Origin of the sequence: Schaalia sp. (genome assembly GCF_050312375.1) — a bacterium.
GTDB classification, from domain to species: Bacteria; Actinomycetota; Actinomycetes; order Actinomycetales; family Actinomycetaceae; genus Pauljensenia; species Pauljensenia hyovaginalis.
Genome location: NZ_JBNOYB010000041.1, coordinates 1 through 49,481 on the forward strand (window position 1 = coordinate 1; position 49,481 = coordinate 49,481).

A 49,481-nucleotide genomic window follows, 5' to 3' on the forward strand; every position below is an offset into this window, starting at 1 on the left:
GTAGTGTATGCCAATGAAGTCTACGGGACGTCGGGCCATCCGCACGAGATCGTGGCCCCGCTGCTCGAGCTGAGGCAGCAGGCCGGTGCGCTCATCATCGTTGCCAACGAGCTCTACAGCGACGGCATACACTACGGGCCAGAGACCGACCGCTTTCTGCGCGATCTCGCCGACCTCGCCGCGGCGCTCAGCGCCGCCGCCAGTTCGCTTGCCTCATCGGGAGTGAGCTCGATGACGAGGCGGCCGCCCCCCTCGCTCGGGATGCGCATGACGATTCCGCGTCCCTCTTTCGTGGCCTCCAGCGGGCCGTCACCGGTCCTCGGCTTCATCGCTGCCATGTACCGCTCCTTGTCCCTTTTTCGTCTGCACGCGCGTGCCGCGCGGCAGTGACACCCCCATTTTAGCCGGAATCGTGCCGAATCACACGACGGGCGCGGAGCTCAGCGGCCGAGGGCGAAGCGGACGGCCTCTTCGGGCTCGTCCACGAGGTGAATGAGATCGAGCTCGGCTTCATCGAGGGTGCCCTCGGCGACCATGGATCCGGCGACCCAATCGACCAGTCCGCGCCAGTAGTCGCTGCCGACGAGGACGATCGGGAAGGAGTGGATCTTCGATGTCTGGACGAGCGTGAGCGCTTCGAAGAGCTCGTCCATCGTGCCGAAGCCGCCGGGCATCGCGATGAATCCGGAGGAGTACTTGACGAACATGGTCTTACGGGCGAAGAAGTAGCGGAAGTTGATCCCGATGTTCACCCAGGGGTTCATCGACTGCTCGTGCGGGAGCTCGATGCCCAGCCCGATCGACTTGCCCCCTGCGTCCCAGGCCCCCTTGTTCGCCGCTTCCATCGCCCCGGGACCGCCACCGGTGATGACTGCGACGCCCTCGTCGACGAGGAGCCTGCCGATCTCATAGGCGATCGTCCAGTACTTGGAGTCCTCACGGGTGCGCGCCGAGCCGAAGACGGATACGGCCGGGCCGACTTCGGACAGCGCGCCGAAGCCCTCGACGAATTCGGCCTGGATGCGCAGGACGCGCCAGGGGTCCTCGTGCAGCCAGTCGGCGGATTCCTGCGCTTCGAGGAGGCGCGTGTCCGAGGTCTCCTCGGGGATCGCGGTGCCGCGCAGGATCACGGGGCCGCGCTGGTAGGTCCTGCGGGTCGGCTGATCGGAGGTCATTCCTTCTCCTTGTCGTCGAGCCAGGCGAGGAGCGCGTCCAGGCACCTGGTCATGTCCGCCGCGGGTGCGGCTTCTTCGTCGGTATGGGCGAGCAGGGGGTCGCCGGGGCCGAAGTTCACCGCGGGGATCCCGAGATCGAAGAATCGCGCGACGTCCGTCCACCCCTGCTTGGCGACGACGCGCAGTTCCTCCCCGTGCGCCTCGGCGATGGCGCCGGCGTGGGCGATGAAGTCGCGGGCGATCGGCGAATCGGCTCCCGGCCGCGCGCCCGGGGAGCGGTCGTCGACTTCGATCCGCGCCCCTGTTCCCGCGAAGTACGAGGTGACGAGGGCGATCGCCTCGTCCGTGCTCTTGGAGGGGGCGAAGCGGTAGTTGATGACGAGCTCGACCTCGTCAGGCACGACGTTCTTCGCCTTCCCGCCCGAGACGGCGACGACAAGGAGGGACTCGCGGTAGTCGAGGCCGTCGACGTTGACGGTCGGGTTGCCGAAGGAGGCGATCCTCGAGATGACGGGCGCGGCCTTGTGGATGGCGTTGTCGCCGCGCCACGAGCGCGCGGAATGGGCCGCTTTCCCCGGGATCGTCGCGATGACCCGAACGCTCCCGTTGCAGCCGCCTTCGATGTGCGCCGAGGTCGGCTCTGCGAGGATCGCGAAGTCGGCGCCGAGGAGGCCCGGGTGATTGCGCATGAGACGGCCGAGGCCGTTGAGGCTCGCCTCGACCTCCTCATGGTCGTAGAACACCCAGGTGACATCGTGCTTGGGCGCCGTGAGGAGGAGGGCCGCGCGCAGGGCGACGGCGACGCCTCCGAGCATGTCGACCGCTCCCCTGCCGCGCACGGTGTCGATCCCGTCGACGAGGCAGCGCACGGCGGGGACGTTGCCGGCGATCGGGACGGTGTCGAGGTGACCGGCGATGAGCACGCGATGCACTCGTGCGAGGCGGGTCCTCGCGACGATCGCATCCCCGTCGCGCAGGACTTCGAGGTGGGGGGCGCGTCGGAGGCGGGCCTCGATGGCATCGGCGATCGCCTTCTCATCTCCGGACACCGAGGGGATGTCGATGAGATCGCAGGCGAGGTCGACGACGTCGTCGGTTCGCAGTTCTCGGACCACGCGGCTCCTCTCGCTCCATCGCGCGGTTGATCGGCGGACCGGGCGACGCCGCCAGGATACGCGTTCGGGGCCCTGCGCGCCGTTCTCACGCATCTTCCGGATCCGGCTTCCGGCTCGGAGCGCGCGCGGCGGCTACCCTTGTCCTCATGACTCTTCCTTCTCAGATTCGCGCAATGGTCGATGATTCCGTGCGGGCGCTGCGCCCCCTGCTCGACGGGATCGTCCCGGATGTCCTCCTCGTTCCCGGTTCGGGCTGGGGTTCGGCCGCGCATTCGATCGGCCGTGAAGTCCTTTCGGTTCCGGCGGCCTCGATTCCCGGTTTCGCGGACTCGCCGGTCGCCGGTCACACGGCCCGGATCCAGCTGCTCGCACTCGATCATGAGGACGGGCGCCCCTTCCACGCGCTGCTGCTGCCCCGGACGCACTTCTACGAGGAGCGCGGAGCCGATGCCGTCGCGCACGCGGTACGGGTCGCTGCGGCCCTCGGCATCGCGAGGGCCATCCTCACGAATGGATGCGGATCGACGAATCCCCGGATCGGGCCGGGTTCCGTGGCCCTCATCGCCGATCATGTCAATCTGACGGCCGCGACCCCCCTGCACGGGGCGAGCTTCGTCGATCTCTCCGACGCGTATTCGCCCCGTCTCAGGGGCCTCGTGAACTCGGTGGATCCGACGATCCTCGAGGCCGTGTACGCCCAGTTCCCCGGGCCCCAGTACGAGACGCCCGCGGAGGTGCGCATGGCGGTCGCGCTCGGCGCCGACCTCGTGGGCATGTCGACCGCCCTCGAGACGATCGCGGCGCGCGAGGCCGGGCTGGAGGTGCTGGGGCTGTCCCTCATCACGAACGCGGCGGCGGGTACGACGCCGGGCGAGTCCCTGTCGCACGAGGAGGTGCTCGAGCAGGGCGCATCCTCGAAGGAGCGTCTCGCCGAACTGCTCGCCCGCATCGTCCGGGTGTGGCCGAGGGACTGAGCCGGGGGCTAGTGCGCCGAGGGGACGAGGGCGAAGAGGACGCGCCTCCAATGGCCCAGGGCCGGTCTGGCCGAGTCCGCTCCGAGGAGGAACTCGTCGGGGCCGAGGGTGAAGACCCGGCCCGAGGAGGGTTCGAAGACCGCGTAGCGCGCTGGCGCGCCCTCGTGGGCGAGGATGAGGACGACGTGGCGGGGGATGAGCGCGCTCAGGGCCGTCCGCGCCCCGCCCGTGTAGACGGGCACGTCCCATCCTGAGGCGAGGGCCGTGTCGATCCGGGCGCGCAGGCCCGGGCCGTTGAAGGCGATGCGGTGTCGACGGCCCGTGGCGTGGCGCGCGAGGCGCGCGAGCGCCCAGGGCGAGGTGCCCAGGGCCTGGGGCCAGGGGGTCCCGACCCTGGCCGCGAGGGCGTGGAGGCGCTTCTGCTCGGCCTCGACATCCGCGTCGGGGTCGAGGTAGTGAGGATCGGCTCCGGCGCGCGCCGCCAGGAGCGATAGGACCGCGATCCCGCAGGTCGTCGGGTCGACTTGCGCCGGGTAGGTGCGGGGAGCGGGCTCTTCGCTGGCGGGGAGCGGCGCTCGCGCGGGGTAGGGGCTGATCATCGGGCGCCCTCCTTCAACGGGTCCCCCGCCGGTGATACGCATGGGGCGGGCCGCTCACGCGGCCCGCCCGAAGACATGCGATCGGCAGGAGCGGGGTCACTCCGCCTCGACGGCGGGGGCCTCTTCGGCCTCTGCCTCGATCTCGGTGACGACGACGATGTCCTGCTCGGGGTCGAGCTCGGACTCGACGCCGGAGGGGAGGACGAGATCGGCGGCGCGGATGACGGTTCCCGCCTCGATGCCGGTCACGTCGACCTCGATCGACTCGGGGATGGCGGTCGCCGAGGCCTTGACGGTCACGGTGTGCTCTTCGACCGTGGCCTGGGTGCCGGGGGCCGGCTCGCCGACGACGACGATCGCGACCTCGACGTCGACCTTCTCGCCCGCCTTGACGGCGAGGAAGTCGGCGTGGAGGAGGTTGCGGGACACGGGGTGGCGCTGGACGTCCTTGACGAGGACGAGCTGGCTCTTCCCGTCGATCTTGAGGTCGACGAGGGCGTTCTTGTTGCCGCGGACGATGAGGAAGAGGTCGTGCCCGGGGACGTCCACGTGGACCGGCTCGCCGCCGTGTCCGTAGACGACGGCGGGAACGAGGCCGGCGCGGCGGGCGCGGCGGGCAGCTCCCTTGCCGAACTCGGAACGGGTCTGCGCGTCAAGAATCGGGGTGTCGCTCATGAGATGCCTCCTGTTGTTCTGGGTCTTCCGCTTCGGCGCGATGAACCTCAAGGAGGTGGATTCCCCTTCGGCCCTGTCGATCACGGCGGATACAGATCCGCCCTCGCCGGAGCAACCCCTTGAGGGTACCCGACGAGGGCGGCCGAGTGCGAGTCAGTCGAAGAGGGATGTGACCGATCCGTCTTCGAAGACCTCCTTGATCGCGCGCGCGAGGAGCGGGGCGATCGAGAGGATCGTGAGATTCGGGAATCGCTTCTCCGGCGGGATCGGTAGCGTGTCGGTGACGACGACCTCATCGGCCCCGCATTCCGTCAGTCGGCGGACGGCCGGCTCGGAGAGGATGCCGTGGGTGGCGGCGATGATGACCTTCTGGGCTCCGGCGTCATTGAGGACCTTGACGGCCTCGGTGATGGTGCCCGCCGTGTCGATCATGTCGTCGACGAGGATGCACTGCTTGCCTGCGACATCGCCGACGACGCGGTTCGCCACCGCGACATTCGGCCGGGTCGTGTCGCGCGTCTTGTGGACGAAGGCCAGCGGGACCCCGCCGAGCTTGGAGGACCACTTCTCGGCGACGCGGATGCGGCCGGCGTCCGGGGAGACCATGACGGTGTTCGACAGGTCGAGGCGCGAGCGCACGTAGTCGACGAGGACCGGCATCGCGAAGAGGTGATCGACGGGGCCGTCGAAGAAGCCCTGCTCCTGCGAGGCGTGCAGGTCGACGCTCATGACGCGGTCGGCGCCGGCGGTCTTGTACAGGTCGGCGACCAGGCGGGCCGAGATCGGCTCGCGGCCCTGGTGCTTCTTGTCCTGACGCGCGTAGGGGTAGAAGGGCGAGACCGCGGTGATGCGCTTGGCGGAGGCGCGCTTCGCGGCGTCGATCATGATGAGCTGCTCCATGAGCCACTTGTTGATCGGCCCGGTGTGGGACTGGAGGACGAAGACGTCGGCGCCGCGGACGGACTCGTTGAAGCGGACGTAAATCTCACCGCTCGCGAAGTCGTAGGCGGTCACCGGCGAGACCCCGCACCCGATCTCCTCACCGACTTGCTGGGCGAGCTCGAGATGCGCCCTGCCTGAAACGAGGACGAGGCTCTTCTCCCCGCTGGTCACCAATCCGCTCATGCGGTGTTCCTCCCCTTGCCCTGAGAACCCGGCGGGTCAGTCCGATTCGGGCTGCCCGATGACGCTGAATGGTGCCACCATCGTATCGGCTGGAACGCTCGCCCCGACCACCCAGGCGCTTGCGACCCGGGCGCGATCGGCCACATGCGCCGAATCGAGCGTCGTTCCGGGACCGATCTCACACCCGTTCCCGACGGTCGTGGCGCCCCGCAGGACGCTTCCGGGCCAGATCGTCGTGTCGGCGCCGATCTCGACGTCGATGCCGATCCAGGTGGATGCCGGGTCGACGATGGACACCCCCCGGCGCATGTGGCGCTCGCAGATCCTCTTGTTGATCTCGGCTCCGAGTTCGGCGAGCTGAACGCGGTCGTTGCAGCCCTGCGCCTCCCAGGGATCGGCGAGGACGAGGGCGCCCGCCGTCCGACCGGCGGGTTCGGCGGCCGCGAGCACGTCGGTGAGGTAGACCTCGCCCTGGGCGTTGTCCGTTCCGACCGACTTCAAGGTGTCGTGGAGGAAGGCCCCGTCGAAGGCGTAGACGCCCGCGTTGACCTCTGTGATGGAGCGCTCGGCCTCGTCGGCGTCCTTCTCCTCGACGATCCTGATGACGCGCCCGTCCTCGGCGCGCACGATGCGGCCGTAGCCGGTGGGGTCGGGCGCGATCGAGGTGAGGACCGTGACCGCGCGCCCCTCGGCCTCGTGGAGGTCGAGGAGGCGTTCGAGCGTGGCGGTCGAGAGCATGGGGACGTCGCCCGAGGTGACGAGGACGGGGCCGCTGATCGGGCCGTGCGCAGCGGCGAGGGCCTCGAGGGCGCACAGCACGGCCCTGCCGGTTCCGGGGATCTCATCCTGATCGGCGATGAAGGCGTCGGGCGCGACTCTCCGGATCTCCTCGACCACGAGTTCGCGTTCGTGGCGCACCACGGCGACGAGGGTCTTGGGACGGGTGCCCTGGGCGGCTCGCAGCGCGTGGCCGATCATGGACAGGCCCGCAACGGGGTGGACGACCTTGGGGACCGCCGAGAGCATTCGGGTGCCCTTGCCTGCTGCGAGGACGATGGCGGCTGCGGGGACGGTCATTGTTCGCCTTCCGTCGAGCGAGGAGGAAGGAGCGGGCGCTCCTGCTCCGCCCCCAGGACTCGAACCCGGACCAAAGGCACCAAAAACCCATGTGCTGCCGTTACACCAGGGCGGAATAGCGCTTCGATTCTGCCACAGTCAGCCCCCGTTCACCGAAAGCGCGACTTCGGGCGGCGCGAGGGCAGGGCCTCGGCCGCGGGCGAGCCGCGCCGCCCCTCGCCTCGGATCGGCCCTGCGCTCGCGTGGGATAATCCGGAGCATGGGTCAGAAGCGCACACGGATGAGCGGTTTCGCGCGCCGGGAGCAGCTCGTCGAGGTCGGGCGCTCGCTTTTCGCGCTCAAGGGCTTCGACGCGACGAGCGTCGAGGAGATCGCCGCGAAGGCGAAGGTGTCCAAGCCCGTCGTCTACGAGCACTTCGGCGGCAAAGAGGGCCTGTACGCGGTGGTCGTGGACCGTGAAGTCCAGTCCCTCGTCACCTCCCTCCACTCCTCCCTGGAGTCGTCCGATCGCCCTCGGATCCTCTTGGAGAACGCCACGCTCGCCCTGCTCGAGTACATCGAATCGAATTCCGACGGCTTCCGCGTCCTCGTGCGCGATGCGCCGAAGGATCGGACGCAGGGCTCCTTCTCCTCGGTCCTCGGCGATGTCGCGTCGAGGGTCGAGCATCTCCTGGCCGAGCAGTTCGCCAAGGGCGACATCTCGCCCGCCCTCGCCCCGCTGTACGCGCAGATGCTCGTGGGCCTCATCGCCCAGGTCGGTCAATGGTGGCTCGACGAGCGCCGCATGAAGAAGGACGAAGTCGCCGCGCACGTGGTGAACCTCGTGTGGAACGGCGTGCGGCACATGCAGCCGAAGCCGACTCTGCTCGTGTGCCAGGAGCCCGGAGCGGCGAAGGAGTGACCGAAGTCTCGACATCGAGTATCTTGAATCGCGTGAGATTCGTGGATGAAGTCGCAGGCATCGTCGCCGCATGGTCGAAGGAGCGCCCGGACCTCGACTCCTCCCCCATGCTCGTCCTCTCGCGCGTCTCCCGCCTCGCCCGGCGCCTCGACCTCGAACGGCGCAAGGCCTTCGCCGATCACGGGCTCGAGCCCTGGGAGTTCGACGTCCTGTCCTCCCTGCGCAGGGCGGGCAGCGCTTCGGGCCTGACCCCCGGCGCCCTCATGGCCGAGCTCCTCGTCTCCTCCGGGACGATGACGAACCGGATCGACCGCCTCGAATCGAAGGGCCTCGTCTCGCGCTCGCCCTCGCCCCAGGACCGGCGGGTCGTTCTCGTCACCCTCACCGAGCCGGGCCGCACGCGCGTCGACGGCGCCCTCGCTTCACTCCTGGCCTGCGAGGAGGCGATCCTCGCCCCGCTCGACGAGGAGGCGCGCGACCGCCTCGCGGATCTCCTCACCCCGCTCCTCCTCCCCTTCGAGGCCCCGGTCTGCGAGAAGGGGCGCGGGAGGGCGGCGGAGTGAGCGGATCGGAGGCGCTCGAACGACTCGAGCGGATGGAGGAGCACTACCGCAGCGCCCTCGCGCGCGTCGAAGCCGCCGAGGCGGGGCTGAAGGCGATCGAGGACTTCTTCGAGGCGATGCGCCCCCTCATGGACGCCTACGGGACGACATGGCTCGCCGACCGCGAAGCCGTCGCCGAGGAGGACGCGCCGGCCCTCGCGGTCCTGGGCGAGGACGCCGTCTGGGACCTGCACACCGACCAGCACGGACTCGCCCAGGGGATGCTGCGCCTCGCCGCCGAGCATTTCTCGCCCCGCGAGGCCTGAGGCGCCGAGCGCCCCGCCGCCGTCCGGACGGCGGCTCCTCGGCCCCCGCTCAGCGGGCGGCGTAGGACAGGCAGTCCGCGGTGGTGGCGCCCACGCGGATCGCCTCGGCGGTGCATTCGAGCGCGGAGTTGTGGACGCAGTCGGCCTTCTGGCAGGCGCCGACGAAGGGGGCCGCCGTCTCAAGACCGCCCTTGACGTTGAGCGGGACGAAAGTCGTGCAGGTCTGGGCGAAACCGACGGTGATCGCGGCGGCGCCGCAGCTCTTGGTCTTGTTGTACGAGCAGCTCTCGACGGAGCAGTCCAGGACTCGGGGCATTTCAAGGGGCATCTCGATCTCTCCTCATGATCCGGGGCCTCGATCCCATTCCTTCGAGGCGGATGATCCCATTGGAGCGCGAAAAGCGACAGGCGTCGAGAAACACTCTATTCACGCAGGTCAACACGCATTCAACACGAGTCCTCCCCGGGCCGATTCCGCACCGGGCAAGGTGCGGAATACGCGTTTTTTCCGAGCGTTTCCCTCATCTAATTCATCGAGGGCGCGGACCGCCGACCACGGGAACGCCTATTCGAGGAGTTCAGCGGCCTGAAGCCACGCGTCCTCGAGCTCGGCGATCTCGGACAGCGCGCGGGAATGCCGTGCTGACACCTCCTGAAGCTCCGGCACCGCCGAAGGATCCGAAGCGACCTCGTGCCCGAGCGCTTCCAAGCGGGCCTCAAGATCCCCCGCTTCGCTCCGCAGCCTCTCCAGGCGCCGCTCGATCCGATCCGCCTCCTTCTTCGCGGCCCGTCGCGCGGCGGCGTCGCTCAGCGCCGGGGCCTGCGGCAGCGCTTCGGCGGGCGTCGGCTGCGAGGCCTGCGCGGCCCCGCCCTCGGCCCGCAGGCGCAGGTACTGCTCGACCCCGCCGGGCAGGGCGCGGATCGTCCCGTCGCCCAACAGCGCCACCTGGTGATCGGTCACGCGCTCGAGCAGGTAGCGGTCGTGCGAGACGACGACGAGGGTCCCGGGGAAGGAATCGAGCAGGTCCTCCATCGCGGCGAGGGTATCGGTGTCGAGGTCGTTCGTCGGCTCATCGAGGAGGAGGACGTTCGGGGACGCCATGAGCAGGCGCATCAACTGGAGGCGGCGGCGCTCGCCGCCCGAGATCTCCCGGATCCGCGTGTAGGCGCGCTGACGGGTGAAGCCCATGCGCTCGGTCATCTGCGAAGCCGTGAGCTCCCTGCCCTCGACGACGCAGGTCTGCGCGACTGCTGCGACGGCCTCGACGACGCGCATGTCCGCGAGCGCGTCGAGTTCGTGCGTGTCCTGGGATAGTGTCGCGACCTCGACGGTCTTCCCCCGTTTGACGCGCCCGGAATCGGGGGCGAGATCGCCGCGGAGAAGATTGAGCAGGCTCGTCTTCCCGGCGCCGTTCACTCCGACGACGCCGACGCGTTCGCCCGGAGCGAGCCGCAGGGTCACCGAGTCGAAGATCGTGTTGAGCGAACCGTCCGGGCGCCCGAAGGAGAGGGTGACGTCTTCGAGATCGAGGACGTCCTTGCCCAGGCGCGCGCTCGCCATCTTCATGAGCTCGACGGTGTCGCGCGGCGGCGGGACGTCCGCGATGAGGGCTTCGGCGGCCTCGATGTGGAACTTCGGCTTCGAGGTGCGGGCGGGAGCGCCCCGGCGCAGCCAGGCGAGCTCCTTCGTGAGGAGGTTCTTGCGCTTCACGGCCGCGACGTCCGCCTGACGCAGGCGTTCGGCGCGGGCGAGCGTGTAGGCGGCGTAGGAGCCGTCGTAGACCTCGACGCGACCGGGGATCTGGGGCCGGTCGCCTCCGGGGTCGATGCCGGGGACAACCTCCCAGATGTGTTCGCACACCGCGTCGAGGAACCAGCGGTCGTGGGTGACCACGAGCAGCGCGCCCACGGCCCCGGGCCTGGAGAAGCGCGCATTGAGGTGCGCGGCGAGCCAGGCGACGCCCTCGACATCGAGGTGGTTCGTCGGCTCATCGAGGCAGACGACCTCGCTGGGCGCGCACAGGACCCTCGCGAGAGCGACCCTCCGGCGCTGGCCGCCGGACAGGTTCCCCACGCGGGAGTCGAGGTCGATGTCCGCCAGGAGTCCCGCGTGGATGTCGCGCACCCGGGGATCCGAGGCCCACTCGTACTCCGCCAGACCGGGGTGCACGGCCTCCACGACGGGGAGCTCCGGGTCGAAGGAGTCCTTCTGATCGAGGAGGACCACGCGCACGCCCTCGCGCTTGGTGAGAAGACCCGAGGCGGGTTCTTGAACGCCGGCGACGAGGCGCAGGAGGGTGGATTTGCCCGCGCCGTTGGGGCCGAGGATCCCGACGCGCGAGGCGTCGTCGATGCCGAGCGTGACGTCCTCGAGGAGCCTGCGCGACCCCGCGAGGACGGCGAGGGACTGCGTGCCGAGAAGATGCGCCATTTAGCGGGATTCTCCTGATTCGAGCCGGGCGCCCGGGACGGGTCCGAAAGTGGTGAAGGCTCCGGCGACCGAGTCGAGCCCCGCCAGGGCCGAGGCGATCGCGCGCGCCGATTCGGCATCGGCTGCGAGCGCCCCGATCGAGGGGCCCGAGCCGGAGAGCAGGACGGCGAGCGCGCCCGCCTCCTCGGCGGCCGCGATGGTCCGGCCGAGCTCGGGCCGGAGGCGCAGGGCCGTGTCCTGAAGATCGTTGGACAGGTGGGGGGCGAGTTCTGCGGCCCCGCCCGTGAAGGGCAGCGCGCGGATCCTCGAGGGGTCGGGCAGATCGCGCCACCGGCCCGCCGGGCCCCCTGCTCGATCGAGCGCGCGGAAGACCTCCGGAGTGGACAGGCCCTCATGCGCGAGTGCGATCGCCCAATGATGACGGGCCTCGGCTCCGCCCCGGTCCAGGGACTCCATCTCGTCGCCGCGCCCGGTGCCGAGCGAGATCCCCCCGGCCAGGCACGCAGGGACATCGGCTCCGAGTGTCCGTCCGATGAGTTCGAGGCGCTTCGCATCGAGGCCGAGCCCCCACAGCGCATTGCAGGCGACGAGGGCGGCGGCGGCGTCCGCCGAGCCCCCGGCCATTCCCCCGGCCATGGGGACGCGCTTGTCGACCTCGATCTCGATGCCCGCGGCCGTCGCGGCCCAGGGGCCGGCGGCGGCGAGCTTCTGAAGGATCCGCGCCGCCCGGTAGGCGAGGTGCGTCGTCGGGTCGAGGTCGCGCATCGCCCGGGTCGTGAGCTCATCGACTGAGCCGTCGGGCCGGTGGGCCGTGGTGGTGACCCTGATCCCGGGGGCGCGGCTCGTGCGGACGCGAACGGTTTCGCGCAGGTTCAGCGCTTCGAAGACGGTGACGAGCGAGTGATAGCCGTCCTCGGCGGGGGCTCCGGCGCGGAGTGCGAGATTGATCTTCCCGGGCGCGGAGGCGGTGGCCTCACGCATCGGCTTCCTCCGAACGCGCGCGCCTCGGGTCGATGCGGCGCGGCAGGAGCTCGGCGGCGCGGAGCTCGAGGACTGCGCGGCCGAGCGCGACGAATTCGTCGACGTCGAGGGTCTCCCCGCGCCGGCCCGGGTCGATGCCCGCCCGCTCGAGGAGGAGGCCCGCTCCCCCGGCCGAGCCCGCCCAGTTCTTCAGGGCGGCGCGCAGCGTCTTGCGGCGCTGGCCGAAGGCGACGTCGCAGACCTCGAAGGTCGCGCGCCGGAGCGGCTCATCGCCGCGGGGCTCGGCCGAGCGCGAGATGCGCACGAGGGCGGAGTCGACGTTCGGAACCGGCCAGAAGACGGTGCGCCCGATCGTTCCGGCCCGTTCGACCCTGCCGTACCACCCGGCCTTGACCGAGGGGACGCCGTAGGTGCGCGATCCCGGGGCCGCGGCGAGCCTGTCGGCGACTTCGGACTGGACCATGACGAGGAGATCGGTGAGCGAGGGGAAGGACTCGAGCATGGCGAGCAGGACCGGTACTGCGACGTTGTAGGGCAGGTTCGCGACGAGTTTCGTCGGCGCGGGCCAGTCGACCCCGAAGTCCTCGACCCCCCTGAGCGCCGTCGCGTCCATCGTCACCACGTGGAAGCGCTCGGCCGCTTCGGGCATGCGCGAGCGCACGGTCTCGGGCAGGGCCGCGGCCAGAGGGGGGTCGATTTCGACGGCGCGAACCCTGGCGCCGGCCTCCAGGATCGCAAGGGTGAGGGAGCCGAGTCCGGGCCCGACCTCGACGACCTCGTCGCCCGCCTCGACGCCGCCAGCCCTGACGATCCTGCGGACGGTTCCCGCGTCGTGGACGAAATTCTGACCGAGGACCTTCGTCGGCCGGATGCCGAGCGCGTCGGCGATCGCCTTGACCTCGATCGGGCCGAGGAGGCCCGAGTCCGAAGGCACGGCCCCTTCGGGCAGCTTCGGATCGAGACGGGAGGCGGGAGTGTTCTTCGAGGATCGGGTCACGAGTGAAGTCTAGTGGCTCGGGGCTCAGTACCAGCCGACGGCGTTCGAATGCCCCCAGGCCGAGCACGGCGTGCCGTAGCGGCCCGCGATGTAGCCCAGGCCCCAGGTGATCTGGGTGGCCGGGTTCGTCTGCCAGTCGGCGCCGGCGCTCGCCATCTTCGAACCGGGGAGGGCCTGCGGGATCCCGTACGCGCCCGAGGAGGCGTTCTGGGCGTACGGGTTCCAGCGGGATTCGCGGTTCCACAGGTTGACCAGGCATTGGAATTCGGCGTCCGACCATCCGCGGGCGGCGACCTGGATGTGCGCGATCTCCTGGGGGTCCTGGCCCGTGTAGGTCACGCTCATCCCCGCTTTGAGCGCTGCGCCCGCCGCTTTGATCTTGTCGGACTGCTCGCTCATCGCGTTGATGAGGGCTTCAACGTCCGCTCGCGAGGACAGGGAGCCGATCGGGGCCTTGTAGGCGGTGTAGGGGAAGCCGTTCTCGTCCGTTCCGGATTCGAGGCTCGCCTTCGGGTCGACTCCCGCGAGGAGGAGGGCCTCGGGCGTCGCCTTCTTCGTGCCCGTGGAGCGGATCTGGTCGAGGGGCTGGACGAGGGTCTCCTCGCCGGTGGTCGCCGATGAGGTGGCGACCCCGTCGACGGTCTCAGCCCACTGGGTGCGCGCGGCGAGCCCGTCGGAGCCGGGGCGGGTGATCTTCGATTCGCCTTCGAAGAGGTCGGGGCTCTCCTCCTCGATCTCGGTGAAGGGGATCGTGACCTCCCCGGACGACTCCCCGCGCACGACGCGGGAGACGCGCACCTCGAGCGATCCGCCCTCGCCCGCGGCGAGGGCGACGCGATCGATGGGATGGAGGGCCACTCCGGCCTTCTCGACGATCTCGTCGACGCTCTCCCCGCCCTCGGCCCGGGCCCGCCGCTCCAGGCCGTCCGCGAGGACGGTGACCTCGCGGGAGCGCGAGACGACGGGGAGGGCCTCGCCCCGGGCGCCGGAGCGATCGGCGGCGAGGGCGACGGAGTCGCCGAGGGCGGCGGTGTCGGCGAGGACCGCATCGGCGCTGGCCGAGGTCGACCAGACGGTCCTCTCGGCGCCGTCGACCTCCAGGGTGTAGGGGTGCGCGGTGCGCACGATGACGGTGCCCCCGTCGGGGACCCGCGAATCGAGGGCGGGCTGGACGAGGTCGTGCGCTCCGACTTCGACGCCGGTCGAGCTCAGGAGCGAAGCGACGGTGCCGCCCCACGCGGTGACCGGCATGGAGACGCCGTCGACTTCGAGGGTCGCCTCAGCGCGCGAGCTGGCGACCGCCCCCGCGGCGACGAGGACGACGGCCGCGGCGCTCGCGCACGCGCTCGTCAGAACGGCGCGGCGGCTCGGGGTGAAGGAGCGGTGCTCCTGGCGCCTCCGGCCGAGCGGATGCTCCGATCGGTGGTGATCCACTGCGGGTGCTCCTTCGGTTGGACGCGTCAACGGTACGCGATGAATGGACGCGGCGCCGAAACGTCAACGGGTCGATGTGAACAGGGGCGCTGAAGGCGGTGCGCCGGCCCGCGCATGAGGGCCGGCGCACCGTTTCAGCTCATTCGGGGCGGCTCAGTACCAGCCCTTCGCGCTCCACGAGGCCAGAGCGCCGCACGGGGTTCCGTAGCGCCCTGAGATGTATCCGAGGCCCCAGGTGATCTGGGTGGCCGGGTTCGTCTGCCAGTCGGCGCCGGCGCTCGCCATCTTCGAACCGGGGAGGGCCTGCGGGATCCCGTAGGCGCCCGAGGGGTTGGCGGCGCTGACGTTCCAGCCGGACTCGTGGTTCCACAGGGTGACGAGGCACTGGAATTCGGAGTCCGACCATCCGCGGGCGGCGACCATCTCCTGAGCGATGGCCTGCGCGGAGCCCGGCGAGTAGGAGACGGCCGGGGCGCTGGCGGCGGCCGCTGCGGCCGCACTCGCCGCGCTCTGGGCGCTCGGCGCCTCCTGCTCCTTCTTCTTGGTCCCGACGGCGACGATCTTCGCGACCGGTTCGGTCACCTTCTTCGCCATGGGCACGTTGAGCACGATCTTCCCGTCGATGCTGTGGCGGTAGTAGGTCGTCAGCGTCTGGCCGTCCTGCCCCTCCTGCAGCACCTTCGTCTCGCCCTCGTAGAGGGAATCGTCGCTGCGCTCTTCGGTGGTGAAGGGGATCGGGGTGGCGACGTCGACGTCGCCGTGGAGGATGCGCGTCACCTTGACCGAGGTCCGCCCCGCTTCGAAGACGAAATCGACCGTATCGAGGTCCCCGAGTGAGATGCCCGCCTTCTCGAGGAGCACGTCGACGGTGTCGCCCGCCTTCGCGTCGACGGTGGTCGTCGCCCCGTCGGCGAGGATCGCGACGGGACCGTCGACGGAGATCACGGACATCTCACGGCGGAGCGTGGAGCGATCAGCGGCCATGACGGCCGAACCGGAGGCGGCGATCGAGTCGAGGACGCCGTCGATCGAATCAGCCGTCGACCACGCGGTCTTCGTCTCGCCGTCGAGGGTCACCTCGTAGGGGCTCGCCGATCTCACGACGATAGTCTGCCCGTCGGCCACGTGCGCGTCGGTCGCCGGCGCGACGAGGTCGTGCGCCCCCACCTCGACGCCCGCGGAAGCGAGCGCCCCATCAACGGTCAGGAAGAATCCGTCGACGGGCCTGGACACGCCGTCGATCTCGAGAAGGACTTCGTGGTGGGCGGCGGCCACGGCGGTCCCGGCGGTCGCAGTCATCATGAGGGCGAGTGCCGAGGCTGTGGCGACGACGGTGCGTCGTGAGGGGTGAAGATTCACGCGACTCCAGACTTCGTAGGTTCCGCCTCGCATCCGCGGGGGCTCCCCTAGGGGAATCCCCGGATCCCGGCGGACTGACTCCCCTACCGTAATCAATCCGTGACCCTTCGCGCTCGATTTCGTGACGCCTATCACCGCGAATGCTAAGGCGCGCCCCGGCAATCGCGGTCCGCGCGCCCTCGTCACCAGTCGCCGTAGACGCGCCTGGAATTCTCCATGAGCTGGGCGCACGCCAGATCCTCGCGAAGATCCCAGAGCTCGGCGATCCGGCGGACGCTGTGGGCCATCGCATAGGAGGCGTTCGGGGATCCCCTGTGCGGAACGGGCGTGAGATAAGGGGCGTCCGTCTCCACGAGGACGAGTTCGCGGGGCATCTCGATGAGCGCCTCGCGCAGGTGGGCGTTCGCCGGATAGGTGATGGGGCCGGCGAAGGAGGCGTAGAAGCCGCGTTCGGCGAGTTCACGCGCGAACTGCGCGTCACCGGAGAAGCAGTGGAAGACGACGGGGACATCGATGCGGCCGGCGCGATCGAGGACCTCGAGGCAGTCGGCGTGCGCCTCGCGGTCGTGGATCTGCAGGGGCAGTCCCTTGCGCACCGCGAGGTCGATGTGAGCGGCGAAGGAGCGCTTCTGGGCCTCGCGGCCGGGTTCGGCCGTGCGGAAGTAGTCGAGCCCCGATTCGCCGACCGCGACGACCATCGGGTTCTCCACCGCCTCCTCGAGGACGGCGAGCGCCTCATCGAGGGGGATGTGATGATCGCTGAGCCGGGGAGTCAGCCCGTCCGGGGAGGGGTCGACGCAGCCTTCGTGGAGGGCGGCCTCATTGGGGTGCAGGGCGAGGGCGACCCGCACGCCCTCGTACGCCGAGGCGACCCCGATCATGGGGGCGAATTCGGGGAGTTCGCAGGCGCTGGTCACCTGCCGGGAGACCCCCGCTGCGCGCGCCCTGGCGATCTGCTCGTCGAGGGGCATCGCGACGCCGTCCGCCCTCGGGATCTGGGCCGGGACGACCGGCAGGTGCGTGTGATTGTCCATGACCTCGCCGTCGAGGGGGCGGGGCGCTTCGGGCCAGGTCCGCGTCCTGCGCGCCATGTCACCGCCCCTTCCGGCCGACGCGGGGGATGGGCGCGCGCTCGGCCCGGAAGGCGTTCACCGGGTCCTCCTCCGCATATCCGAGCGCGAAGCCCGTGATGAGGCGGTAGTCCTCCGGTACGTCGAAGAAGCGGTCCCCGGGGCCCCGCCAGATGGCGAGCGTCCCGAGGGCGCAGGAGTCCACTCCCCTGGCCTTGGCCGCGAGGAAGATGTGCCCGAGGAGGATCCCCGCGTCCATCGCGGAGAAGGGCATGAGGCCCTCGTGGACGTAGAGGAGCCCGATGACGGGAGCGGAGAAGGCTTCGACGTTCCTGCGGCTCCACGCATCGCGCGCCGCCGCGTCGTCCCGCCCGATGCCGAGCTCGGCGTAGAGCGCCTTGCCGAGCCGCACCGAGCGCTCCCTGAGCTCGTCCGGGTAGCGTCGGCGCACCTCGAAGTCCCCGTCGGCGCGAGGGCCGGTCCCGGCCTCGGCGTCGAAGGCCTCGCAGTAGGCGGCGCGCAGCGCATCGGCATCCTCGCCCGCCGCGAGTGCGAGCCGGTAGGGACGGGTGTTGGACCAGCTGGGCGAGGCGCTCGCGTCCTTCAGGATCGCGTCGAGCACCTGCGGGGCGACCGGGCGGTCCGAGAAGGCGCGCACCGAGTGCCGTTCGGCTGCGAGGCGGGAGAAGGAAGGTGCGGAATCCTCGTTCGTCATGCCTCCAGCCTACGTCGGGGCGCCGAGGACGCGCCGCTCAGCGGTGGACGAGGGCGGTCGCGACGCGTTCGGCCTCCGCCTCTCCGCGCAGGAGGGCGACCAGGGCGATCCCGAGCTCGAGGGCGGTCCCCGCTCCGCGGCTCGTGAAGATCCGCCCGTCGAGGGCGACCGGCGTGAGAACCGTATGCGCACCGGCGTCTTCGAGGACGTTCATGAATCCGGGATTCGCCGTTGCGGTACGGCCCGCGAGGTGTCCGCGTTCGGCGAGGATCGAGGGCGCGGCGCAGATCGCGGCGATCGGCAGGCCGGCTCGGGCCCGACGGTCGATCTCGGCTCCGATGACGGGGTTCGCCGAGAGGTTCGTCGTTCCGGGCATTCCCCCGGGGAGGAAGAGGATCGCGTAGGAGGCGAGGTCGGCGTCGTCGAGGGCGAGGTCGGAGCCGATCCTCACCCCGTGCGAGGAGACGACGTCGGCGGTGCCCTCGACGGAGATGAGGTCTGCGCGAACGCCCGCGCGGAAGAGCGCGTCGACGACTGCGAGGGCTTCGACCTCCTCGAAGCCGGGGGCGAGGAGGACCCCCACGGAGGCATCGGTGGCGGGTTCTGCCGGAGCGGGCATCTGTCCTCCTCATCGGATCGGCGGCGCCTTAGAGGTTACTCGCTTCTCAGCGCTTCGACGGGGTCCTCCTTCGCGGCCTTGCGGGCCGGGAGGAGACCTGCGATGAGTGTGAGGATGATGGAGACCGCGATGAGGATCGCCCCGGCGCTCGCGGGCAGCTGGGCGATGTCGGCGACCTCGAGCTTCGCTTCGACGATGACGTTCGCGATGAGGGTCAGGACGAGGGTGATGCCCACGCCGATGAGCCCTGCGAGGAGTCCGACGATGAAGGTCTCGGCGTTGAAGACGCGCGAGATGTCCTTCTTCGAGGCTCCGATCGAACGGAGGATGCCGATCTCCTTCTTGCGTTCGAGGACGGAGATGAGGGTGATGATCGCGATCATGATCGAGGAGACGACGAGCGAGATCGACACGAAGGCGATGAGCATCCATTTGATGATGTCGATGATCCGGGTGACCGAGCTCATGAGGAGCCCGACCATGTCGGTGTAGGCGACGACCCTCGCCTCGTCCCCGGCGGCCGTTGCGGCCTCGTTGTAGCCCTCGATGATCGCCTTGACGGCGTCCTTGTCCGCGAAGGTCGTGGGATAGATGTTGATCTGCGAGGGCGCGCCGGGATCGGCCCATCCGAGCTTCGTGAGGTTCGTGTCGTAGGTGGTCGGCGTCGTCGACATCATCGTCGACAGGAGGCGCTGGAGGTCCTCGGGATCCGTGTTCGTCCGGAACGCCTGCGCGAAAGCGGATTCGTCGACGGTGAATGCGGATGCGAGGGAGGAGGCGAAGCCGCCCATCGCCCGTTCCATCTGCAGTGCGATCGCGTTCTGGATCTGAGTCATCATCTGCGACATCGCCTTCGCCATCGTCTGGGAGAGCGAGTCCGAGATCATCTGCGAGATCTGAGAGGAAAGGGCGGTGGCGAGCTGCGTCGCGAGGGAGCGTCCGATCGACTCCGCGAGTTCGGCGGAGGCCCGGGAGGCGACTTCGCGCAGTGCCCGGTCCTCGCCGAGGGCGGTGGCGAGCTTCGCCGAGAGCACCTCGGTATTGACGACCTCGCCGGAGTCGAGGGCCTCCTCGAGGCGGGCCCGCACTTCGGGGCTCGAGATGTAGGCGGTGGCGAGCCCCAAGGGGTCCGCATCGGGCGCCCCGTCGCCGTCCGTGTCGGAATGCGCGGCGTAGTAGTCGAGGAAGCCCTGGATGATCTCGGCGCTCGTGCCCGCGAGCGCTTGACCCGCCGTCGGCGGGATCGCGCCCTCGGAGAGCGCCTTCGAGACGATCGAAGCCCAGTCGATCTCGCCGAGCTCGGGGTAGCGGGCGGCGAGGCCGGCGAGGTCCAGGTCGGCGGGCGCGATCGCCGAGGGGTCGATCGCCGAGGAGAGGTCGGTGTTCCCGAGGGCGGAGAGGTCGAGGCCGGGCATTGAGAAGGCGCCCGGATCGATGGCGCTGAGGTCGAGGGCGGACAGGTCGAGTCCGGACAGATCCATCTGGAGTGCGTTCGGGTCGACCCTGAAGGCCGTTCGCAGGGCGTTCGGGTCGATCGTGAAGAGGGAGGACAGGTCGAAGCCGGGCTTCGTCGCGTCATCGAGTTCGTCGAAGCGCTTCCCGGTGAAGACGTCGGTGAGGGGATCGGCGATCTGGGCTTTGACGATGTCCGAGGAGGCGGCGCTTCGCATGACCTCCTCGGTGAGCTCGGGGGTGTAGGCGAGCCCCTGTCCGATGATCGTCGTGTCCGCTTCCTTCGCGGCGACGATGCCCGTGACGGTGAGCGTCTGTCCCTTCGCGATCTGTTCGCTCATGTAGCTCCGGTCTTCGGAGCGGTCCACCCACACCGCGTGCTCCGAGTCGTAGGTGTAGAGCGAGGAGGCCGGGACGAGGGAGAAGCTCGTGCCGAGGATCGAGTCGTAGTCGTAGTTCGCGACCGCGTCATCCGTTCCGCCCTCGTCCCCTGAAGCGTCCTCAGCCGCGCGGCCGGGGCCGCCCGCGCCCGAGTAGTAGGACTCCATGAGCTCGTCGAGCTCGGCGTGGTCCTTGAGGCCGAGGGTGTACTCGAGGAGGTCGCTCATCGCCCGGTCCGAGTCGACGACGAGGACGAGGTCGTGCGCGTCCTTCGGCCAGGATCCGGCGAGCACCGTGTAGGCGTCCTCGTAGAGCTTCGCGTTCGCGGGGAGCTGGGTGAAGGCGTCCATCTGGATGTAGGAGGAGAAGGGGCTGACCCGGGAGGCCGTGGAGAGGGTCGAGAAGGCCTGATCGGGGTTGAGGCGGACGATCCCCTTCGAGGTGTCCTCGCGGTAGACGAGGGGCTTGGCCCCGTAGGCGTACTCGATCGCCGCGACGTGGTCGAAGATCCGTCCCCCGTCGGCGTCGAAGTAGGTCTTGAGGGAGGCGAGGTCGTTCTTCGATCGGGATTGGGCCATCGCGGCGAAGGCCGGGCGCGCCGCGACCTTCCCGGACTGGGCGCTCACCGCTTGGGCGTCCCGGACGGCGCTTTCCATCATCGCGCTCATGTCGACGCCGGACTCGGTGATCGACAGGGGGTAGGAGGTGAGGGCGTCCTCCTCGGTCGCGGCGATGTAGGCGTTCACCCCGTTGGCGAGGGCGAGGATCGCGGCGATCCCGATGATGCCGATCGACCCGGCGAAGGAGGTCATGAGGGTGCGCCCCTTCTTCGTGAGAAGGTTCTTCCCCGAGAGGGACAGGGCCGTCAGCGGCGACATGGAGGTCCGTTTCGCGGCCCTTCCCTCGCGCCGGTCCTTAGCGCCCGGGATGAAGGGGCGCGAGTCCGAGAGGATCTTTCCGTCGGCGAGCTCGACGATCCGGGTCGCGTAGCGTTCGGCGAGTTCGGGATTGTGGGTGACCATGATGACGAGCCGGTCGCGCGCCACTTCGCGCAGGAGGTCCATGACCTGCACGGAGGTCTTCGAGTCCAGGGCGCCCGTCGGTTCGTCGGCGAGGACGATCTCCGGGTCGTTGATGAGGGCGCGGGCGATCGCGACGCGCTGCATCTGTCCGCCGGACAGTTGCGAGGGCCGTTTGCCGACGTGCTCGGCGAGTCCGACCCGTTCGAGGGCGTCGAGGGCGCGGCGCTTGCGCTCCTTGGGGGAGACGCCGGACAGGGTGAGGGCGAGCTCGACGTTGCCGAGGACCGACTGGTGCGGAATGAGGTTGTAGGACTGGAAGACGAATCCGATCCGGTTGTTCCGGTAGGCGTCCCAGTCGCGATCGCGGTAGTCCTTGGTGGAGATCGAGTCGATGACGAGGTCGCCGGAGTCGAAGTGGTCGAGGCCGCCGACGATGTTGAGCATGGTCGTCTTGCCCGACCCGGACTGGCCGAGGATCGCGACGAATTCGTTGTCGCGGAAGGCGAGGTCCACGGAGTCGAGGGCGACTTGCGTGAGTGATGCCGTCGTGTACGCCTTGGTGATCCCTCGCAGTTCCAGCATGGCTCCCACCCTAGCCCCAGGCGGAACTCTCACGCCCCGCCCTCCCCCCCCGGCCGAGGTCATCACCTTTCCGCCTCGAGATCATCACCTTTCCACCTCGAGATCATCACCTTTCCGCCTCGAAAGCATTACCCCGCAGCGATCCGCCGAGGATGCAATGATCCGGGTCGCGGATGCGAGGGCGCGCTCCCCCTCAGGCGGGCGCTTCCTCCCCGTCTTCGCATGCGATGAGGTCACCGGTTTGTCCTGCTAGCCCTCAGGCGGGCGCTTCCTCCCCCGTCTTCGCATGAGCGGCCGCTCCGAGTCGGGTCCTTCCGGCGACGAAGCGATCGAGGGCGACGAGGAGTCCCGGCAGGACGAGGAGGATGAGGGCGGTCGCGGCGAGTGCGCCGATCGCGATGGTTCGGCAGATCTGACCGACCGTAGGGTTCTCGAAGAGGAAGCCGAGGATCCCGGTGACGAGGATCATGATGGAGCCGGAGGTGGCGATCGTGTGGATCGAGCGCTTGAGCGCGCGGCCGATCGCCTCCGCGGGTTCGAGCGAGCGCCTGGCCTCGCGGTACTGCGTGGTGAGGAGGATGCCGTAGTCGATGGTCGCCCCCATGAGGATGCACTGCACCATGAGCTGGGCGAGGTAGTAGTTGGCGTAGCCCTGCAGCCCGATCGCGGTGATCGTGAGGAAGACCCCGCATTGAACGAGGAGGACGAGGAGGGCGGGAACGGACAGGGAGAAGAAGGTGAGGGCGACGACGAGGAAGATCGAACCCGCCGTGAGGAGGGAAATGAGCGTCATCTCCGTGTCGAAGGATTGACGCATCTCGTGGATGAGCACGGAGTCCCCGACGAGACGGCATCCTCCTTCGAGGTCTTCGCAGTTCGAGAAGAGTCCGGAGACGAACTGCTCGGTCCGTTCGGATTCGACGGGGAGCGTCGTGGTGATGATGAGCCGCGAGTGCTTCGTGCCGACGAGTTGGATGAGCGCCGTCGAGATCCTTTCGCGCGCGTCTTCGACGGCGGCGCGCGAATCGGCGTCGATGAAGGGCGCAAAGCGCTGATCGGGGAGGATCCTCGAGGCGAGCACGTCGACGAGTTCCGCGATCGACAGAGTCTTTTCCGCACCGTCCCACGTCTTCGCGGCGTGGGCGAGATAGGCGAGTCCGATCGACGCGGAGTCGGCCTCGGAGCCGATGCGGTGGAAGAAGGAGGCGAGCTGTGCGGGCGTGAAGGCCGTCTGCTCGGCTCCCGCGTCGATGATCGCCCGCAGGCGCCTGAGGCCCGTCGCTTGTTCGGGGGTGAAACGGCCCGCGGATTCAGGCGAGGTGAGGACCGTGTCGACGAGGAATGCGATCGCTGCTTGCGGGCTCATCCGCCACGAGCTCGAGTCGGAGTATTTCGCAGTGCGCAGGAGCGCGAGTTGGCGCGCGCGCAGATCGGAGATCCCCGTGAGGGAGGCGAGGGCCGCCGGCGTGTAGGCGCGCCCGGCGACCGTGTCGTTGACGATCCTCTGGAGGCGTTCAAGTTCGCCCCTCCGGCTCGCGCTCATCGGATCGTTGACGAGGATCCCGATGATTTCCCGAGGGGAGTGGGTGCGCTGCGCGGCGTCCTGCGTCGCCCCCACCGCGTGCGCGAGGGCGAGGATCTGCGGATCGAGTCCGGCGGCCCTGGCGAAGTCCGCGAGCGGCATCGGGTTCGTCTTCACGGTGGATGAGGCGATCGCGTGGAGCGCGCGAAGCTTCGCGGCGGTCGCCGAGTCGATTCCCGTTGCCGCACTGGCCGCGGGATCCGTCAGAACATGCTGGACCAGTGCGTCGAGGAAGACGATCGCTTCGGCGACGGCGGGCGAGGGCGGGACGGATCCGCTCATGGGGCTGAGGAGGGCGAGGACGGCTTCGACGTGTTCGACGGGCATCGAGAAGAGTGCGGCGAGGCCCGGCGCGTCCATCGGGGTGGTGAGCGTTTTCTGGTCGGTGAAGGGCGCGAGGGCGGCGAGGGCCGTCGCCTGTTCGGCCGTCATGCCGCCCTGGTCGGCGGGGATCGCGCTTGCGAGCGCGCGAAGGGCGGCGAGGTGGGCCGCGGGCAGGGCCGAGACCCCGCTGTAGGCGCCGGATTCGGCTGCAAGACGCGCATACAGGAGCGCCATCTGCGCGGGATCGCTTCCCAGCAGGGCGGCCATCTGCTCCGAGCCGATCGGCGTCGTCATCGCGCCCGCGTCGGTGAAGGGCGCGAGGGAGTGGGCCTGGATCATCGCCGAGGGCGCGAGCAGCGAGGCGTAATGCGGATCATTGGCGAGGTCGCGGAGGAGGAAGTCGACGAACTGGGCGAGGGTCATCGAGTCGGCATGAATCGTCGGGTCGCTCACGGCGTGCTGGAGGAGGACTCCTCGCGCATCTTCTTCGCTCATGCGCAGGACGGGGGCGAGTTCGGCGGCTCCCATCGGCGTCGTCATCGCGGTTTGGTCGAGGTAGGGCATGATTTCGTTCAGCCGCTCGCTAAGGCCCGGGGCCATCCGCGCCGATGCCTGCCGATCGGAGTGGAGGAATGAGATGAACTCCCGGAGCGTCATCCTCTCGGTCGCTTCACCGCCGTGGGCGAGGAAGTAGACGAGGCGCAGGGCCTCTTCGTCGAGGGCCATCCCTCCCCCGTCGAGTTCTTCGAGGGCGGCCGTCATGTCGGGCAGGGTGCGCTGCGCGCCGATCGTCGTCGAATGGGCGGACACGGAGCGGACGAAGGGCTCGCCCTCGATCCGTTTCGCGAGCCGGACGATATCGTCCTCGTCCGTATTCGCATAGACGAGGACGATCGGGTTCTCCGTCGGGAAGACCTCGGCGATCGGATCGTCCTTGCTCAAGGTGTAGGCGATGGGGGTGCCGGCGGCGCTCACCCACGATCCCGCGAAGATGAGGACGAAGAGTGCGGCGATCGGTCTGCGGAAGCGGTATTCGAAGCGGGCCAGGGAGGACATGCCCGGCTTGAGGTGGGGCTTTCGCGTCGCCGCCAGGGCCTTGTCGGTGAGGAGGATGAGGGTCGGCAGGACCGTGAAGACGCTGAGCATCGACAAGAAGACGCCTTTGGCGAGGGCGATGCCGAGGTCGAGCCCGATCCCCAGGGACATGAAGCACAGCATGAGGAGGCCGACGACGGTCGTCATCGAGGAGGAGACGATCGAGGAGAAGGCTCCTCGCAGGGCCTTCACCATCGCTTCGGTCTTCGATTCCTCGAGTGCGCGCTCGTGCCGGTACCGGTTCATGAGGATGATCGAGTAGTCCATGGAGAGGACCAGTTGGAGGATCGCCCCGATCGTGAAGGTGATGTCGGCGACTGAGCCGCGGATGAGGTTGGTTCCCAGGTTGAGGACGACGGCCATCCCGATCGTCAGGAGGAAGAGGAAGGGCTCGATCCACGATGCCGACATGATGAGGAGGATGAGCGCGAGGAGGCCGACGGCGACGCCGACGATCCAGAGGGGGAGTTCAGCGGCCTGCGAGGGGTTGTCCGAGCGGATCACCGGCCGCTCGGCGCGGAAGCGCTCTTCCACGGTCCTTTGGATCACTCGGTCCGTTTCGGAGCCGTAGGGCGCGGTCGAGTGGAGGATGAAGAGGCTGCGTTCGCCTTTGCGGAAGGCATCGGATTCGGGGTCGAAGGAGACTTCCTCCACTCCGGGGATGTCTTCCATTTCGGAGGCGATGCGCTGTTCTTCGCCGGACGACAGGCCTTCGAACATCACGCGCGTCGTCGAGAGTTGTTCGGATGGGGGGAATTCCCCGTCCATCAGGGCGAGGCCCTCGCGCATCTGGGAGTCGTTGGGCAAGAACTCCGCCATGTCGGTGATGACGCCGACCCGTGGGGCGAGGAGACCGGCGAGGACCGTCGCGACGACCATGACCGCGAAGATCAGATGTCGCGCAGAAACGAGGAACCGCGCGATTCCGGACGCCACCCGCTCCTCCCCAGTGAGTTCCAGCCGAGACTTGTCCTCTTCTCAATCTACCTGCATGGTTACTCGTTCGCCTCCGCTTGATGGTTGCGGTCAGGTTTCGATGCGAGTCCGGGGTTCCGCGCGGGTGGAGGCCTTCCCTGCCATGATGTCGAGGGCGCCGCGAGGGGTCTTGGCGTCCTCGTCGTCAGCGTTCGAAGGGATCGAGCGGGGAGGCGGGTTTGTCCCCGATCATCATCGTTTCGAATCGGGTCTGCATGAAGCGGTCGTCGTAGTGGGAGTCGATGAAGGCGTCGATCGCGCTGGTCGATGCTGTTCCCGCTTCGCGTTCCTGCCACCGGTCGAGGACGAGGAGCGTCATGCAGGCGTCGGCGATGATGAACAGGGCGGTGGCGACGGTGAGGGCGGCCCGCCAGGTCAGGGGGATCCGTTCGACGAGCTCGAGGAGGTCCGGGAGGAGGAGGCGGATCCAGACGAGGCCGAGGAGCCCCCAGGCGAGGCAGTGGGCGAGGTCGGTGCGCCCGTCGATGTTGAGGAGCTCCTTCGAGTAGTCCCAGGCGATGATGCCGAAGGAGTACTCCATCCACCAGCTCACTGCGAATTCGAAGGCGCCCCCGATCAACGCCGATACGAGGACGATGACGGTCTTGGAGGAGTTCCACCACCGGTTGAGGGCGATCGTCATGAGGAGCGCCCCGAACCCGTAGATCGGTGAGAAGGGGCCCCACAGGAGCCCGGCTCGGCTTTCCAGCGCGCCGACCGTCAGCAGGCGCCATAGGACTTCGATGCCGAGTCCGACGATCGAGGCGACGAGGAAGACCCAGAAGAGGTTGAAGAAGTTGAGGGGGATGTAGCCTCTGCGCTTCGGATCGCCTCCCCGCTCCCAGGGCCGCTTCAGACGGTGCCCCCGCCGCAGTTCGTCGTCCGTCGCGGTTTGGAAGCCGATGATGAGGGCCGCTTGGAGGAGGTAGTAGAGCTGCCAGAGTTCGATGCCGTTGCGTCCGACGTCGATGAGGAGGGCGATGATGATGGCGAGGAGGGTTGCGCGGACGAGGCGTTTCACGGGTTTCGTCGCGACGACGAAGTCGTAGACGATGATGGTGATGCATCCGACGGCGTCGAGGGCGAGGACGCAGATGTGGATCCATGTCATGGGGTCGTGCACCGGGGTCTGGCCGGCCGCGATGCCGAGGGCGACGTAGACGACGAGGACGACCGAGACGAGGGCGACGAGGAGGAAGACGACCCTCGCCGCGATGCGGCGGGCTCTGCTCCAGGAGCGGATGGCGGCGGTGCTCGGTTTCGTTCTCACGGTTCTACGGTAGCGCCCGCGCGTCGGAAGGGCTTGGGCCGTACGGCGTTCGCGATGTAGACGCCGAGGAGGATGAGCGCCATGCCGAGGATCTGGAGGAGGGTGATGCGTTCGCCGAGGACGGCGACGCCGGCGAGGATCGCGACGACGGCCGAGACGCCGACGAAGGAGGAGGTCGCGTTGACGCCGATGTGGGAGATCGCCGTGTTCGCGGCGAAGAAGGCGATCATGGAGCAGGCGATGCCCTGGTAGGCGACGGCGGCGCCGAAGCCCGTGTCGGTGAAGGGCAGGGCGAGGATCTCGCCGAGTGTTCCCGTCCGAAGGTGCTTCGCGACGAGGATCGTCCCGAAGGAGGAGGCGCCGCCGGCGAGCATGACGTAGGTGATTTCTACGCCGGTGAACTCGCGGGCGCGTTCGACGTAGACCGAGTAGAGGGAGTAGGCGAGAACGGCGAGGACGAGGATCGCGTATCCGCTCGGCGAGAAGGTGAGGTGGAGTCCTGTCGCGAGGACGGCGGTGACGACCCCGATGAGGGTCGTGATGATCCCGACGACTTGGCGCTGAGAGGGGCGTTTGCCGAGGATGACGGAGGAGGCGGCGATCGCGGTGACGGGGATGCAGGCGAGGAAGACCCCCGATTCGGAGGCGCTCGTCCGTGAGATCCCGAAGGTCTCGCCGATGAAGTAGAGGAAGGGGTTGAGCAGGCAGATGAGGAGGAGGGGTTTCGGGTCCTTGCCCCGGAAATTCGTTCGCACGACGCCGAGGGCCCGCAGGAGCGCGATTGAGGTGAATGCGAGGAGGAAGCGCCAGCCGAGGAGGTCGATCTCGTCGGCGGACTTCATCGCGTTCTTCGTGAAGGTGTAGGACAGGCCGAAGAGGATCTCGCAGACGAGGGCGGCGGTCACTCCGATGAGGATCCGCTTCCGGTCGTCGTTCATCGCCCTCCCCCCGTTTTCCGATTCGCGCTGACGGACGGCCTGTTCGATCGGTATCGCCGATCGGTATCGTCGCTTGTCGGCCCAGCCTATCCGCATCGCCCGCGCCCCGCCGAAAGCATCACTTTGTCCCATCGAAAGCATTCCTCCCCAGTCGGCGGGGCGCATGAGCACTGCGGGGACGAGGGCGGGCCCTTCGTCGGGACGGGGCCGGGCGCTCGCCGGCCAGGATCGTCAGTGCGCGAGCTCGTAGTTCTCCCGCACGTCGTCGGGAAGATCAGCGGGGATGCTCCGGGCGAAGTCCTCATTCCCCTCCGCGAGGGCGCGCCCGTAATACCAGCGCTTGAATTCGATCATCGCGCGGACTTTCTCAAGCTCGGCGATCCTCGCGTCGACTTCGGTAAGGCGTTCGTCGAAGAGGGCGCGCCGTTCGGGGTAGGTGCTCGGCCCCTGCGCGCACCAGTCCATGAAGCGCTTGATGTCCTTGATCTCGAGTCCGGAGCCTTTGAGGCATTCGATGACGCGGAGCGCTTCGATGTGCTCGGGCCCGAATCGGCGGAATCCCCCGACGCGCGGCATCTCGGGGAGCAGGCCCATCTGGTCGTAGTAGCGCAGGGTCGACACCGGCAGTCCGAACATCGTCGACACTTCACCGATGGTGTGCATGGGATCTCCTCACCTTCACGCTTGACCTCAAGTCAACTTGAGATTCTACAACTGAAGGGACGCGGGAGCCCGACCGTCGGGAGTCTCGGAAGAAAGGACGCATCGGATGCACGCCGCCGACCTCGATCTCACGAGCGAGTGGGACAAGACCTTCCCCCTCTCCGACCTCGTCGACCATGAGAAGGTCGCCTTCGCAACAGGCTACGGCCTCACTCTCGCCGCCGATCTCTACCGTCCCAAGGGCGCGGTCGGACCGCTCCCCGCACTCGCCGTCTCCGGCCCCTTCGGCGCGGTGAAGGAGCAGTCCTCGGGACTCTACGCGCAGACGCTCGCCGAGCGCGGTTTCCTCACGATCGCCTTCGACCCGTCCTTCACGGGCGAATCGAGCGGCCTGCCCCGGTACACGGCCTCCCCGGACATCAACACCGAGGATTTCCTCTCCGCCGTCGACTACCTCACGACGAGGGCGGACGTCGATGCCGAACGGATCGGCATCCTCGGCGTGTGCGGCTGGGGCGGGATCGCCCTCAACGCGGCCGCCGCCGATCCCCGGATCCGTGCGACCGTCGCCTCGACGATGTACGACATGACCCGGGTCGCGGGCAAGGGCTATTTCGACTCCGCGGACGAGCCCGCGTCACGTCAGGCCGCCAGGGTCGCCCTCGCCGCCCAGCGGACCTCGAATGCGAAGACGGGCGACAATCCGCGCGCCGGCGGCGTCGTCGACCCGCTGCCCGCCGATGCGCCCGACTTCGTCCGCGACTATCACGCCTACTACAAGGAGGCGCGCGGCTTCCACCCGCGCTCGCTCAACTCGACGGAGGGCTGGTCGGCGGTCGGGACCCAGGCCTACGCGAATGCGCGCTTCCTCAGGTACATCGGCGAGATCGACGCGCCCGTCATGATCCTTCACGGCGAGAAGGCGCATTCGCGCTACATGGGAGAAGCCGCCTACGAGGAGCTCGCCGCCGGGGTGAGGCCCGAGAACAAGGAGCTCGTCCTCATCCCGGGCGCCTCGCACACTGATCTCTATGACGGCGGCGAGGCCGGAGCGCTCGACGGCGCGATCCCCTGGGATCGGATCGCGAGCTTCTTCACCTCGGCCCTCGCCCGCGGCACGACGCGCTGAAGACACCGGGAAAAGGAGACCCACAATGGTCGTACAAACAGCCGGACGCGATTCGCTCGGGAGTTTCGCCCCGCAGTTCGCCGCCCTCAATGACGACGTCCTCTTCGGGCAGGTGTGGTCGGACGAGGCTCTCGACCTCAAGACCCGCTCGATCGTCACCGTCACCGCCCTCGTCTCCAAGGGCGTCGTCGACGAATCCCTGCGCTACCACCTCGCCACGGCGAAGGCGAACGGCGTGAGCCGCTCCGAGATCGCGGGCGTTCTCACCCACCTCGCCTTCTACGCGGGGTGGCCGAACGCGTGGGGCGCTTTCCGCTTCGCGAAAGAGGTGTGGGGTCCCGAGGACGAGGGCGGGCACGGCGGCCTCTTCGGAATGGGGGAACCGAACGAGGCCTACGCGCAGTACTTCACCGGCCGCTCCTACCTCAAGCCCCTCACCGGGCCTGAGGCCGTCCTTCCGGTGTCGAATGTCACCTTCGAGCCGGGATGCAGGAACAATTGGCATGTTCATCGCGCGATTTCGGGCGGCGGGCAGCTCCTCATCTGCGTCGACGGCCTCGGCTGGTATCAGGCGAAGGGCGAGCCCGCGCGTCCCCTCGCACCGGGCGATGTCGTCTCGATCCCCGCGAACGTCGAGCACTGGCACGGCGCCCGGGCCGATTCGTGGTTCTCGCACCTGGCGATCGCCGTTCCCGGCGAGGGCGTATCGAACGAGTGGCTCGCCCCGGTCGGAGACGAGGAGTACGCGGCCCTCTGAGCCTCCGCGGCCCCTCGTCGGTCGCGCGTACGATCGTCGACTGCGGGGTTCCTCGCCCCTCGCACCGTCCTAGTCGGAAGATTCCACCCAGGCCCCGAGGAGAGACGTCGATGCATTACCTCATCCGAGAAAGACTCGAAGCGTGCGAGATCGATGAGATCCCCGGTTCCGGGTCGCCTTTTGTCGCCGTCCTCACCCCGCAGGAGTGGGCCGCCGGACAGGACGCCTATGACATGGGGATCGAGTTCGACCCGGACATCACGGCCGCCCTCGACACCCAGGCGAGCGCGAACTACGACGCGATCACGGGGACGATCTTCATCCCCGACCGGGCCGATCCCGATCTTCCCGAGACCCGTTTCGCCTTCGCGCTCGATGAGAAGGGCGTCGTCTTCATCGACGCCGATCGCAACGCCTCCACCCTCGTCGCCTCGATCGCCCAGGCGAAGCGATGGAGGAAGCCCGGACTCGAGCGCTTCCTCGCGGACTTCCTCACGCAGATCATCAAGGGCGACCCGCAGGTCCTCCGGGACTACGAGCGCGAGCTCGACGCGATGGAGGCGGCGATCATGGAGGACCGGGCCGGGGACGCGCCGCAACGGATCAACCGCATGCGATCCGAGCTGCGCGACCTCGACGATCACTACGACCACCTCATGGATCTCATCACCCTCTTCGAGGAGAACGAGAACGGCTTCTTCGCCGAGGAGGACCTGCGCTACTTCCGGACCGTCTACTCACGCCTCGACAAGCTCCGCGACCAGTCGTCGTCCCTGCGCGACCAGGCGCTCCAGATGCGCGACCTCTACAAGATGCACCTCGATATCGAGCAGAACCACATCATGACGGTCCTCACCGTCGTGACCGTGATCTTCGCGCCGCTCACGCTCATCGCGGGCTGGTACGGCATGAACTTCGCCCACATGCCCGAGCTCGCGAGCCGCTGGGGATACCCCGCGGTCATCGCGTTGTCGGCGCTGGTCGCGGTCGGTTCGCTCTTCTACTTCAAGAAGCGGAAGTGGCTGTAGGGCGCGCAAGTCGCGCCGTGGTCGCCGCCGAGCACAAGACCTACGAGGAGGCCGCGGCCGGGATCGAGCGCACGCTGACGACGACGGGCTTGACTGCCTCGACTTGATGATCATCCACTCGCCCCGGCCGTGGGCGGAGGTCAATCAGTCGCAGGACCGCCACGTCGAGGGGAACATCGCGGCCTATCGCGCTCTCGAGGACGCGCTTGAGGCGGGCAGGCTCGGCATGGTCGCGCTCCCGAAGACGAAGAATCCGGATCGCATGCACGAGAACGCGGCGCTCGGCTTCGAGATCGCCGAGGAGGACATGACGCTGCTCAACGCTGCGGGCGGGCTGCCCGACTACGGTGAGAGCTCCTTCTTCCCCGTGTATGGCGGGAAGCTCTGATCGACGTCGAGAATCGGCGTTGCGCGAGGGCGCGAGTCGCGGATGGACGAGGGCGGGGCAGCGGGCCTCGCGGCGCGCTCGGGGGCCGGACTGCCCGCCCTCGTTGACGGGCCGCTCAGGCGGCGAGTGCTTGTTGACGCACTTCAGGCGCCGAGCGCTTGAGCGCGGCCGAAGGAGTGGTAGGTCCAGCCCGCTCCCCTGCGGCGATGCATGAGGAACCCGGCGCCCGTCAGGACGAGCGCGGTGCCCAGGCCCGTGTAGAAGAAGGAGACGAACCACGCGGGGATGAGGCCGACTGCGCGCAGCCCGATCCCTCCGCCCATCATGACCGTCATGATGAGATACCCCTTCGCGTCGAGGAAGCGCAGCGGGCTGACTGTTTCTCCGGCGAGAGCGCGGATCCGCGCGGCGTTCTTCTTGACGATGCGGCCGAACATCGCGTGGAAGGCCGTGAAGACCGCGAGCCCGCCGATCAGGAGGAGGGCGATGCCGGGGAGGTGGGCGCCGCCGAGTTCGGCGGCCGCATGAAGGCCGATGTTGACGACGTTGAGGCCCGCGATGATCCATACGACTCCGGCGACGATGAGCAGGTTCTCGCGACGCACGGCGAGGATCGGAGCGCTTTTGCGACGCGGGCGATTCAGCACCTGGAGGACGAGGGCGAGGGCCGCGACGAGGCTGGCGGCGAGGACCGTCACCCCGGCGTCGGACAGGCGGATCCCCGGTATGCCGAGGAGCATCCCGATGAGGTACGGGATGAGCCAGAAGAGCCAGACGAGCCGCGAGAAGGTGTGGAACTGGGCGAGACGGCGCTGATCCTTGCGGGCGAGGACGATGCTCGCCCACGCCGCGTGGATCGCCATGAGGACGAGGGCGATCCCGCCGGTCGCCGCGTGGAGGCCGGAGCCGGCACCGTCATCGGCGGAGGCGATTCGTCCCATGATCGAGGTGCCGATCGAGTCGAAGGCGAAGCCCGCCCAGAAGAATCCGAGGTGGCGTCCGGTGAGGACTCCGGCGCGTTGTTCGCCGAAGACTCCGATCGTGTAGAGGAGGAGGGCTGTGGTGATGGCGGCGATGGCCGCCCCCAGCATGAGAGTCATGGGGTCTTCCTTCAAATGGTGAGGAGCATGAGGGGGATCATTCGCTCGGATGGGCGCTGTAGAGTGCGCGCTCCAGGAGGGCGAAGAGGGTGTCGAGGTCTTCCTTGTCGCGAAGCGCGGCGATGAGGCGATCGGTGACGAAGGAGGCGAGGGCTTCGGGGTCGAGCGGACCGACGAGCACGCCGGGGGCGATCCGGGGATCGGTGCGCAGGACCTGGACGAGTCCGTGGCGCATGTGCCCGAGTCGGGCGAGGGCGGCCTCTCGGCCGCGTTCGCGCTCATCCCGCGGCAGTGCATGGATTTCAGTGAGCCAGGTCGAGGCGTACTCCCCCATGAGTTCGTCCATCGTCGTTTTGAAACGGCGGATGAAGCGGACGAAGCCCTCGTCGGGTTCGGCATGGCAGAAGTCTTCGACGATGCTCCGTGCGAAGAAGCGTTCGACGACGGCGAAGACGAGGTCGGCCTTCGTCGGGAAGTAGGTGTAGACCGAGCCGATGGAGATCGAGCATGCTGCGGCGAGCTTGCGGATGGACAGGGCGCTGAGCCCTTCTTCTTCCGCAATGGCATAGGCGGTGTCGGTGAGCCGGGACTTGTCGATGACTTGCTTCGGCATATGAACGCCTCCCGCGGAACGAATACTGAACACTGTTCACTGAACAGTGTTCAGTATCGTGCACACCCCCTTCCGAATCAAGCCGGGCAGGCGCTCTCGCAGGCCCCTCAGCCACTCCACCCCACTCCTCAACCAGAACAACCCCCTCACAATCCCCCAAAGGTGCCCAACATGGGCTCCACGCATGCGCATCTCCCTTCTTGGGCACCTTTCGGGTAATGAGAGCACCGGATCCGCCCACTCCGGATCAACCCGGAGCCCACGCGCACCAAAACCCGCTCCCCCACTATCTTTGGAGGAGGGCGGGCACGGGGCTCGCAGTCAAAGGAGGACCTATGATCCGCGCCGTCATCTTCGACTTCGATGGACTACTGGTGGACTCCGAGACGCTTTTCCACCGCGTCTACGCGGAGATCCTCGCCGATCACGGGCACCCCTTCACCCGCGACGATTATTCGGCCGGTTACGCGGGCAGACCCGTTCCCGCGATCGCCCGGGCTTTCGTCACCGACTTCAAGCTCCCCCTGTCCAGCGAGGAGGTCGCTCGGCGGATCCACGCCGACGAAGCCGCCCTCCGCGCCGAGGGCGTTCCCCTCAAGCCCGGAGCCCGCGAATTGCTGGATCACCTCAAGGCGCGCGGGTACGGGATCGGAGTCGCCTCCTCGTCGCAGAGGCCCAGAGCGATGAGCGTTCTCGAGCAGCACGGACTCGTCGACTTTTTCGCGGCGAGCGCTTTCGCCGAGGACATCTCCCGCGGCAAGCCCGACCCCGAGGTCTTCCTCCTCGCCGCAGCCCGCCTCGGCATCGATCCGAGTGAGTGCCTCGTGCTCGAGGATTCGACGATGGGGATCGAAGCGGCGGCCAACGCGGGAATGCGGGTGATCTGCATTCCGGATATGCAGGCGCCGGACGAGGAGCACCGCGCGATGGCGACCGCCGTTCTCGACGGTCTCAATGACGTTATCGGATTCCTCGAGAAGGAGCGGTCCGCAGGCCTCTGATCCGCACGCGCGGCCCTCGGACCCGCTGTTGCATCGGCCTTCCATCCTCCGTCGAGCGAACATCGGCCGCATCCTCAGCACTCCCTGAGCCGCAGCGCTTTGTGCATCCAATGAGGCGAAGCGCGAACTCGCCGGCGGCTTCCGCAGACGGCACGGAGACGTTCGCCCCTGAAGAGGCCCGGGCGAACACGAACGGCAAGTTCCGATTCAACTCCAAACCGGCGCATTCAACTCCAAGTCGGCGCGCGCGAGCGCTGCCGCTCTCGCGCGCCGCCGCGTTCTCAGCGCAGGGTCCCGTCCTCGCCCCCCCATTGACCAGTGTGCATATTGCATATACACTTCATAATCAGATGCATCGGTCATCGGGCTCCTCATGGCCGCGAGGAGCCCTCAGGAGAACTATGGACATCATCATCTCGAACTCGTCGAACAAGCCGATCTACGAGCAGATCGCGAGCCGGATCCGCGATGCGATCCTCTCGGGCGAACTCGCGCCTGGGCAGGCGCTCCCCTCGATCCGAGCGCTCGCGAACGACCTCAAGGTCAGCGTGATCACGACGAAACGGGCCTACGCCGACCTTGAAGCAGCCGGCTTCATCGACTCCGTCCAAGGCAAGGGCAGCTTCGTCACCGGAGGCAGCCTCGAACTCCAACGGGAGGAAGCCCTGCGCACCCTCGAATCACGGCTCGCCGCGATCGTCGACGAGGGGGCCTCCCTCGGACTCGAGGCGAAGGACCTCCACGAGATGATCGATCTCCTCGCCGCGGATGCACGATGAGCGCAGCGGCGAACCGAAAGGACCATCGATGAGCGACATTCTGAGGGTCACCGGCCTGAAGAAGACCTACCCCGGTTTCACCCTCGACGGCGTGAACCTGAACGTCGAAGCGGGCACGATCGCCGGATTCGTCGGGCGCAACGGCGCCGGGAAGACGACGACGATCAAAACGATCCTCGGTCTCACCTCCCCCGACGAGGGCGAGATCAGACTCTTCGGCGAAGACCCCCGCTCGAGCGAGAATACGCGGACTCGCCTCCTCGAAAGGATCGGAGTCGTCCTCGACACCTGTCCCTTCCCCGAGCAGCTCCGAGTGCGCGCCCTCGGCCCGATCGGCCGGACGAACTACCCGCGATGGAATGACTCCCTCTTCGCCCGCCACCTCGACGCTTTCAGCATCGACCCGAAGAAGAAGATCAAGGATCTTTCGCGCGGCATGGGTATGAAGCTCCAGATCGCCTTCGCCCTGGCCCACGAACCCGACCTCCTCATCTGCGACGAGGCGACCGCCGGCCTCGACCCGATGGCCCGCGCTGAGACGATCGACGTCCTCCTCGATTTCGTCGCCGAGGGCGAGCGCGCCATCCTGCTGTCCACGCACATCACGAGCGACCTCGACGCCTGCTCCGACACGGTCACCTGCATCGACGCCGGCCGCATGGTCTTCTCTTTGACCAAGGAGGAGATCACGGGATTGGCCGGCGTCGCCATCTGCTCGAGCGCCGACCTTGAGGCGCTTCGCGCCGAGTCCGCCCTCGACGATGCGCTGGCTATCGTCCCCGGCGCCTACAGCACCGAAGTCCTCGTCCGCGAGCGTTTCGCATTCGCCGAGCGCTTCGGCCGGATCGCGCTCGAGCCCGCAACGGTGGAGAAGTACATGCTCATGACTCTGGGAGGCCGGCGATGAAGAAAGTAATCATGACGGATCTCGCCATCACGAAGGCGCAGCTCGCACTGACCGCCGCCGTTTGCCTCATCCTCGGAATCTTCATGACGGTGGCGATGGACACGCCCCTCGTCATCGGCGCGCCGCTGGCGATCTTCCTCCCCTACACGCTCTCATTGAGGCTCTGGGCGAATGACGACCAGAACGGGTGGGGCGTCTTCCGCCTCGCAATGCCGCAGGCGCGCCGTTCAGTCATCATCGGCCGCTACCTCGAGACCCTGAGCGCGATGTGCGTCTCCTTCCTGCTCGGCTCACTCGTCTCGTGGACCTACGGCCTTGTCATCACGCCGACGCTCCCATCCGGCTCCGATTTCGACTCGGTTTTCACCATCGCCTCCCCCACCGCTCTGGGGATCTTCGTCTGCGCCGTATCCGCGCTGATCGCGGGCATCTCCGTAGCAATATCCACGCCCTTGTTCGCCGCGATCGGCGCGAAGGGCGCCGCCGCCTTCGTCCCGATGCTCACGATGTTCGCGCTCGCATTCCTCATCGGGGGAGGCTCCTCCTTCGCCGCATCCTCCGGCCTCGGCGATCGCCTCAGGGCCGTGCTCCCCGCCGCGCTTGCGACGCCGAGCGGACTGCTGCTGTTCCTCCTCGGGGCATTCGCCCTGTTGACGCTCGTCCTCCTCGCGCTCTCCTGCGCCATCGCCGTGAAGCTCTACGAGAGACGGGAGTTCTGAGGTCACAGGTCCACGACGTACCGATGGGCACGAGGGGTTCGACGTTTGTTATAGGCGTCGAGCCTCTCGTGCCCATCCAGTCAGAAGGCAGCAAGGCGCTCCTTATGACCACCGCAGACATCGAGAAACGACGACCCGCAATCATCAAAAGATGGCCGCAGGAGCCGGTTTCTCGATGCTCACTCCGCCTCAGCTCTCAGATTCAGTCCACCCAGGCGTCGGCACAGCAATGGAGTCCCCGGGACGCGCACCGCGCCTGTTCTGCGGCTCAACAAGCGCTGCATCCAGGAAGGCTCTCGCAATGATGCACCCCTCGTCGCTTTCAAGCCAAAGATGCAGACGTCCCGGTTCCTCACGAGCCGGGGCTTCGATCCTCACCGGATGCGTCGTTTTGAAGGGATGAGCATCAACAGGAAGCGCGCTCACCACCTGTCCGCGCACTTGATCAGCAGAAGCTCCGAACGCAGACCAGCCACATCGAATCACTCCGCGAATCGACGTTGGACCATGATGAGAAACACGAACATACAGAGGCAGCCCCCGAGTTGGCGGTTCGATATCCGCGCCCGCACGAAGCGGCACGAGATCGACGATAAGCACGGTCTCCGCATGAACATCCGACGGGTTACAACCACCCCATTCCTTAGGGTTGCGCCAGGCATCCAGAATGCCCGCAGCCTCATGTTCGACGTCACACAACTCGGTATAGACGTACCCACTCAGTCCATCATGCCGGCGCAGTTCTTGAGTCTCCCACCGCAGATGCCAAGCACGTTCAAGACTCGTCCACCCTTCGCCGTATTCGCTGTTGATGTTCGGACGGTTCAGAAGGCTCTCATACCCATCGGCGATCACTCTTTTGTCGACGACGAAATCGGGGCCTAGTCGTACGGGAAACGCTGCGTCGGGGTCATTGATAAGTGAAGGGATGGACTTACTCCACGTCCGGATATCAGGCTCATAGTAGTGCCAATCAACCACGTCGGTCTTGACGTGATTCCATCCGGAATTTTCAACAATGGGACGGCTCGAGTCGAGGGATGCAAGCAGATCATAGGCGCGCATTGCCGCAGCACGACGCACTCCACTACCTGGGATATCCCAGTCCAGGCCCCATTCCTCGTTGTAAAGACCCCACAGAATGATCGAAGGATGATTCCCATCGCGTTCAACCATTGCGGGCAGCTGCCCCTCAAAAGCGCGCGCGCTCTCTTCGCTGAACCTGCTCGGGCACGCCGGCTCCTCCCAGACAAGCATTCCCATAGCATCGGCCCGGTGAAGCCAGAGGGGATCCTCGAATTTCAAGTGTTTGCGCACCATCGTGAAACCAAGATTCTTCGCAAGTTCAAGATCGCGCTCAAGAGCATCGAGAGTCGGGGCGGTCAGACCCGAATCCGGCCAATAACCTTGGTCAAGAACGCCGCGCAGGAAGATCCGACGACCATTGAGGAGGATCGTCCGCCCTTCAATGCGGATCTCCCTGAGGCCCGTTGTGGCCGTGACGAGATCGCGCGCATCGCCTTCGCCTGTAGAGAACTCAACATGGTAGAGATACGGATCCTCAGGCGACCAAAGGTGAGGATGCCTGGGCTTCAGGCGCGCCTGAACGCGCCCACGATCATCGGCTACTGTCGTCAGACCTTCACCGGTTTCAAGCAGACGAATCTTCACCTCTTGCCCCGCTCGCCACTGCCCGGCCAGCTGCGCATCGACGGCGATCGATTCGAGATCATCACCACGCAGCCGAATCGCCGTCACGTAGGCGGATCCACGGCCTTCGAGCCAGACCGATTGCCAAATACCCGAGGTCGGAGTGAAGCTCACCCCGTCATAGTCATCCCTAGGAATCGAGCGTTGTTTCCCATGAGCGATGGAGCGTTTGTCGGCGGGCGCAAACACCTCGACTTGAAGGTCATGTTCGACTCCGGGGCGCAAACGGCCGGTTAGATCGAGCTCGAAGGACTCATATCCACCGATGTGCGTTCCCACCTGCTCGCCGTCGATAATAATCCGACACGAGTGGTGAACAGCCCCAAAACACAGGATTGGACGTCGCCCGATCCAGCTTGAATCGATCGTAACGCCCCTCTGGTAAACGGCAGATTCCAGCCAGGAGCGACAAATTCCTGAAGCTCGAGTGTCCCAAGCAAAGGGGACGAGAATCTGTGCAGCCTCAACACCGTCGGCACTGAAGTTCCAGAGCCCGTTGAGGGACTGCCAGAACTCGGAACGATCCATGTCAGGCCTCGGGTACTCAGACCGAGGATTAAGCAGAGAAGACAGCTGGACATCACTCATGACCAGTTCCTTTCGCATACACGTTCAAAGATCCCATAGAAAAAAGGACAGATAGCATATTCATCCGCATCGAAGCGCGCCGAAGGGCGAGAAGCACAAGGCTTCACGACGAGGATCACCCCTTGACACTGCCGGCGAGAATTCCATTGATGAAATGCTTTTGAAAGATCATAAAAAGGATGAGCAGGGGAATCAGCGCGGCCGTCGCCGCAGCGAGGAGCTCTCCCGTAACCGTTGCGTAGTCGGCGCCAATCCGATTTCCAGAGATGTTCTGCGCCAGGCTAGACATGAGGACTTGCAGGGTCGCCATCTTGTCATCTGAAGCAACAATGACCGGCCAGACGAAATCATTGTAGATGTTCATGATGGTCAGAACGGACAGCCCTGCAAGACCCGGTCGAATCACCGGCATGACGATGCGGATAAAAATCATGAATTCTGAGCAGCCATCAACGCGTGCAGCATCAAGAAGTTCATCGGGCACATCTGAAATCACTTGCCTCATCCAGAAGACCGCAAACGCATCGACAGCTCCCGGCAGAACAAGCGCCTGATAGGTGTTGACCCAGCCTAGAGTTTTCATCTCAAGGAGGAGAGGAATGATGAGAACAATCGTCGGGAGCATGAGAGTGATGAGAACCGTCCCGAACAGGAAGTTCTTTCCCACGAACGAATATTTTGCGAAGCCGAATGCGACGAGCGGCGCGAAGAAGAGAGTGATCGACCCCTTTACGAGGAGGACAACTGTTGTGTTGAGGAATCCTCTCGCCAGGGGCACATCCTCAAGCATCGCCCAGAAATTCGCGAAAGTGAACTCCGACACCCTGAACTCAAGAGGGTGACGCACGATGTCAACCGGAGGCTTGAAAGCAGAACCAACGGACCATAGGACAGGAGCGAGGACGAGTATGCACACCGGTATAAGAAGAAAGTGAGCGCCGATGTGACGCGACAGATTTCGCGCAGATCCCTTGGCGGAGCGGTTCGACAAGACGAGCATGTCATTCCTTAGAGCGCAACAGACGGACGAAGAGCAATGAAACAGCCATGATGATGACGACCAAGAGGAGCGAATTCGCAGCTCCTGTTCCCAAATCACCCCGTGTGATGTAGTTGTACAGGTGATAACCAGCCGTCGTCGTGGATCTGTATGGCCCGCCCTGCGTAACGACAAAAGGTTCTGCAAACATCTGGAAGACGCCGAGGGTTTGCATGACGATCGTAAAAGCCAGGGTCGGACGCAAAAGCGGGACCGTGACCGATATAATCTGCCTAGCCCTGCCGGCACCATCGAGCGCAGCCGCCTCATAGAGGGAAGAATCGATCGATTGCAGGCCCGATAACAAGATTATGACAACGAATCCAGTTGATTTCCAAAGAAAGAGAAGGGCGAGCGTAGGTTTCGCCCATTCAACCGTTGTGAGCCACCCGACCTCCGGCAGGCCGACAAGCCCCATAAGCGCATTGACGGCACCATGTCCAGCATCGAACAGCACGGTCCAGATTTGGGCAATCGCAACCAGCGGGGTGACATACGGGACAATGAGGATCACCCTGTAGACGCCGCGGAAGCGCAGGCCCGCAGAGTTGAGCAGGACGGCGATGATGAGGGCCGCCACCATCTGCACCGGAAGAATGAGGATCCACAGGACTGCTGAGTTCCCAAGAGAGTTCCAAAAGTCCGGATTGTTGAGCAGATACAGGTAGTTGTCGGGACCGACCCACAATGCCGCACCCGCCCCATGCCAGTCGGTCATGCTCAGCCGGGCGGTGAAGATAACCGGATAGACGGTGAAGGCGAGGAAGAGGAGGATGAAAGGAGCGATGAAGATGTACGGCGTCAACCGCTTGCGCTGCCCCATCCCCCTCTTCCAACGCGACTGCACGGTGCTGCTCACAGAGCTCACTGCCGTTCAACCAGGTTCGCCTGAATCGACGCGCTCGCCTTCTCGATGACCTCGTCGACATTGAGTTTGCCGTCATACATCAGTTGCAGATCATTGCCGAGATAGTCTGTCGCGCCGATCCACCAGCTCGGAATAGGAGTACCACCGGGAATCTGCCGACCCGCCTCACCGGCTACTGCCCACAGGTTCTGGTTCCCCAGAGCCGCGACCGGTTCGAAGAGGGACGCCTCGGGATCGGCTGCGGGCAGGTAGGCGGGAATCGAAGTCATCAGGCCCGACGGGTATACCTCGCTCGGCCCCCACACCTTCTTGTACCCATCCGCCTCATACATGAGGAATTCGTAGAAAAGCCATGCGAGTTCAGAGTTCTTGCCTTGCTTCGGCAAGACGAAAGAGGAACCTCCCATAGCGCCGCTTCGCACACCCTCTTCGGACCATGCGGGCAGCTCCATCGCCCGCCATGCGCCACTCGTCTGCTCGAGCATTTGCTCAGGGGCGAAGCTGAACCAAATCGCCCAGGGGTAGAAGACCTCATTACCGTTTTCAAGTTCGGCAATATCGGTTGGCCCCAGGTACTCAGCACGAGTGCCGAGCCCTTCTCCGTTAACGACGTTGAGGAATTCGAGGATTTGGCGATACTCGTCGCTATCAAGGCGCAGATTTCCCTCGGCGTCTGCCAGAGAGGTACCCATTTGGCTCGCATACATCTCGAGCTGGAGCTGCCCAAGGAAGGCACTTTGCTCGAGATGAATGGGACCGGATTCCGGCTTGTACTTCTTGTAAGCCCGAGCCGCATCAAGAAGGTCGTCATACGTCTTGATCTCAGCTGGATCGATACCCGCATCAGCCAGGGCTTCAGCATTGTAGAACAACAGACCCGGATTGAGATCGAACGGGATCCCGTAGATTCCATTTGCGCTGCGATTGACATCGAGTTTCTGAGGCGCGATATCCTCGGCGTAGGGCGCAAGAAGATCACTGAGATCCCAAAGATGCTCGGTGTACATCGAGACTTTCGCATCATCGAGGAACACGCCGTCCGGAACATCCGCACCTGCGATCAGAGTGTTTTGCAACTTAGCATCAATGTCAACAGCCTCATGTTTGACAACGATGCCAGGATATTTCTCATTGAAGGCCGCGATGGCGTTGTCGAAGACCTCAAAAAGGTCACCAGAACGATCCCAGATGACGATCTCACCAGAGGGGGACTCATCTTCGACAACCTGGAGCTTGTCGGTCGAGGCAGATTCTGCAGCGGAGTCGACGACGTCGGGACCGCAACCGCTGAGGACCAGAGCCGCGACGCCTGCGAGGACGAGACCGAAACGCCCAGCGCGCGGGGATACGCGAGTCAGAGACATGGCACACACTCCTTCGTGAACTTTTGCCATCGTGCGCAAATATACATCGGTTGTGCACACGTTGCAAACGCCTTGTACGATCCCGAACATGGCAACAACTCTTCGTGATGTCGCCGCACATGCGGGCGTTTCGATCCGCACCGTTTCAAACGTGGTCAGCGGCTACACGCACGTCAGCACCGACACCCGAAACAGGGTCCTCGCCTCCATAGCGGAGCTCGACTACCACGCCAATCCCGTTGCGAGGACTCTGCGCACAGGCAGAACCGGGGTGCTCCTGCTAGCTGTCCCCGAAATCGACGTGCCATACTTCTCCGAACTAGCAAAAGAGGTGATCCGAGCCGCCGCCGCCCACGCCTATTCGATCACGATCACGCAGACGAACGACATCGAACCGAGCAGCGACAGGCATTTCGATAAGCGCGCAGTCCTCTACGATGGCATTCTCTTCGCCTCGCATACCACACTCCGCACCCCCCCGCCTATCGCCGCGTCCCCATCGACACCGATCGTCCTACTGGGCGAAGACGCGACAAATGAGGCGCACGACAGAGTGGCGATCGACAACGTCCTCGCCTCTTACGAAGCAACGACTCACATCATTTCACTGGGCCGCAAGAGAATCGGCGTCATCGGCACTCAACCGCAGCTTGATTTCTCAACCCCGGCACATCGCTTCGCCGGATACTGCAAGGCCCTTGCAGACGCAGGCATCGCCTTCGACCAAACCCTCGTCGCCCCGACAGCCCACTATTCGCGCGAGGCGGGATACGAAGCCGCACACTCCCTCCTCACCGCAGATCACACCATCGATGCAATCGTCTGCTTTTCTGACCTCCTGGCGATCGGCGCATTGAGAGCAGTTAAGGACCTCTCTCGTTCAATCCCGGATGACGTGTCCATCGTCGGCATCGACGACATCCCCGAAGGACGCTTCTCCACGCCGTCACTCACAACAGTCTCGCTCGACATCGCCTCGATCGCATCGAACTCCATCCGACTACTACTCTCACGCCTCGAGGATCCGAATCGTCCACCAGAGGAGTTCACTGCTCCCCATCGCTTGATCATCAGAGAGAGCTGCGGGGGACTCGATCACCGGAACTGATCCACCCCCATTGCAACGTTGGCAAAGTTCGTGCATCCTGATTCCCGGGCAACGAGGCCCGCTTTCTTAGGAGGCAACCATGCACGTTCCCCGATTTTTGATCGCCGCAGCACTAGCAGCTCTCACCTTCACCTGCGCGAGCCCGCAGCCACCGGCACGAGCGGAAGCGAACCCTGGAGGCTCCGTTCTCTATTCCCCGGATCTCAGCATCTTCCCCGATGCCAAAGCCGGATATCCTCGCGCCATTGAACTCACCCACGACGAGGCTTCGCCTTCGACCGTGTTGGCTTCCTTCGCCAAGGAGAGGCATAACGCCCCGACCTCGCTCCCGATCTATCGCAGCACCGACCACGGCGCCACATGGATGCAAGTCAGTGAGATCTTCTCCCACACCCCCGGGTGGGACCTTGAAGCTCCTACTCTCTACGAGGTGCCTCGCGATGCACCCGGTCTGAAGGCTGGCGACATTCTCGCGGCTGGAACTGCGTGGAGGATCGGCGACTACACCCAGCAGGCCATCGAGGTCTTCATCAGTCACGACCACGGCGCGACCTGGAGCTATTTGTCGAATTGCACGCAGACCTCGAATATGCCGAATACTTGGGGTCATGGCATCTGGGAACCGGTCTTCCTCCTCGGCGACAACGGAACTCTCGGGTGCTTCATCTCCGATGAACGCCCTGCTAACACAAGGACTAACAATCAGTTCATCGGACACTACACATCAATAGATGGCGGACGCACCTGGTCCACCGAGATCATTAAAGATGTCTATTTCCCGAACGACGATCTGGCGCGGCCGGGAATGCAGACCTTTGCTCAGCTCCCCGATGGACGCACTGTGATGAGCTATGAGATGTGTCGTGATGCCACCGATCCGGATCATGCCTGCGAAACCTATATCAAATTCTCTGACGATGGCCTGACCTGGGGGTCGGCAAACGAGGCAGGAACTCTCGTCTCCACAGCGGATGAGCGGCATTTGCTGCACACTCCGTACATCTCATGGTCTCCATTCGGCGGCACCGACGGCACACTCATAATCACAGGACAGCGCGTAACAAGTGGCCCCACGGGGAATAAGACCGTCCTCGCAGAATCAGGGACGGTCGCTCTCACCAATACTCACGCAGGACAGGGCCCTTGGATCGAAATGTCTCTGCCCATCGCCGTATCCCCAACGGGCGGATACGCTTCGAACACGCCATCTTGCCCCGGCTATTCCTCGCCTGTCCTACCGATCGAAAACGGCGCTTCGTTTCTCTACTTCGCATCAACCTGGCTCGGTGTATCGAACCAGTGCGAGATTCGCGTAGGCACCGGAACAATGCCGCTTCTTTTCGGACGTCTGCAGGGGCCTGCTGGCATGTGTCTCGATGTCGACACGAACACCTCAGTCAACGGACGAGCCGTACAGCTGTGGACGTGTAATTCAGCTTCGGGACAGCAGTGGGCTCTCCACCCGGATGGCAGCCTCCGATCACTGGGCAAGTGTCTCGACGTCGATGCGCAAGGTACCGCGAACCACACGAAGGTCCAGCTGTGGGAGTGCAATGGTTCGGGTGCACAGCGTTGGGAGTTGCGCGCAGATGGATCGCTTTTCAACCCGCAGTCGGCTCGTTGCCTCGACGATCCACAAGGGTCCACCGCCGAGGGTACCGATTTGCAGATCTACGACTGCAATGGTCTATGGACTCAACGATGGTCACTGATCGCATGACGCGCGTGCTCCCTTCGAGCAACTGCCTGTTCACCTGAGGTTGCAGCGAATACGCTCACGCTCGCCTTGACCAATCGCGCCGCCCTCGATCCAAAGCCGAGGGCGGCGCGCTGACATATCCCAGCCGTCACGTCGATCCATTACAGCCATTGATGGCTGGTAGAGGTCCGGTACTAGAGGCAAATTCTGCAAAGCGGAAACCGGCTTTTACAGTTCTCTTGGAACTGTCCAGAATGAGCCTGACAACTGACCTGAAGACGGCGATGAGCTAGGGGTCTTCCAGGAGATGAACACTACAGCTCGGCACCTTTCAGTCCCGCGCTCTTCTCACGCAGTTTCCGGAACAGCGCGTATTCAACGCCGAGGACCGCCCAGACGATCGGAGCGTCGCACGCCAAGACGACCATGGGAGCGGATTCCACGAGCACCGAGGTCACTCCGATCAGGGCGCAGGCGAGAAGACGGCCCAGGACGACCGCGCCGGACGAACGGAATCGGGGCATGTTGTACCTGCGGAGGAGAAGCAGAAGACGCGAGATAGACGCACAGAGCGGAAGCGAGATAGGCGCCTTTCACCGACGCGTCGATGCCCTCCTCGGGCAGATACTCAAGCGATACCGTGATGTTTCCGAGGACGAAGACGATCCAGGCGGTGAGCAGTATGAAACCGACTCCTGAACCTTCACGGTGACGGTCGAGCATGTAGTCGTAGTCGAAGAAGTACATGAGGAAGAGTCCCACGACGAACACGAAAACGAGGAAGGCGAAGAGAACGTCGGGGCTGCCCTCCATGTACCCGGTGATGCCGACGATCATTTCACCGAAAGTCACGATGACGAGGAGCGAACAGCGCTCGGCCAAGTGGTCGAAACGCGCAGGCTTCTCCGCCAGGCGCCCATTCTGAGCGAGTGCGAGCCATCCGAATGCGAATGCGGCGAGCGGCACTCACTAACCTGTCTCCCACGGCAGGAAAGCCGCGACGAACACGCCGATCGCCTGCACGCCGAGGACGAGCATCGTGCGATCCATGATGCGCTTGTCGCTTTCTTCGAAATTCGTGTATCAGAGCCGCTTGATCCCCCAATGCTCGAGCAGATCGACGAGCACGAAGGCCCACACAAGATTCCAGGTGAGCATGGTGCTCCGCCAGCCGTCGCCGACGCATCCCGCCATGAAGAACAGCAGGAACATGTTGATGAACAGGCACGCCTTGTCGAATGCTCCGCCGTCGCCGTATCGGTTCTGCAAGGGCACCGTGAAGAACCACGCCTGAAGGATGGTGAGCATGTCGACCGCGTAAAGGGCGTAAGCCTCACCTCCGAAGAAACCGCCCTCCGGATGATGAAGCACGCCCGTGATGACGCTGATGCAGTACACGAAGATGAGGTCGCAGAACAAGTTCGATGTTGGAGACGCCCCTCGCCGGAGAGAAGAGCTTCTTGAGCATGGGACTTCCCTTCGTATTCATCGGCGCTTCCGACCGCTTGTCGTCTGCAGACGGAGTCGAGCATCGACGTGCGCAGCGGATTCGATCACGACATCGCAACTGGGCGCGCGGGACCGACTCGCCGGGCTTCAGGGCTTGTCGCGGGCGGCGCCGCGCATGAACAGCGTCTCCTCGAGCGAGCACCATTTGTCCGCGAAACAGACCAGCCACGCCTCCCGGCACCGGGGGACGCGGGTTAGAGGGAGCGGCCACATGTGCGCGGCGATGATGTTGCGCTCCCTATCGGTGAGGAGGAAATCCTCCTCCGCGTTCTTCAACGCTCTCAGGGGATGCTTCGTCGCATGCCCCTTGATGTTGGGATCGTGCCAGTCGTAGAGGTAGTAGTCGTGGAGAATGGCGCCCCGGATGAGCTCGTCTTCGCTGACCCGGATGCCCAGTTTTCGCGAACAGGCCAGAGCCCTGTCGGCGACCCTCAGGACGTGCTCGAGCGTGGAAACGCTTCCGTGCTGGATGTAACGCCCCATCTCGGCGACGCGCCCCGTCCTCGCAAGTTCGTCGGCCGTTTCCCTGACTTGCAGCGCCAAACGGGTCTTCCCCGTCCCCATGAGAGCCCGTCCCGTCATTCTTCTCCTCGATCCTGAACGGCGCGACGGATGGTATCGACTTTCTCCCGTACGCCCTCCGAGCGGAATCTGCGCAGTTGCGCCAGAATGCGCAACTGCCGTCCGCTCAATTGGGCGACGACGTAATCGAGTCCGCCCTGCCGTCCGATGATCTTCTTGGCACCGCCGTTCAGGCGATCCGATACCGAGCGCACGGCGCCGACCGCCTGTTCGACGCGCATGCTCGCATATCCGTTCGCGGATTCATCGATTCCGACGATCTTCTCCTTGAGGTCGCTGAGAATGATGACCGTCGCCGTCGTATCGCACGCCACCAGGGCGACCGACACCAGCGCAATAACCTCGAATGCACCCGGGCTGATGCGCGTCTCGGCCTCGTTGAGCAGCGGCGCGAGGACGGAGGCGATGAAGACCCCTGCGGCGCCGAACAGAAGCGATGCGGGCAGGCAGATACGACCGTTGAGGTTCGCGGGCAGGTCCGAGTAGTCCCACCACACGGCTCCGAACAGCCGCTCGAGGGCGACCGAGACGCCGTATTCGAGGACGGCGCTTCCTCCCATACTGACGAGGAAGACGGCCCAGGCGGGAAAATCCGCCATCAGTGCTCCGGGCCTGCCGAAGAGCAGGAGCCCGGCGACGACGCCGAAGCCGTATATCGGGCACAGGGGGCCGAAGAGGAATCCGCGCCGCTCCCATCGGCCGTTGCGCACGATGCTGTAGGCGGACTCGAAGAGCCATCCGGCGATCGAGGCGAGCATGAACCAGACGATGTATGCGCTCAGACTCATCGCGCCCCGCTCACTGCCATGGAACGAGTATCCCCCATCTTCGCAGTGAGGTCATCCTCAGTCGTCGGCATGCTCGGCCGGGTGCGAAAGACGCTCGTCGGCCTACTCCCAGCCAATCGCGGCATCGCCCGTGTTGATGCGGTCAGCGAAGCGGGAGAGCCGGAGATTCTTCGGCCTTCCCATCACCGAAAGCGTGCAGTCAGGCCCTGAAGATCCCATCCTCGCAAAACCCGAAGGTTCTCCATGCCCTCCCGCCCGCCCGACGACGGGCAAAGCGTCGAGCGGCGCTCATTCGAAGACGTAGATATCTATTCCATCTGCACGTTGTCGGCTTCCAAGTCATGCCTTCGGCTTCTGCCCCGCCGCGGCGGCGGCCTTGACCGCCATCTCGAGCGCGGCGGCGCTCTTGTACTTCATGTTTGCGCCTCCTTCCCGAGAAGTCCGGAGTCCTCCATCAGGCCTTGGTGAATCCCGCGCCCCCGCCTTTCACCGTAACGACCTTCGAGCAGCCTCTGGAGTCTCCCGTAGTCGAAGTCGGGGAACTTCCTCGAAGCGTCGCCCAGGACGTCCGCCACCAGCGAGAGCTCCTCATCGTCCACGACGAGGTCGAACACAGTGCGCTCGGGGCACGTCACAGGGAGCCCCGACGCGAACATCACCTCGTTGCGCGCCACCTCGCGCCTGGCGAAACTCGCCGACGGATTCCTCGTATTCATCCTCCTGGAGGCATATTTCCGGTACGGCGACAGGCGCAGGTCTCCGATCTCGAGGCGGCCGGACTCGACCGCGTCGTGCAGGGCGTCGCGCGGGATGCCCATGCGCTTCGCCTGGGCCGTGGTGAAGACGCCTTCGGACTCGGAGAGCCGCGCGATGGCCCCTACGTGATTCGAAGCACCCGTGTCGCAATTGCAGGCTTTTACCCCACAATTGCGACACCGCACCTCCAATTCAAGCGCTTTGTCTCCGCATGAGCGCGCGAAGCACTACTCGATACCGCTTCCTGGCAGCAGCCGGATTCGACCTACTCCCACTCGACAAATTCAAGTATATGAAGTTACATCTGGTGTGTTTTCGCAAGCAAAATATTCGCAAAATTGTTAATATTTTACCTGTTATTTTCGGCTGTTAATTTTCTTAGTATCAAAATAGTATCATAAAAGGCAGGGAAATGCAACAGAATTATGTGGAGCTCTCCATAATTCCGGCACGGACGGACGCTGCCAGGCATAGCGGATAACAGCCTTGCAAAAGGCGTTGTATCTGCGCTGGATATACTCTTGGTAGGCTTTCTGGTCGTTCATGGAAATTCCCCCTCTCTGAATAATAGTGCAGGGCGGCAGCACTCCTTGCTGTCGCCCCTTGATTGCCTACCAGCAAAGGCGGGCGGCGGCGCGTATGCGCAGTAT

The 49,481-nt window shown here is 65.8% G+C and carries 45 protein-coding genes, 1 tRNA gene and 1 pseudogene; 14 read left to right on the forward strand and 33 right to left on the reverse strand.

Annotated elements, in window-relative coordinates; all coding sequences use genetic code 11:
• Positions 1-179: 179 nt before the first annotated feature.
• From ACQY7V_RS02945 to dapE, 3 genes and pseudogenes are all read right to left on the reverse strand, one after another.
• Positions 180-338 (reverse strand): annotated as a pseudogene (locus ACQY7V_RS02945) (DUF3117 domain-containing protein); the annotation flags it as partial.
• 102 nt (positions 339-440) lie between these two features.
• The gene (locus ACQY7V_RS02950) at positions 441-1,175 is read right to left on the reverse strand and encodes a TIGR00730 family Rossman fold protein (protein WP_428638833.1); all 735 of its coding nucleotides are present in this window, start codon (positions 1,173-1,175) and stop codon (positions 441-443) included.
• Positions 1,172-2,290, reverse strand: coding sequence for a succinyl-diaminopimelate desuccinylase (gene dapE, locus ACQY7V_RS02955; RefSeq protein WP_428638835.1), 1,119 nt, complete (start codon positions 2,288-2,290; stop codon positions 1,172-1,174). The genes ACQY7V_RS02950 and dapE overlap by 4 nt, the downstream gene beginning before the upstream one ends.
• 146 nt (positions 2,291-2,436) lie before the next feature.
• Here dapE and ACQY7V_RS02960 point away from each other — a divergent pair, with 146 nt between their 5' ends.
• Positions 2,437-3,264 (forward strand): purine-nucleoside phosphorylase, encoded by an 828-nt coding sequence (locus ACQY7V_RS02960; RefSeq protein ID WP_428638837.1) that lies wholly within the window; start codon positions 2,437-2,439, stop codon positions 3,262-3,264.
• Between the two features lie 8 nt (positions 3,265-3,272).
• On the opposite strand, the gene ACQY7V_RS02965 is transcribed toward ACQY7V_RS02960, so the two are convergent.
• The 5 genes from ACQY7V_RS02965 to ACQY7V_RS02985 all read right to left on the reverse strand — a co-directional run bounded on the left by ACQY7V_RS02965 (position 3,273) and on the right by ACQY7V_RS02985 (position 6,855).
• Positions 3,273-3,863 carry a hypothetical protein gene (locus tag ACQY7V_RS02965; protein WP_321082243.1) on the reverse strand — a complete coding sequence of 197 codons (591 nt, stop codon included), beginning with the start codon at positions 3,861-3,863 and terminating at the stop codon, positions 3,273-3,275.
• Between the two features lie 96 nt (positions 3,864-3,959).
• Positions 3,960-4,538 (reverse strand): 50S ribosomal protein L25/general stress protein Ctc, encoded by a 579-nt coding sequence (locus ACQY7V_RS02970; RefSeq protein ID WP_321082244.1) that lies wholly within the window; start codon positions 4,536-4,538, stop codon positions 3,960-3,962.
• 153 nt (positions 4,539-4,691) lie between these two features.
• Positions 4,692-5,663, reverse strand: coding sequence for a ribose-phosphate diphosphokinase (locus tag ACQY7V_RS02975; RefSeq protein WP_154478052.1), 972 nt, complete (start codon positions 5,661-5,663; stop codon positions 4,692-4,694).
• A gap of 36 nt (positions 5,664-5,699) precedes the next feature.
• Entirely contained in the window at positions 5,700-6,740 is a 1,041-nt protein-coding gene (locus tag ACQY7V_RS02980) for a bifunctional UDP-N-acetylglucosamine diphosphorylase/glucosamine-1-phosphate N-acetyltransferase GlmU (protein ID WP_428638840.1), read from the reverse strand.
• A 44-nt stretch (positions 6,741-6,784) separates the two neighbouring features.
• A tRNA-Gln gene (locus tag ACQY7V_RS02985) sits at positions 6,785-6,855 on the reverse strand.
• Between the two features lie 144 nt (positions 6,856-6,999).
• On the opposite strand from ACQY7V_RS02985, the gene ACQY7V_RS02990 reads away from it, so the two are divergent.
• The 3 genes from ACQY7V_RS02990 to ACQY7V_RS03000 are packed head-to-tail and all read left to right on the forward strand — an operon-like array spanning position 7,000 to position 8,509.
• A complete protein-coding gene (locus ACQY7V_RS02990) occupies positions 7,000-7,641 on the forward strand; it encodes a TetR/AcrR family transcriptional regulator (RefSeq protein ID WP_184451986.1) in 642 nt (213 codons plus the stop codon).
• Positions 7,642-7,673: 32 nt separating this feature from the next.
• Positions 7,674-8,204, forward strand: a complete 531-nt coding sequence (locus ACQY7V_RS02995; RefSeq protein WP_303773667.1) for a MarR family winged helix-turn-helix transcriptional regulator — start codon at positions 7,674-7,676, stop codon at positions 8,202-8,204.
• The gene (locus ACQY7V_RS03000) at positions 8,201-8,509 is read left to right on the forward strand and encodes a DUF4298 domain-containing protein (RefSeq protein ID WP_321057032.1); all 309 of its coding nucleotides are present in this window, start codon (positions 8,201-8,203) and stop codon (positions 8,507-8,509) included. Before ACQY7V_RS02995 ends, ACQY7V_RS03000 begins: the two co-directional genes overlap by 4 nt.
• 49 nt (positions 8,510-8,558) lie before the next feature.
• Here ACQY7V_RS03000 and ACQY7V_RS03005 read toward each other — a convergent pair whose 3' ends face one another.
• From ACQY7V_RS03005 to ACQY7V_RS03070, 14 genes are all read right to left on the reverse strand, one after another.
• Positions 8,559-8,837, reverse strand: coding sequence for a DUF1540 domain-containing protein (locus ACQY7V_RS03005; protein WP_154478042.1), 279 nt, complete (start codon positions 8,835-8,837; stop codon positions 8,559-8,561).
• Positions 8,838-9,074: 237 nt separating this feature from the next.
• On the reverse strand, positions 9,075-10,940 hold the full coding sequence (locus ACQY7V_RS03010; RefSeq protein ID WP_428638843.1) for an ABC-F family ATP-binding cassette domain-containing protein: 1,866 nt from the start codon (positions 10,938-10,940) through the stop codon (positions 9,075-9,077).
• Positions 10,941-11,921 (reverse strand): 4-(cytidine 5'-diphospho)-2-C-methyl-D-erythritol kinase, encoded by a 981-nt coding sequence (locus tag ACQY7V_RS03015; RefSeq protein ID WP_428638845.1) that lies wholly within the window; start codon positions 11,919-11,921, stop codon positions 10,941-10,943.
• The gene (gene rsmA, locus ACQY7V_RS03020; RefSeq protein WP_321082248.1) at positions 11,914-12,918 is read right to left on the reverse strand and encodes a 16S rRNA (adenine(1518)-N(6)/adenine(1519)-N(6))-dimethyltransferase RsmA; all 1,005 of its coding nucleotides are present in this window, start codon (positions 12,916-12,918) and stop codon (positions 11,914-11,916) included. The genes ACQY7V_RS03015 and rsmA overlap by 8 nt, the downstream gene beginning before the upstream one ends.
• A gap of 24 nt (positions 12,919-12,942) precedes the next feature.
• Positions 12,943-14,352: a ubiquitin-like domain-containing protein gene (locus ACQY7V_RS03025; protein ID WP_428638847.1), complete on the reverse strand. Its 1,410-nt coding sequence runs from the start codon at positions 14,350-14,352 to the stop codon at positions 12,943-12,945.
• Positions 14,353-14,505: 153 nt separating this feature from the next.
• Positions 14,506-15,711, reverse strand: a complete 1,206-nt coding sequence (locus ACQY7V_RS03030) for a G5 domain-containing protein (protein WP_428638849.1) — start codon at positions 15,709-15,711, stop codon at positions 14,506-14,508.
• Positions 15,712-15,893: 182 nt separating this feature from the next.
• Positions 15,894-16,802 carry a TatD family hydrolase gene (locus ACQY7V_RS03035; RefSeq protein ID WP_184451975.1) on the reverse strand — a complete coding sequence of 303 codons (909 nt, stop codon included), beginning with the start codon at positions 16,800-16,802 and terminating at the stop codon, positions 15,894-15,896.
• A 1-nt stretch (position 16,803) separates the two neighbouring features.
• Positions 16,804-17,496: a nitroreductase family protein gene (locus tag ACQY7V_RS03040; protein ID WP_184451973.1), complete on the reverse strand. Its 693-nt coding sequence runs from the start codon at positions 17,494-17,496 to the stop codon at positions 16,804-16,806.
• Between the two features lie 37 nt (positions 17,497-17,533).
• Positions 17,534-18,115 carry a DJ-1 family glyoxalase III gene (locus tag ACQY7V_RS03045; protein ID WP_320658241.1) on the reverse strand — a complete coding sequence of 194 codons (582 nt, stop codon included), beginning with the start codon at positions 18,113-18,115 and terminating at the stop codon, positions 17,534-17,536.
• A gap of 35 nt (positions 18,116-18,150) precedes the next feature.
• A complete protein-coding gene (locus ACQY7V_RS03050) occupies positions 18,151-21,552 on the reverse strand; it encodes an ATP-binding cassette domain-containing protein (RefSeq protein ID WP_428638852.1) in 3,402 nt (1,133 codons plus the stop codon).
• A gap of 256 nt (positions 21,553-21,808) precedes the next feature.
• Positions 21,809-25,489, reverse strand: a complete 3,681-nt coding sequence (locus ACQY7V_RS03055; protein ID WP_428638854.1) for an MMPL family transporter — start codon at positions 25,487-25,489, stop codon at positions 21,809-21,811.
• 184 nt (positions 25,490-25,673) lie between these two features.
• Entirely contained in the window at positions 25,674-26,798 is a 1,125-nt protein-coding gene (locus ACQY7V_RS03060) for a putative ABC transporter permease (RefSeq protein WP_428638856.1), read from the reverse strand.
• The gene (locus ACQY7V_RS03065; protein WP_428638858.1) at positions 26,795-27,736 is read right to left on the reverse strand and encodes a DMT family transporter; all 942 of its coding nucleotides are present in this window, start codon (positions 27,734-27,736) and stop codon (positions 26,795-26,797) included. Before ACQY7V_RS03065 ends, ACQY7V_RS03060 begins: the two co-directional genes overlap by 4 nt.
• Before the next feature lie 231 nt (positions 27,737-27,967).
• Complete coding sequence (locus tag ACQY7V_RS03070) at positions 27,968-28,399, reverse strand: MerR family transcriptional regulator (protein ID WP_428638860.1); 432 nt, start codon at positions 28,397-28,399, stop codon at positions 27,968-27,970.
• 106 nt (positions 28,400-28,505) lie between these two features.
• Between ACQY7V_RS03070 and ACQY7V_RS03075 the strand changes: the two genes are divergently transcribed.
• From ACQY7V_RS03075 to ACQY7V_RS03090, 4 genes are all read left to right on the forward strand, one after another.
• On the forward strand, positions 28,506-29,528 hold the full coding sequence (locus tag ACQY7V_RS03075) for an alpha/beta hydrolase (protein WP_428638862.1): 1,023 nt from the start codon (positions 28,506-28,508) through the stop codon (positions 29,526-29,528).
• 25 nt (positions 29,529-29,553) lie between these two features.
• Positions 29,554-30,285: a carboxymuconolactone decarboxylase family protein gene (locus ACQY7V_RS03080; protein ID WP_428638864.1), complete on the forward strand. Its 732-nt coding sequence runs from the start codon at positions 29,554-29,556 to the stop codon at positions 30,283-30,285.
• A gap of 110 nt (positions 30,286-30,395) precedes the next feature.
• A complete protein-coding gene (locus ACQY7V_RS03085) occupies positions 30,396-31,313 on the forward strand; it encodes a CorA family divalent cation transporter (protein WP_428638867.1) in 918 nt (305 codons plus the stop codon).
• Positions 31,314-31,416: 103 nt separating this feature from the next.
• Complete coding sequence (locus ACQY7V_RS03090; protein WP_428638869.1) at positions 31,417-31,701, forward strand: hypothetical protein; 285 nt, start codon at positions 31,417-31,419, stop codon at positions 31,699-31,701.
• 143 nt (positions 31,702-31,844) lie between these two features.
• Here the strand turns inward: ACQY7V_RS03090 and ACQY7V_RS03095 are convergent, their stop codons facing one another.
• A complete protein-coding gene (locus tag ACQY7V_RS03095) occupies positions 31,845-32,801 on the reverse strand; it encodes an HsmA family protein (RefSeq protein WP_229770393.1) in 957 nt (318 codons plus the stop codon).
• 37 nt (positions 32,802-32,838) lie between these two features.
• Positions 32,839-33,414, reverse strand: a complete 576-nt coding sequence (locus tag ACQY7V_RS03100) for a TetR/AcrR family transcriptional regulator (RefSeq protein ID WP_235361925.1) — start codon at positions 33,412-33,414, stop codon at positions 32,839-32,841.
• Positions 33,415-33,749: 335 nt separating this feature from the next.
• Here ACQY7V_RS03100 and ACQY7V_RS03105 point away from each other — a divergent pair, with 335 nt between their 5' ends.
• From ACQY7V_RS03105 to ACQY7V_RS03120, 4 genes are all read left to right on the forward strand, one after another.
• Entirely contained in the window at positions 33,750-34,415 is a 666-nt protein-coding gene (locus tag ACQY7V_RS03105) for an HAD family hydrolase (protein ID WP_428638872.1), read from the forward strand.
• A gap of 401 nt (positions 34,416-34,816) precedes the next feature.
• The gene (locus tag ACQY7V_RS03110; protein ID WP_154478006.1) at positions 34,817-35,194 is read left to right on the forward strand and encodes a GntR family transcriptional regulator; all 378 of its coding nucleotides are present in this window, start codon (positions 34,817-34,819) and stop codon (positions 35,192-35,194) included.
• Between the two features lie 28 nt (positions 35,195-35,222).
• Positions 35,223-36,101, forward strand: a complete 879-nt coding sequence (locus ACQY7V_RS03115) for an ABC transporter ATP-binding protein (RefSeq protein WP_428638874.1) — start codon at positions 35,223-35,225, stop codon at positions 36,099-36,101.
• Complete coding sequence (locus tag ACQY7V_RS03120; protein ID WP_235361929.1) at positions 36,098-36,820, forward strand: ABC-2 transporter permease; 723 nt, start codon at positions 36,098-36,100, stop codon at positions 36,818-36,820. The genes ACQY7V_RS03115 and ACQY7V_RS03120 overlap by 4 nt, the downstream gene beginning before the upstream one ends.
• Before the next feature lie 189 nt (positions 36,821-37,009).
• Here ACQY7V_RS03120 and ACQY7V_RS03125 read toward each other — a convergent pair whose 3' ends face one another.
• From ACQY7V_RS03125 to ACQY7V_RS03140, 4 genes are all read right to left on the reverse strand, one after another.
• Positions 37,010-39,118: a glycoside hydrolase family 2 protein gene (locus ACQY7V_RS03125; protein ID WP_321082263.1), complete on the reverse strand. Its 2,109-nt coding sequence runs from the start codon at positions 39,116-39,118 to the stop codon at positions 37,010-37,012.
• Between the two features lie 115 nt (positions 39,119-39,233).
• A complete protein-coding gene (locus ACQY7V_RS03130) occupies positions 39,234-40,118 on the reverse strand; it encodes a carbohydrate ABC transporter permease (RefSeq protein WP_321082264.1) in 885 nt (294 codons plus the stop codon).
• A gap of 1 nt (position 40,119) precedes the next feature.
• On the reverse strand, positions 40,120-40,980 hold the full coding sequence (locus tag ACQY7V_RS03135; RefSeq protein WP_321082265.1) for a sugar ABC transporter permease: 861 nt from the start codon (positions 40,978-40,980) through the stop codon (positions 40,120-40,122).
• 41 nt (positions 40,981-41,021) lie between these two features.
• Positions 41,022-42,389 (reverse strand): ABC transporter substrate-binding protein, encoded by a 1,368-nt coding sequence (locus ACQY7V_RS03140; protein WP_321082266.1) that lies wholly within the window; start codon positions 42,387-42,389, stop codon positions 41,022-41,024.
• 88 nt (positions 42,390-42,477) lie between these two features.
• On the opposite strand from ACQY7V_RS03140, the gene ACQY7V_RS03145 reads away from it, so the two are divergent.
• Positions 42,478-43,497 (forward strand): LacI family DNA-binding transcriptional regulator, encoded by a 1,020-nt coding sequence (locus ACQY7V_RS03145; protein ID WP_428638877.1) that lies wholly within the window; start codon positions 42,478-42,480, stop codon positions 43,495-43,497.
• 79 nt (positions 43,498-43,576) lie between these two features.
• On the forward strand, positions 43,577-45,217 hold the full coding sequence (locus ACQY7V_RS03150; RefSeq protein WP_321082268.1) for a ricin-type beta-trefoil lectin domain protein: 1,641 nt from the start codon (positions 43,577-43,579) through the stop codon (positions 45,215-45,217).
• A 354-nt stretch (positions 45,218-45,571) separates the two neighbouring features.
• On the opposite strand, the gene ACQY7V_RS03155 is transcribed toward ACQY7V_RS03150, so the two are convergent.
• The 5 genes from ACQY7V_RS03155 to ACQY7V_RS03175 form a co-directional block, all read right to left on the reverse strand.
• Positions 45,572-46,162 carry a low temperature requirement protein A gene (locus ACQY7V_RS03155; protein ID WP_321082269.1) on the reverse strand — a complete coding sequence of 197 codons (591 nt, stop codon included), beginning with the start codon at positions 46,160-46,162 and terminating at the stop codon, positions 45,572-45,574.
• Between the two features lie 117 nt (positions 46,163-46,279).
• Positions 46,280-46,615 carry a low temperature requirement protein A gene (locus tag ACQY7V_RS03160; protein ID WP_321082270.1) on the reverse strand — a complete coding sequence of 112 codons (336 nt, stop codon included), beginning with the start codon at positions 46,613-46,615 and terminating at the stop codon, positions 46,280-46,282.
• A 177-nt stretch (positions 46,616-46,792) separates the two neighbouring features.
• Complete coding sequence (locus ACQY7V_RS03165) at positions 46,793-47,287, reverse strand: HD domain-containing protein (protein ID WP_428638879.1); 495 nt, start codon at positions 47,285-47,287, stop codon at positions 46,793-46,795.
• On the reverse strand, positions 47,284-48,075 hold the full coding sequence (locus ACQY7V_RS03170; protein ID WP_320772490.1) for a putative ABC transporter permease: 792 nt from the start codon (positions 48,073-48,075) through the stop codon (positions 47,284-47,286). Before ACQY7V_RS03170 ends, ACQY7V_RS03165 begins: the two co-directional genes overlap by 4 nt.
• 413 nt (positions 48,076-48,488) lie before the next feature.
• On the reverse strand, positions 48,489-49,016 hold the full coding sequence (locus ACQY7V_RS03175) for a type IV toxin-antitoxin system AbiEi family antitoxin domain-containing protein (RefSeq protein WP_428638881.1): 528 nt from the start codon (positions 49,014-49,016) through the stop codon (positions 48,489-48,491).
• Between the last annotated feature and the right edge of the window lie 465 nt (positions 49,017-49,481).

Excerpts from the sequence above, each read along its gene's own strand:
- ACQY7V_RS02950 (WP_428638833.1), bottom strand. The coding sequence starts at position 1,175 with ATGACCTCCGATCAGCCGACCCGCAGGACCTACCAGCGCGGCCCCGTG.
- ACQY7V_RS02960 (WP_428638837.1), top strand. The coding sequence starts at position 2,437 with ATGACTCTTCCTTCTCAGATTCGCGCAATGGTCGATGATTCCGTGCGG.
- ACQY7V_RS02965 (WP_321082243.1), bottom strand. The coding sequence starts at position 3,863 with ATGATCAGCCCCTACCCCGCGCGAGCGCCGCTCCCCGCCAGCGAAGAG.
- ACQY7V_RS02970 (WP_321082244.1), bottom strand. The coding sequence starts at position 4,538 with ATGAGCGACACCCCGATTCTTGACGCGCAGACCCGTTCCGAGTTCGGC.
- ACQY7V_RS02975 (WP_154478052.1), bottom strand. The coding sequence starts at position 5,663 with ATGAGCGGATTGGTGACCAGCGGGGAGAAGAGCCTCGTCCTCGTTTCA.
- ACQY7V_RS02980 (WP_428638840.1), bottom strand. The coding sequence starts at position 6,740 with ATGACCGTCCCCGCAGCCGCCATCGTCCTCGCAGCAGGCAAGGGCACC.
- ACQY7V_RS02990 (WP_184451986.1), top strand. The coding sequence starts at position 7,000 with ATGGGTCAGAAGCGCACACGGATGAGCGGTTTCGCGCGCCGGGAGCAG.
- ACQY7V_RS03005 (WP_154478042.1), bottom strand. The coding sequence starts at position 8,837 with ATGCCCCTTGAAATGCCCCGAGTCCTGGACTGCTCCGTCGAGAGCTGC.
- ACQY7V_RS03010 (WP_428638843.1), bottom strand. The coding sequence starts at position 10,940 with ATGGCGCATCTTCTCGGCACGCAGTCCCTCGCCGTCCTCGCGGGGTCG.
- ACQY7V_RS03015 (WP_428638845.1), bottom strand. The coding sequence starts at position 11,921 with ATGCGTGAGGCCACCGCCTCCGCGCCCGGGAAGATCAATCTCGCACTC.
- ACQY7V_RS03035 (WP_184451975.1), bottom strand. The coding sequence starts at position 16,802 with ATGGCGCGCAGGACGCGGACCTGGCCCGAAGCGCCCCGCCCCCTCGAC.
- ACQY7V_RS03040 (WP_184451973.1), bottom strand. The coding sequence starts at position 17,496 with ATGACGAACGAGGATTCCGCACCTTCCTTCTCCCGCCTCGCAGCCGAA.
- ACQY7V_RS03045 (WP_320658241.1), bottom strand. The coding sequence starts at position 18,115 with ATGCCCGCTCCGGCAGAACCCGCCACCGATGCCTCCGTGGGGGTCCTC.
- ACQY7V_RS03050 (WP_428638852.1), bottom strand. The coding sequence starts at position 21,552 with ATGCTGGAACTGCGAGGGATCACCAAGGCGTACACGACGGCATCACTC.
- ACQY7V_RS03065 (WP_428638858.1), bottom strand. The coding sequence starts at position 27,736 with ATGAACGACGACCGGAAGCGGATCCTCATCGGAGTGACCGCCGCCCTC.
- ACQY7V_RS03070 (WP_428638860.1), bottom strand. The coding sequence starts at position 28,399 with ATGCACACCATCGGTGAAGTGTCGACGATGTTCGGACTGCCGGTGTCG.
- ACQY7V_RS03075 (WP_428638862.1), top strand. The coding sequence starts at position 28,506 with ATGCACGCCGCCGACCTCGATCTCACGAGCGAGTGGGACAAGACCTTC.
- ACQY7V_RS03080 (WP_428638864.1), top strand. The coding sequence starts at position 29,554 with ATGGTCGTACAAACAGCCGGACGCGATTCGCTCGGGAGTTTCGCCCCG.
- ACQY7V_RS03085 (WP_428638867.1), top strand. The coding sequence starts at position 30,396 with ATGCATTACCTCATCCGAGAAAGACTCGAAGCGTGCGAGATCGATGAG.
- ACQY7V_RS03095 (WP_229770393.1), bottom strand. The coding sequence starts at position 32,801 with ATGACTCTCATGCTGGGGGCGGCCATCGCCGCCATCACCACAGCCCTC.
- ACQY7V_RS03100 (WP_235361925.1), bottom strand. The coding sequence starts at position 33,414 with ATGCCGAAGCAAGTCATCGACAAGTCCCGGCTCACCGACACCGCCTAT.
- ACQY7V_RS03105 (WP_428638872.1), top strand. The coding sequence starts at position 33,750 with ATGATCCGCGCCGTCATCTTCGACTTCGATGGACTACTGGTGGACTCC.
- ACQY7V_RS03110 (WP_154478006.1), top strand. The coding sequence starts at position 34,817 with ATGGACATCATCATCTCGAACTCGTCGAACAAGCCGATCTACGAGCAG.
- ACQY7V_RS03115 (WP_428638874.1), top strand. The coding sequence starts at position 35,223 with ATGAGCGACATTCTGAGGGTCACCGGCCTGAAGAAGACCTACCCCGGT.
- ACQY7V_RS03120 (WP_235361929.1), top strand. The coding sequence starts at position 36,098 with ATGAAGAAAGTAATCATGACGGATCTCGCCATCACGAAGGCGCAGCTC.
- ACQY7V_RS03125 (WP_321082263.1), bottom strand. The coding sequence starts at position 39,118 with ATGAGTGATGTCCAGCTGTCTTCTCTGCTTAATCCTCGGTCTGAGTAC.
- ACQY7V_RS03130 (WP_321082264.1), bottom strand. The coding sequence starts at position 40,118 with ATGCTCGTCTTGTCGAACCGCTCCGCCAAGGGATCTGCGCGAAATCTG.
- ACQY7V_RS03135 (WP_321082265.1), bottom strand. The coding sequence starts at position 40,980 with ATGGGGCAGCGCAAGCGGTTGACGCCGTACATCTTCATCGCTCCTTTC.
- ACQY7V_RS03140 (WP_321082266.1), bottom strand. The coding sequence starts at position 42,389 with ATGTCTCTGACTCGCGTATCCCCGCGCGCTGGGCGTTTCGGTCTCGTC.
- ACQY7V_RS03145 (WP_428638877.1), top strand. The coding sequence starts at position 42,478 with ATGGCAACAACTCTTCGTGATGTCGCCGCACATGCGGGCGTTTCGATC.
- ACQY7V_RS03150 (WP_321082268.1), top strand. The coding sequence starts at position 43,577 with ATGCACGTTCCCCGATTTTTGATCGCCGCAGCACTAGCAGCTCTCACC.
- ACQY7V_RS03165 (WP_428638879.1), bottom strand. The coding sequence starts at position 47,287 with ATGACGGGACGGGCTCTCATGGGGACGGGGAAGACCCGTTTGGCGCTG.
- ACQY7V_RS03170 (WP_320772490.1), bottom strand. The coding sequence starts at position 48,075 with ATGAGTCTGAGCGCATACATCGTCTGGTTCATGCTCGCCTCGATCGCC.